Genomic DNA, 52,297 nt, shown 5'->3' on the forward strand with positions numbered 1-52,297 from the left:
CCAACACAGCGGGCAATCTCACGAGAGATTGTCGAAGCACTTCTACCAATTTCTTTTGCAATGCTACGCATTGACAACCCTTCTCTGAGTAAAACTTCTATACGTCCGCGATCAAATGCGGTAAGCTGATGATAATGACTCATAATGTTTCCTCGCGTTCTGTATGTTCTAGACAAACTACATTTTACGCTGGTTCATTATGAGTCAGTTTTTATTTAGCTTAGTGTTGCACTTGAATTGTAAATTCAAGACTCTAAAAATGCCATTGTCTCTCCTCCGGCTCTCTACGCTTTTTGTCATAATTATTGTAACTAAGTGTACCGCCGTATTTAAACGACGTCAAGAAAAGTTTAATCAAATCGTCTTCGATTAAACTTTTTGTGTTATAGTAATTCTACAACAACTCACAGAAAGGTGGCCTATCATGAATCGTGAAGAAAAAAAGGCGCTCACCAGGCGACAACTCATCGACGTCGCCACACGTCTATTCCAACAACACGGTATCCATAACACTGATTTAAAAACAATTGCTGCCGAAGCCGGCGTGTCTGTGGTCACCTTTTACAAGTACTTCGACAGCAAAGAAACGTTGATTGGGACAATCGCTGCCGAACAACTAAATGCGTTGTTCGATCAGATTATGGCAATTACCCACCAAACTGATTTACGTTTCATTGAAAAAATCAAAGCCTTCGCCACGCTGTCTCAACAAAAACAGCAAGAAATTGCAACGACGTTTGGGGATGAAATGATGCAACTGCTCGAGAAAGACGATTCAGCTGTCCGGGCAGTTGCTGAATCCCGTCGCGACGAATTTTTCGAAGCAATCATTGAGCAAGGTCGTGATGAAGGTTTCTTCAACACCAACGTTAGCACAACGGCCATTCGCGTGTACATTGATATGTTTGTGACTTACCCAAATGTTCAAGCCAGTTTGGCATCCGGCAGTGGCCTCACTCGCCGAGAATTAGACGCGCAGCTAGAAGAACTTTTCTTCTTTGGCTTGATGGGTTCAGTTGACGCTGCCCACCGCGACCAATTAAACGAAATCCGTAAACAACAAAAGGGATGAGCAACTGCTCATCCCTTTTTTGCGATAGTTCGCAACACACCATCATGATTGTTGTCTGCAACTGCCACAGCATACTCATACTCAAATAGGCGCTTATCAGCGTTCGGCATAATCACCGGGTGACCAGCTAATGACAACATTTCTTGGTCATTCATGCCGTCACCAAAGGCCATTAATTCATTCGGTTCACCACCCAAATGTGCCAACATCCGTTCCAAACTCACCGCCTTATTGACGCCAGTTGCCATCACGTCCACGACCCCGTTACCAGGTGTCGTAGCGTGAACATCGATACCGCTCTGCTTAACTTGGTCAACAAACGTTTCACTTTCAGCTAACGTCCAAAAGACCGTCACTTTAACAACTGGAACATCAACTTCGCGTAGTGACGTCACTTCACGTGGTCGGCCATATAATTCAGCCATCATTGCCACAAATGCCGGTGGCAGTTGCCCATAGCCACGCACAACCAGCAGTTCATCCGGGCTAAAAATCATCACCCCACCATGTGGCTTACCTGGCATCAGATCAATTTGGTCCTGCAAATCCGCTGGCTGTTCAGACGTCATCGTCAAGCGGTCTGATAACTGTTGATCAGCAGATAGCAACGTTGCACCGTTATCAGCCACAATGTTGACCTTATCCAAGAAGCCACCGAACAACATCTGCACGTGGCGCAAATCACGACCACTGGCCACAATAAATTGACCACCCTGTGCCGCATAAACGTTGATAACCTGCGCAAATAAATCACGATTGTACTGTTTTTTATCGTTTAAAAACGTCCCATCTAAGTCTGTCGCCACAAATTTTGCCATTATGCCACCTCACTTCGTATTATCTAGCTTAATCCTATTTATTGAAGATTACGTTCGAAATCTATCACCCTTTGTTTCCAATTCTGACCAGCTCGATACTGTCCTAGTGTCCCATCGCTTCGAACAACACGATGGCAGCCGACAAATACCAACAATGGATTTTTACCAACTGCTGATGTAACGGCACGTACGGCGTTTGGACGACCAATCCGATTCGCTAACGCCGCATACGTCAGCGTCTCACCAAAATTAGTCTCTGCTAAGGCGCTCCAAACTTCATGCTGTAACGCTGTTCCTCGCCCCTGCCAATCAGGTGTGAAATCAACCACGCGACCAGCTAAATAATCAGCCACCACCGTCGCATAGCGTTGCTCCTCACTGGGTGCGATTTGCGTTTTACCAAACCTGGCCTGATAGTCAGCCACGGGATCACCGGCCAATGACACGAACGTCATCCCCGCCTCCAAATAAAAGATGGTCAACTGCCCATTCAAAAAGTCGTACGTTTCATATTGCATATCATTATCTCTTTCAAATGAAAAAAGCTACTCGCATTCTTGTTTACGAGTAGCTTACCAAATTTCTTAGATAATTTCTTCCAACTTAGCCAACACACCATCATGTTCGTTGTCCAAGTCAGCCATGCCGAATCCACGATTGAACAGACGCTCATCAGCATTTGGCATCACATAAACTTGCCCAGCCAATTCCATCATTTCCAAATCGTTCATGCCGTCGCCAAAGACAGTCAATTGCTTTGGTTCAAGCGCTAACTTGTTAATTAGCGCTGACAAACTTGTCGCCTTGTTCACGCCTTCAGCCAAGATATCAACCGCCCCATAACCAGACGTCGTTGGGTGCAATGGCATCCCCGATGCATTAATACGGCGAATAGCTTCGTTTGAACTTGGCACATCAAAAATAGCTGTCACGCTAGCCAAAGGTTGTGGAATATCCGTTAAGTGATCAACCAAGTGAATCGTGCCATACACATGCGTCATGTAGTCTTGCAAGTCTGGTCGTAACTCACCATAACCAGATAAACGGTACATGCTATCTTCAGAGAAAGCGATAATACCATCTTTTGGTGAAACATCGGCCAAGATACTTTCTAGTTCAGCCAATGTAGATGAATCAAGCGTACGCAAGTCTGTTTCCGCAGTGCCACGAACATGCCATGCAGCACCGTTATTTGTTACCAAGTGGACGCGGTCAGCTAATGCGCCAAACTTGCTACGTACCCACTTAGCTTCGCGACCGGTTGCAATCGCAAACTGGTCACCTTTTTCGTCGAGTTGATCCAAAATCTTAGCAAATCGTTCTGCATCGAAGGTTTTATCCTCGTGCAAAAATGTTTGGTCCAAATCCGTTACAAACAAGCGTGTCATGATAACCGCCTCCACTTTCCTTATGTCAGTAATAAGTGTATCAAATCGGTCGCCTTTGTAGATGTCTAAAAGGAACAAAAAAGGCGATTGCTTTCGCAATCGCCTTTCGCGTATAGCCCATCAGGGAGTCGAACCCTGGATGCCGGTGTGAAAAACCGGAGTCTTAACCGCTTGACCAATGGGCCATGATGTTTTAACAACCTGTCTCAACAACAGAATTAATATTACCAGAATAAATTGACCAATGCAACCCCTAATTTTAAAACTCGTAAACTTTCTTTTGCCTCCCTTCTGCCATACGGTATAATACGCTTAGAGGATATTAAGATGACGGACAAACAACTTGCCCACCCAAAGTGGTTGATCTTTTTCGAAACGTTAACAGCCATCGGGGTTATCGTAGCGTTGTTGCGTTTCTTCGCAGCAATTATCAACAGTATTTATCATCATTTTACTGGTCATACATTCGCATTCGTCGAGGCAGTTAGCCAAAACACATGGCAAAATTATTTGACCCTAGCGATATTGATTATTGGTATTTTAGGTACCCGCTATTTAAAAACAAAGTTTAAGTAAAAAGGACGACCAACATCGGTCGTCCTTTTGCTTTAGTTATTCGAATTCAGCATTCTTCTTCATTGTGGCATTAATTGTATCAGCCACCAATTGATTAAGATGACCATCTTCCAGCACTTGCCAGCCAGCAGCCGTTGAACCACCCGGCGTCATGACTTCATGCGCCAACGTCATTGGATCCTTTTTGAACTCTTCCATGTGGCGAGCTGTCCCAATAACCGTTTGTTGTGCCAAACGTTCTGCTGTCTCTGGTTCAATACCAGCTTGCACACCAGCTTGAATCATCGCCTCAGCAAACGCTGCGACAAACGCTGGACCAGAACCAGCCAAGGCACTAACAGCCCCAAATTGTTCTTCAGGCAATTCATCTGTGCGACCAAAGTCCAAGAACAAAGCAGCAATAGCCCCCTTGACATCAGCATCCATCGTGTCATCAAACGCCAAAGCTGTATAACCATACTTAAGCGCAACATTCACATTTGGCAAAGTACGCGCAATTAAAACGTTTGGTCCCAACGCATCATGCAATTGTGCCAATGACACACCGCCAAGAACTGACGCCACAATAACACCCGGCTTCATCATTAACCCAAGTTGTAGTTCCTTAGCGACATCAGCCAATTGTGCAGGTGGCATCGCCAAAACAACCATGTCAGACTCAGCCCAAACATCCAAAGCAGATTGCTTAGCCTCTAGCCCTAGTTCAGCCGCAACTTTTTCACCTGAATGTGGTGAAAAAAGCACTTGGCGAATTTCGGCGTTTCCTTGCCAGCCTTGCATCATCGCTTTAGCCATATTACCAGCACCGATAAATCCAATTGTTAACATCTCACACCTCGTTCATATCGTTTGTAATGACCTAATCATATCATACCTAGATAATATAAGAAGCGACCCACCGTTTTGTTTTTGTTTGCCACGCAAAATAAAAAGGCCTCGAACTAATTCGAGACCTTCGCTCACTATGAGAACCCTTGACGTTCAGATAATGAGAATGCTTTATTGTGATAGCGCATCGACATAATCAAACCGATACCCAACATATTTCCGACCAAGGCAGAACCACCTTGCGAAATAAATGGCAACGGGATACCTGTCAATGGCACCAATCCGATATTCATACCAATATTTTCAAAAATGTGGAACAACAACATCATTACCACACCAGATGCAATGTATGCATAGAATTGATTTGACGTATCATTAACAACTTGGAAGATTTGATAAATCAACAAGAAGTAAAGAACCAGTAGCAAGACACTACCAACGAAACCGAAATTTTCACCAATAACTGAGAAAACCATGTCGGATTCACGAACCGGTACCGCAACGTGCGAAACGTTGAAACCAGTTCCGGTAATACCACCGGATCCAATTGCCTTCATCGCTTGCCACAACTGGTAACCACTATTAGACGTATCCCCTGAAGGATTCATCCAAGCGTCCACACGGGCAAATTGATAAGCTTCAAATCCAACCTTTTCCAGAATGTGGTGTCCCCATGTTTGGGTAACAAACAAAATGGTCGTTGTTCCCAAGACTGCAGCTGCACCAACAATTGGCCCTAAAATCGACCAACTCAAGCCAGAGACCAGCGTCATGCCAAAAACAATCGCCACGAACACCAAAGTTGTTCCAAAGTCGTGTTGTGCCAAAACAAGCACGACAATTGGCGCTGTCCAAGCAATAATCTTCAACAACAAGAACTTATCAGAATCCCAAGTGTGTTCTGGGTTTTCCAAATTGTGCTGTGAAATCACACGTGCCAACATAATAATGAATGCTGGCTTCATAACTTCGGAAGGTTGGAACGTCAGTGGTCCAATTGCAAACCATGACTTTCCACCAGTGTTGGCGTAGTAAGCACGTGAGTAAAAGATCAAAACTGCAATCATCAAGAAGACACCCAAGCCAAAAATGTAAGGGGCCACTCGCCAAAGTTGTTCTGAATCAAATCTCATGATAACCATGACCGCAATAATACCAACGACATAGTAGGCACCTTGCATAATCACCATACGCCAAACATTAACACCGACAGTATCGTGTACTCCCGCAACATATAATGATGCTAAACCAATCAACGCAAGCATCATCACAACGAAGATGATTGACCAATCAATCACACCACCTTCGCTTGAGAAAAAGCGTTTGATCATGTTTTAACCTCTTTACTGATTAGTGATGCAAGTTAAACTCTGCAATCAACAATTCCATCGCGTCATCAAATGACTTGGCCGTAACCGTACGATTGTCAGCAAAACGCACCGTCAAAGGTGACGTAGACTCATCAATCGTACCCAAACGAACCTTGTTTACCTTCACTTCTGAAAGGTTATCTCCCAAATCATTAATTTCAACTGAAACAGGCTTATTATTACGTGACATAATTACTTTCCTTGTACTCCGTGCATGTGTTCTAGCAACTTACCAGCTCCAACGGCAACATTGTCCAATGGGCTTTCTGAAATCATAACAGGTACACCAAGGTGTCCTGAAATCAACTTGTCCATTCCGCGTAGCAACGCACCACCACCGGTCAAAACAACACCGCGATCGATAATGTCAGCTGCCAATTCTGGTTGGATCACTGACAAAACTTGGTGCGCTGCATTCACGATTTGGGCCAACGTGTCGTGCATTGCTGACTCGACTTCGTTAGCGTTCAACGTGATCGTGCGAGGCATTCCAGTGAAGTTATCACGTCCACGCACTTCCATCTCTTCTGGCTCTTCCAATGGCGTTGCTGTACCAATCTTAATCTTGATTTGTTCAGCTGTACGCTCACCAATTTGCAAACCATGCTCACGCTTAACGTAACCAGCAATGTCAGCGTTCATCTTATCACCGGCAACACGGATTGATTCTGAAGCCACAATATCACCTAATGACAAAACGGCGATATCTGACGTTCCACCACCCATGTCGATAACCATTGAAGCGATTGGTGAGAAGATATCCAAACCGGCACCGATGGCTGCAACCTTTGGCTCGTACTCAAGGTACACCTTACCGCCACCAGACTTTTCAGCAGCACCAATAATGGCCTTACGCTCAATTTCCGTGATGTTTGTTGGTGCGCACACCATGATGTTTGGTCGTGACATCACACCCTTGGCATTCAACTTAGCCATGAAGTATGACAACATTGCTTCCGTAATATCAAAGTCTGAGATAACCCCATCCTTCAAAGGACGAACGGCACGAATGTTACCAGGCGTGCGGCCAACCATTTGGTAGGCTTCGGTACCAACTGCCAAAACCTTATCCGTCTTGGTATCGATTGCAACGACTGATGGCTCGTTCAAGACTATACCTTTTCCTTCAACATAAATCAGAACGTTAGCCGTTCCCAAATCAATGCCGATTTCCTTGGCCATGATTTTCACCTCTTAAATTTTTACCGAGCAAGCTCGTTTATATTCTTTTACGTATCTATAATAGTATACAACAAAAACCGACGTCATTTGCCCTCAGTTTCTACATCAGGGTAAAATAGATAGAAAGACAATAAAAGGACGATATTCAAAATGAAATTAACCCTTAAAGAAATGGTTACGGCCCTAAACGCCAGCGTTTCAAACGATGCTGATGTCACGGTAACAAGTACAACATTCGATTCTCGCAAAGCTACTGCAGGCAGCTTGTTCATCCCCTTGGTCGCTGAGAACGACGGCCACGATTATATCGCTAGCGCCATCGCAAACGGTGCAACCGCAACTCTGTGGCAAGCAGACCACGGTAATGTGCCAACGGATATCCCCGCAATCATTGTGCCAGATACGTTGGACGCCTTCCAAAAGCTAGCCGCTTACTACCTAAAGAAGGTCGCCCCAAAGATTGTTGCCATTTCAGGTTCAAACGGAAAGACAACAACGAAAGACTTTATCGCTGCCATTGGTGCCAGCACGTTCAAGACTGTTAAGACACCAGCAAACTTCAACAACGAAATCGGTGTACCAACAACCATCCTTTCAATGGCTGAGGATACTGAATTGTTAGTTGTCGAATTCGGTATGGATCGTCCTGGAGATTTGACGCTTCTATCAGAATTGGTTAACCCAGACATCGCTGTTCTAACGATGATTGGCGAAGCCCACATCGAATTCTTCAAGACTCGTGACCGAATTGCAGATGGCAAAATGGAAATTATCAACGGTTTGAAGCCTAATGGGTTGTTTGTCTACAACGGTGACGAGCCATTACTTCGTGAACGCGCCACACAACACGAAAACCTCCAAACAGCCACATTCGGACTTGCACCTGAAAATGATTTGTTCGCTTCAACCATTGAAATGAACCCGGTCGAAGCAACTTTCCAAACGAATCAAACGGATGAAACCTTCCGCATTCCACTAACCGGTCGTTACAACGTTTCGAATGCGCTAGCTACCATTTCAGTTGGTCGCGCATTGGGAATTGCATATGGCAAAATCCGTGAGGCCTTGGCTAACGCACCAATCACTGAAAACCGTACCGAATGGTTAGATGGCCAATTTGGTGGCAAGATTTTGTCTGATGTCTACAACTCAAATCCAACCGCTGCTAAGGAAGTGTTGCACTTCTTCGCCGAGGCCCCAACCCAAGGTCGTCGTATTGCCGTACTTGGTGATATGTTGGAGCTTGGCGAAGCCGGCCCAGCTTTGCACGCTAGCCTAGCTGATAGCCTTGAACCATCAGCTATCCAACGCGTTTACCTAGTTGGAGATATCATGGCCAGTCTTGAAGAGGCACTGACTGTTAACTACCCAGCAGGGGCTGTGGTTCGTTACGCTAAAGATAACTTGCCAACGCTGATTGATGATCTGAAGTCTGAATTAACTGCCGATGATATCATCATGCTTAAGGGTTCTCACGGTATTCACCTTGAGAACGTGGTAGCCGCTTTAATTTAATATCGCTTGTCATATACAAAAAGGACTATCGCACCAATCGCGATAGTCCTTTTCTTTTTAACCGAATACTTACTCAACTTCAGGTTGTGGTTGCAACATCACTGGGAATGAGTGCTTCATCCCCCACAACGCAACTACACCACCGACAATTCCAAAAACAACCAATGCGATTGTCGCCGCCCACACACTCATATATGGTGTGTGATTAATTAAAGCGTCATAACCTTGAGCTGCATACGTCGTCGGAAGAAACTTAGCAATCGTTGCTAATGTCGCATTCAAGAATTCGCTCGGTACAATCTGGCCTGACAAAACAATTTGCGCCATGGCCACAATAACTGAAATCAGCAATCCAACTGTGCCAAACAAAACATCCAACAGTAGCGTTACGAGCATGAATGCCGTCGCAACGATGAACGTAAATAAGAATGTCGCGAACAAGTTAGCATCAATCTTGAAGATCGCGATAACCCCCGTCATCAAGACAGCTTGCAATACCGGCAAAATAAACAACGTGCGCAAACTAGCAATCGCAGATACATCAGCAGTCATACGACGACGGCGCTCATTCATCTGAATTAACAACGCACCAATAAACAATGCAAAGGCCGATAATGCTGGGCCGAAAACTGCCTTGTAATCGGCAACTGTTAATTGACGATCAACTTGCTTTGAAGCAACTGGGCTCACAAAGTGATTGATTGTCTTCTCACCAAGATGAATTGGTTGTAGCTGCTTCACACCAGCTTGCAACGCATCGTTCAACGTCTTAGTTCCTGTCGTAGCAGTCTTAACACCATCGTTCAGTTGGTCATCCCCGGTCGCTAATTGTTGGGCACCCGTCCCAGCTGTATTCAATGCATCGAGCAACGTTGGTACCTTGCCAGCCAATGTGTTCACACCATCTGACAGTTGCCCAGCACCGCCCGCTAATTGTTGGGCACCATTTGAAAGTGCCGGTGTATTAGCCCGCAATTGATTTAGGCCATCTGACAATTGTCCAACCCCACTAACAAGGATTGGCGTCTGATTAGCCAATTGTTGATTACCAGTCGCAATTTGACCGGCACCAGTAGCGAGTTGGGCAACCGCGGCATTGGCCTGTCCCAAGCCCGTATACAATGACGGCATCTTTGCGGCCAATTGTTGTTGTCCGCCAGATAAAGTAACCAACCCAGTTTGCACTTGTATCGCACCGGCTGACAATTGTTGGGCTGACGTTGCCAATCGATTAGCTCCCGCAACAGCCCCATCAAGTTGCGTCGCAATTTGGTCTACTTGTGTTGAGAACTTATCAATTGCTTGCAATGCGCCAGATGTGGCCAATTGACCGTTTGTTTCCATTTGTTGCAACGCTGGCAATAGTGCTGCCAACTTTGGTAACAACGGCACTAATGGTGTTAGTGCATCCCCAATTTGTTGTGCTTGTGCCCCTGCATCCGTCACGGCGCCTACTTGTTGCAACGCTGTCATGTACTTGCCTTTGAACTTAGCATTATGGCTGTCATTCAAGAACGTTTGAAATTGTGGATCCGCCATCAACTCTTTGAAAGACTCTGCCCCAGCACCAACTGTGGTCAAATCCGTTTTCAGGTTAGCCATGTTCGTCGCGATGTCGTTCTTACCAGCATCACCAAGGCTAAGCCCTTTCGTCTCTTCCGCAATTTGGCCCAAGCCGCTGTTTAATTGGTTCAAACCGGCTGTCAACTTTTGCAAGTCAGCTGCATTCGTTGCTTGCCCTTGCTTGATGGCTGTCAAACCGGCTGAAAGTTGCGTTGATAGTTGCTGTGCACCAGCTGCTAGTTGTTGATTGCCTGATGCAACTTGTGTGGCCCCAGCGGTGAGACTTTTTGCACCATCTGCCAAGGCCACAACACCATCATTGGCCGCCTTAGCCCCGGCAACAAGTGCTGGTGTATTGGAAGCCAATTGATTCAACCCCATTGCAACTTGGTTTGAACCGCCTGCCAGTTGTTGCGTCGCTGTTGGCAAAGCACCAACGCCACTACGCAATTGGTTACCACCGTCATTCAACTGCGCAATACCAGCAGAAGCTTGGTTAATACCATTTGAGAGTGTCTCAGCTCCGGTCGCCAATTGATTTGACCCGTCTTGTAATTGTGCAACACCAGCCGGTAATGCGTTTGCACCAGTTTGGATTTCTCCCAAACCACTAGCTAGTGTGTGCAAATTACGATTAACTTCACCAGACCCGGAAGCCAGTTGGCCCATGCCATCATTCAATTGCTTTGTCCCAGCAGCCGCCTTGGCGGTACCGGCTGACAATTGCTTAATCGACCCTAGCAATTCTTTGTTGTAGGTCTTTTGGATTTCGGCAGTCACTTGTGACTTCAGCTGTCCCGTAACTGTATCGGCCAAAATACCACCAATGTAATTCGTGTGCTTTGACACTTCATACTTGATGTTGGACGTCTTCGGTTGCGCACTAAGCGCCGTTAACGTGTTGGCCGAAAAGTCCTTAGGTAGCGTCACCGTCATCAATGTATCACCGTCAGCTAGCGCACGCTTAGCTTGTTGGGCAGACATAAATTCCCAAGCAACGCTATCATTATGGCGTAGCTTATCAACAACTTGTTGCCCAACCGCCGGCTTCGCACCATTATGCTTCACCGGTTGATCCGCATTAACAACCGTCACTTTCAATGAAGACGGTCCACCGGCTTGCGTCGCATCCAACAGTTGGAACAAACCAAAAGCAACACCAACTGGCACAACGACTGCCAACCCAGCAATCGTCATGTAGCGTGTCTTGCTACTCATCTTATCGAATAACATTACCGTTATTCTCCTCCTAAACTCGAAACACCCAATGGCCCTTATCATCGGGCAAAATTAGTTAACAGTAGTTAATAATTGCATAGTGTTAACAAATAAGTAAGGACGTTAACAAATGAACACTATAGCATGCTTTGTTCAACTTGGGAATAGTAAGCAAAAAATAAGCGTCCGAACTTTACCGTTCGGACGCTTATTGTCATTAACAATAATATTAAACTGACTTGATGTAGTTCACACCATCAGCGGCTGGTGCCTTTGACTTAGCAAAGAACACAACCAAGATTAGCACCGTAAAGACGTAAGGTGCGACTTGTAGGTAAACTGATGGCACTTGGTTCAAAACTGGCAATTGTGCCCCAACGATGGCCATTGATTGTGAGAAACCAAAGAACAACGCTGCTGCCATGGCACCAACTGGATTCCAACGACCGAAGATCATTGCGGCCATTGACATGAATCCTTGTCCAACAATCGTTGATGCTGAGAAGTTACCGGCGATTGATTGTGCGAACAACGCACCACCAATTCCACCAAGCACACCAGAAATCAAAACACCCGTGTAACGTAGGGCGTAAACATTCAATCCCAACGTATCAGCGGCTTGTGGGTTTTCACCAACAGAACGCAAACGCAATCCGAAGCGTGTCTTGAACAAAACCCATGATGCAACAAAGGCGATAATGATTGCGACCCACGCCGTTGAAGACGTCTTCGTAAAGAAGATTGTTCCAATAACTGGAATCTTTGACAACACTGGTACGTTCCAGTAACCAAAGTTTTCAGCAATCATTGACGTTTGACCCTTACCGTACATCAACTTAATCAAGTAAACACCCAAAGCTGGCGCCATCAAGTTCATAACCGTACCTGACACAATGTGATCGGCACGCAACGTCACAGTCGCCACAGCGTGCAACAATGAGAAAATCAACCCAATGACCGCTCCGGCTAACAAACCAAGCCATGGTGTAAAACCACCAAATTGACCAGCGAACGTCAAGTTAAAGACAACACCGGCGAAGGCTCCCATAATCATGGTTCCTTCCAATCCAACGTTAACAACACCGGCACGTTCTGAGAACGTACCACCCAATGCAGTGAAAATCAAAGGCGCTGAGTAAACCAACGTACTTGAAATCACCAATTGCAAGATCGTTTCCAAACTCATGATTACTCTGCCTCCTCTACTTTCTTCTCAGGTTCCTTAGGTCCCTTCATCTTCTTGGCTTTTTGCTTCGCATCGTCTTCGTCAATCTTAACCAAGATCAAACGAATCAAGTAGTTAGCACCAATAAAGAAGATAATTGAAGCCGTTACAACAGAAACCAATTCAGTTGGCACACCTGAGGCCAAAGGCATTCCCAAACCACCAACTGACAAAATTGAGAACAACAAAGCGGCAAAGAAGATTCCAAGGAATGATCCTGATGCCAGCAAAGCAACGGCCATACCATCGTAACCAACTTGTGGTGCAGCTGTTTGAGAGAAGATGTTTAGGTACGTTCCCAAACCTTCTGTTGCACCAGCCAAACCAGCCAACAAACCTGAAATCGTCATGGCCGTAACAGCCGTACGCTTTGCTGACATACCAGCATAACGGGCTGCGTCTGGGTTCAACCCAACCGCACGAATTTCAAAACCAAGCGTTGTGCGCTTCATGATAAACCAAACGGCTACCAACGCAACAACGGCGATGATAAATCCAATGTTCAAACGTGAACCACCTGTCAAGTTTGACAAGAAGTCCCAGCGCAATGAATCGCTGGCGTGCAACGTGTTCGTCATATCAGTTGTCGCCATCAACTTCTTTGGCAAGCCTTGCACAAAGGCATTTCCACCATACAAAGCGATGTAGTTCAACATGATTGTCGTGATAACTTCTGACGCACCGAATTGGGCACGCAACCAACCAGGCAAAGCACCCATCAACGCACCCGCAAGTGCTCCGATGATAACAGCCAATGGAATTGACAACCATGGCGTCATTGATTGGTTAACCAAGACAAACCACGTTGACGCAATCCATCCAACCCAAACTTGACCAGCAAGTCCGATGTTGAAGAAGCCAGCTGATTGGGCAACCAAGAATCCAGCAGCCGTCAAAATCAACGGCGTCATTGAACGAAGAACTTCACCAATGTTCAATGATGAGCCCAATGCTGATTGCACCAAGCTAATGTAACCAGTAACAGGGTTAAATCCTGATACCAACATGATGATCGCACCGACCATCAATCCAAAGAAGACAGCCAAGCCTGCTACGAGACCTGTGCCGTATGAATTAATCTTATTCACCAGTCTACTCCCCCGCTAATTGCGCACGCGCTTCTGCCAATGACATACCGGCCATCAACAAACCAAGCTCGTTCTTTGACGTCTCGTTTGCATTAACGACACCAGTAATCTCACCGTGTGAGATAACGGCAATACGGTCAGCGACGTTCAAAATTTCATCCAATTCGAAACTTACCAACATAACAGCCTTGCCTTCGTCACGTTGATTAATCAATTGTTGGTGAATGTATTCAATTGCACCAACGTCCAATCCACGCGTTGGTTGTGCGGCAATCACAAAGTCGGCATCTCGGTCCAACTCACGGGCAATAATCGCCTTTTGTTGGTTACCACCAGACAAAGCACTTGCCGGTACCAATTCGTTAACTGTACGAACGTCGAACTTCTCAATCAATTCACGGGCATGTGAGTTAATTTGCTCGTAGTCCAATACGCCAGCCTTTGACATTGGGGCCTTGTAGTAAGTTTGCAAAGCAATATTCTCGGCCAACGTCATATCCAATTCCAAACCAAAGCGGTGACGGTCTTCAGGAATGTGACCAACACCTGATTCAGTAATTTGACGTGGCTTCTTGTTCGTGATGTCCTTGCCCTTCAACGTGACCTTACCTGATGCAGTTGGCATCAAACCAGTCAATGCTGAGATGAATTCCGATTGACCATTACCGTCGATTCCGGCAATACCCACGACTTCACCAGCACGGAAATCAAGGCTCAAGTTCTTCACAACCTCAACACCGCGAGCGTCCTTAACCGTCAAATCCGACACAGACAAAACTGTGTCAGTTGGGTGAGCAGGCTCCTTTTCGGTAGAGAATAGTGAAACTGAACGACCAACCATGATGTCAGCCAATTCTTGTGATGACACACCCGCAACTGGGAATGAATCAATTGATTGTCCGCGACGGATAACCGTCACTTGATCAGCAACTGCCTTGATTTCGTCAAGCTTGTGCGTAATCAAGATGACTGACTTACCTTCTGCAGCCAAGCCCTTCAAAATCGTCATCAATTCGTCGATTTCTTGTGGCGTCAATACGGCCGTTGGCTCGTCGAAAATCAAGATGTCAGCACCACGGTACAACGTCTTCAAAATTTCTACACGTTGTTGCATACCAACTGAGATGTCTCCAGCCAATGCACTTGGATCAACATCCAAACCATATTGTTCTGACAACTTCTTGATATCAGCTGCTGCCGTCTTCGTATCCAACTTCACCCCATTAACAGGCTCTGAACCCAAGATGATGTTTTCTGTAACTGTAAATGCATCAATCAACATAAAGTGTTGGTGCACCATTCCGATACCCAACTCTGCAGCCTTTGATGGGCTATCAACAATTACCTTTTCACCGTTGATCAAGATATCTCCAGCTGTTGGTTGCAACAAGCCAGACAATTGATTCATCAACGTTGATTTTCCGGCACCGTTTTCTCCCAACAACGCGTGAATTTGCCCGCGCTTGACTTGCAAATTAATATGGTCGTTCGCACGGAACTCCCCAAATTGCTTCACAATGTCGCGCATTTCAAGCACAATTGGCTCTTCTGCCATAGTCATTTCTCCCTAGAAGCTTTCTTCATTCACAAAGGTTTCTTATTTGTGAAACAATATGTTTATTTTACCTATTTTTTACTAAATTATCCACTATTTGAGAGGCTATTATTCGTCTATTAACATGCCTGTAATACTATTTCGAGATAAGTTAATGGTTGTAAAAAGAAAAACAGGAACTTTCTTTCGAAAGTTCCTGTTTTAGTTCGTTTTTTAAAAGTTTTACTTCATTGTGCTTGGTACAGTAACTTCGCCTGACTTGATAGCTTCTTCAGCCTTCTCGACAGCTGCCTTTTCTTCGGCATCCAAGTTCTTCTTAGTGATAGCAACACCACCATCCTTCAAACCGTAAACCACCGTCTTACCACCAGGGAATTCACCCTTCATTGATTGGTTAGCAACCTTAACGATTGAGCTAGCGATTTCCTTGATAGCTGACGTCAACGTGAAGTTGTCTGACTTGCCATCCTTAGTCTTGTAGTTACCTTGGTCGTTTTGGTCCATGTCAACACCGATAACCCAAGCCTTATCCTTTGATCCAAAGTCTAGGTCCGTGTTGATGTCCTTAGCAGCCGTGAACACAGCGTTTCCGGCAGGTCCAGCAGCTTGGAAGATAACGTGTGCACCTGACGTGTAGATAGCGCTGGCAATCGTCTTAGCCTTTGCCGTATCCGTAAATGACTCAACGAATTGTGCATCAACCGTCATGTTAGGATCAACTGACTTAACACCCGCAATGTATCCAGCTTCAAATGATTGGATAACAACTGAGTTCATACCACCGATGAAACCAACCTTTGAGTCACCCAACTCCTTAGCCTTCGTTGCTGCGGCAACACCAGCCAAGTATGATGCTTCTTGTTGCTTGTAAGTCAATGACGCAACGTTCTTGTATTGCTTCTTAGCAACATCATCAATCAAAACGTAGTCCGTCTTTGGGTTTTGCTTAGCTGATGCAACCAACGCGTCGTTTGTTGCGTAACCAACACCGATCAACATGTTGTATCCAGCTGATACACCTTGTTGGAAGTTCGTTGCGAAGTCAGCGTTAGTCTTTGAAGCAAAGTAGTCGTAACCGTTCTTACCCTTTTGAAGGTTGTGTGACTTACCCCACTCGCTAACACCGTTCCAAGCAGACTCGTTAAATGACTTATCGTCAACACCACCAACGTCAGTCACCATTGCGACTGAAAAGTTCTTCTTTGAATCTGAATTGTTATTGTTCATTGCTGCGATACCAACACCGGCTGCAACGACAACCACAACACCACCGATAATCAAGTTACGACGTGAAACCATGTCTCATTTCCTCCAAAAGTACGATTTGTACTGTTCCTAGTAATTCCTATGTCTAGTTAACAAATGTTTTTCTTGTTAACCTGACTTGCCTTGACTAGTATATAAGGTTCGCTTAATAAAAACAATGAAGAAAGTGTGAATTTCGTTCGTTTAACCTGTTTTTTGTTAAACGTTTAACCAATTTCACGGCGCTTTATACGCCGAAACACGAACGAAAACAACAAATTTATTCACATTGTTTTTGGTGAAAACGTTTTACTTGGTTTTGATAACTTGGTTAAACTCCCTATTTTCGTCACGCTTTTTTCTTTACAAAATAGTTACAAAATAAAAGGACCGAGTTAACTCGGTCCTTTCGTCTTTAATATTAGAAGTTTTGATCAAACTCAGATCCTTCAGGGTGGTTAGGCACCTTGATATCACCAGCGATAATGGCCTTCTTTGCCTTCGCAACAGCAGCCTTTTCATCAGCTGACATGTACTTAGTAGGCGCTGCAACGCCACCTTCCTTCAAGCCATATGCAACAACCGTCCCACCTGGGAAGTTACCCTTCATGGCCTTGTTAGCAACCAGCTCAAGTCCACGACCAACGCCGGTAATTGATGACGTTAACGTGAAGTTAGACTTTTTACCGTCCTTGTCCTTATATGCACCCATGTCTGATTGGTCCATATCAACACCGATGACCCAAACCTTATCCTTTGAATCAGCCGTCAACGTTTGGTTGTTGTCCTTTGCAGCAGTAAAGACACCGTTACCAACAGTACCAGCCGCTTGAAAAATCACCTTCTCGCCCTTAGCCATCATCGCCTTGGCGATTGTCTGACCCTTAGCGGCGTCCGTAAATGAATCCGCATATTGCACATCAACGTTCATATTTGGATCAACTGACTTCACACCAGCTGTATAACCAGCTTCAAAGGCGTCAATAATGTTACCGTGCATTCCACCAATGAACCCAACAGATGAACCACCAAGATCCTTCGTCTTCGTTGCGGCGGCAACACCAGCCAAATATGATGATTGCTCTGAACGGAACATCAATGAGACAACATTCTTCGTCTTCTTCGTATCAACATCGTCAACCAACACGAATTCCGTCTTCGGATTCTTCTTAGCTGCGTTAATTGTTGCATCATGCAATGCGTAACCAATACCAGCTACCAAATTATACTTACCATTAATCGCTTGTTGGAAGTTCGGCGCAAAGTCAGCTTGCGTATCTGATTGGAAATAGTTGTAGCCATTTTGACCCTTCTCAAGATCGTGTGACTTCCCCCACTTTTGAACACCTTCCCAGGCAGATTGGTTAAATGACTTGTCATCGACACCACCAACGTCAGTAACCATTGCTACCGTAAAGTTCTTCTTTGCATCATCACTCTTGTTACCAATAACAAAAAAAGCTGCAATTCCAGCAACTGCGACAATGGCGATACCACCCGCAATCTTCAATCGACGTGAGACCATGTTTATATTACCCCTCAAATTTAAATCATCTGTTTTACGACCAACCGTCGTAAAAACACTTGATACATAATACGAACTTTAACTAGATAAATCAACCTATATTTTTCGTGTTTAGCTCGATATTCGCCATCGACTTACGTATTATAAATTAAAAAACAGGTTATTTACGAACATAAATCCGAATTTTAACTCGAACGTCAGCAAAAAGCCCGTTTTATTCAATTGATTAGGTTGTCCCCTCGCAAAATGGCGAACATAATAAATGGCCAAGCTTTTTCAAAAAAACTCGGCCATTTCACTCACCATTATTTAAAATTGTTGATTAAATTTTGATCCCGCTGGGTGGTTAGGCACTTTGATTTTACCTGAAACGATATCATCCTTAGCCTTTTCAACCGCTGCCTTTTCATCGCTAGTCATGTTCTTAGTTGGCGTTGCAACACCGCCTTCCTTCAAACCATAAGCAACTGTCTTACCACCAGGGAAATCACCCTGGATCGCCTTATTAGCAACCAATTCAAGTCCACGTCCAACACCCGTGATTGAAGAAGTTAACGTGAAGTTAGACTTTTTACCATCCTTTGATGTGTAAGCACCCATATCTGATTGATCCATGTCGACACCGATCACCCAGACCTTATCCTTTGAATCAGCAACTAGTTGTTGATTGGTATCCTTGGCTGATGTGAAGACACCGTTACCAACGGCACCGGCTGCTTGGAAAATCACCTTCTCGCCCTTAGCAATCATAGCATTCGTGATTGTCTGCCCCTTAGATGCATCAGTAAATGAGTCAGCGTATTGCACATCAACCTTAATGTTCTTATCTACCGATTGCACACCGGCAACATATCCAGCTTCAAAAGCGTCGACAATATTACCGTGCATACCACCAACGAAACCAACTGTATCTGAACCCAAATTCTTAGCCTTTGTCGCAGCAGCAACTCCTGCCAAATATGATGATTGTTCTGAACGGAACATCACTGATGCCACATTCTTCGTCTTCTTCGTGTCAATATCATCCACCAACACAAAGTCCGTCTTCGGATTCTTCTTCGCCGCATTAACGGTAGCCTCGTGAAGTGAGTAGCCAATACCAGCTACCATACTGTACTTAGCCGTCACAGCTTGTTGGAAGTTCGTTGCATAATCGGCTTGCGTCTTTGATTGGAAGTAATTATAGCCATTCACACCCTTAGTTAACTTGTGTGACTTCCCCCACTTTTCAAGACCTTCCCAAGCTGATTGGTTGAATGACTTATCATCAACACCACCAACGTCAGTCACGATTGCGACCGTGTAATTCTTCTTTGCGTGACCAGCATCATTTCCTGACATGGCATATGCAGCGCCCCCAACGACCGCAACTGCCACAACACCACCAACTAACAACAATCGACGTGATACCATTTCAACGTCCTCCCAAAATAACATTCTGTTGTATATATCTCTAAAAACGTAACAAATCGTTACGTTCCCCGTATTTACTCAGACTATATTACGCACTTCGCTAACAAAAATCAAGTGCACACATCAGGGTAAATTCGTAATAAAGAACGTTAACTCATCAGAAAAACTTGTCATTGCTGAATTCGTTTAATAATTACGAACTTTATTATTATTTTCGCTTTTAATAATACGCAACATTTTCAAACTAACGTTACGTTATGAAAGTACAAAAAAGACAGCATCCGAAGATGCTGTCTTTTTTACTTATTATTGAAAGCCGTTAAGTTCGTCATCCCCGTCAGTAACCTTCTTAGTTACTTCTTGGCCGTGATGACGTTGGTACTCCGCGATAATACCCATTTCACCCAAACGGTTAGCAACTGAGTATGGCAAATTAATCTCAGACTCAAAGTACGTGTCCAAGAATGCCAATTGATCAACCGTCAATCCTGATGAAACGGCGTGTGAAAGCGTCGTAATAACTTCAGCGGCTGCCGGTGCATTCGTTGCAATTTGGGCACCGTAAACAATACCCGTTTCGTAATCATAAATAAGGGATGCCAAAATATCTGACTTCTCACCCAAAGCATGAATCGTTGCTGGCGTGTGGATGTCCAAACGTTCGATTGTATCGCCGACACGTTCCTTAGCAGCTGTCACTGTTAAACCTGTCTTATAGAAGAAACGATCAAACACTGAGAATCCGATTGTACGCAAGATTGGTTGAATTTCTACCTTCACACCAGCTAGTGCGTAACCTGCAACACGTCCCATCTTAAGCGCCGCTGACATCAATGGGAAGTATTGGTCAAACTTGCCATCAACAACTGCTGAATCACCAACCGCATAAATGTCTGGGTTTGATGATTGCATTTGACTATTAACCACGATGGCACCATTATCACGCATATCAACTTGGCCAGCCAACAACATTGTGTTTGGTTGCAAACCAGATGCGATAGACATAAAGTCAAAGACTTCTGAAGTGCCGTTATTGAAGTTAACTTCAATCTTCTTACCTTGGTTTTCAACTGAAACAACTTCTTGGTGCTTGCGCAAAACCACCTTGTTGTCAGTCAATGTCTTTTCAAGATCTTCTTGCACAGTTTGGTCAAAGTAACGTGTCATCAAACGCTCTGAACGCGTCACAAACGTCACGTGAACACCAGCGTGAACCAACGCAGCGGCCAATTCAGTTGAAACTGGTCCACCACCGTAAACCAAAGCGCGCTTACGGAAGCCCTTGGCGAACTTGTTGATATCTTGCGCGTCTTGTTCGTCCTTAACAAACACAATACGATCCAAATCAGCCCCGACGAATGAAGGCACACGAGCTGATGAACCCAATGCGTATACCAACTTATCGAAGCTTTCTTCGATCATTGAGCCGTCTTCGATACGACGTGCGTAGACACGCTTCTTTGTCGCATCAATACGCTCAACCAAAACACCGGCACGGTATGTCGTATTTGGTTGACCCTCGAAGTGCTCGAAGTTAACTTGTTCAGCGCTACTTACCTTACCATTCAATGCTAGCTTAATACCAGCTGAAATAAATGGACGGTCGCGTAAGTTCTTTTCTAGAATGACGATTTCATCATCTTTATTAACATGGCGGAATGCATTCACTGCAGACAATCCTGCGTGTGCACCACCGATAACCACAATCTTCATATTAACTACCCTATTAGTATCTATTTTTTAAACCACAATTAACGCGTTTAGGCACGTAGTTTTTCAGGGAAAGATGCCCCAAAAACACGGTACCATTCAGATGCAAACAATGATTGGCAACGAGTGCGCTTCAACATCATTTCTGTATTCAAACGTCGTTCAATCTCAACCCATGTAATTTCTGGTTCAGTCATCACCATTTCACGGGCATCCGCCAACAAGTTCTTATCAACAAACTTTGCATCCAAAGCAACCTCATCCAAAAATGGTGCGGATAGCAATGATCTGATTTCCATATCCATACGCTTGATTTGTGTATCCATCGGTTGCAAGCGCTTCTGCACCCACTTATGCTTCGAGAACAAATCACGATTCAAAACTGAATAATAAATCAATAAGTACAAAGTTATAAAAAAGGCCAATGCCGTAGCACCAACATAAATGATAATCTTATCAATCGGCAAGATTGGTAATCCAAAGAATGCAAGAACTGCTGCTAGTGCAGTTAGTACAAACGAGAGGATAAACGTCATCGTATTTTTGAGCTGTCCTAATCGGACACCTCGCTCAGCACGAAGTCGACGTCGACGGGATGATAAACGGGTTAACGTGTCGTTTAATTGTCGCAAATGTTCCAATAAAACGAGCTTGTCGTCCTTATCCATATGACTCAATATCCTGTTCTCTAAAAAATTAACCTTACGGGGACTAGTATATCCCGATTAAAATTAAAAAACCACGAAAAAGCCCGCTTTCTCTTACAAAAAATACGCTTCACTATAATACGACAAAGTACGCTAAAATAATAGTATGGAATTATCAGAAGAAATCCTTGTCCAAGAACAAGAAGCATTAAAGATTGCCAAGCTTCTAGCAAACGACCTACGTTTGCAGATTCTTTGCCTGCTACAAGAGAATGGTGCAGCTACCGTCACAGAGATTATGAACGCGTTGCATGCAGAACAATCTCGCGTTTCTCACCAACTGTCTGAGTTACGTGAATACCAGATGATTTCTGCCACGCGCTCAGGTCGCCAAATTGCATACGCCCTTACCGATCCGCACATGATGGAATTGCTTAATGATTTGCTAGAGCACGCAAACCACGTCCGATTACATCGTGAGCACGGTGGCATCTAAAAAAACGTGACGAATTCGTTACGTTTTTTTAGTTTATTTGCGTATAATAAAGTCAATATACTTCTAAGGAGTTCTCATGAAAGAATTTAAAAGCTTTATTCTCCGTGAAGACGTGCAAAAGTTCATTGCTCTTGGCGTCATTGTTCTAATCATCGCCTTGCTACATGACCTAATTAGCGTTTTGCTGCTAACGGCCATCCTTGGTTTCTTAGCCGTTAAATCCGCTAATCGTGTATCACGTTGGACGAAAATTCCTTACGGCTTTTCCGTCCTAATCGTCTACTTGTTAGCGATTTTCGTCTTTGTGTTTGCCATGATTTACATCGTGCCAACGCTAATTAACCAATTCGCGGTTATTCCAGACGAAATAATGAAGCTCATCAAGAAGTATCCTGTTATTAAGGAATACTTCGATGATACGTATAAGAAGCTCAACCTACTTAGTGAAATTACTGATAACTGGAAGTCACTGTTGGCTAGTGGTATCAATACGATTTCAACGGTTGGTACCGTCTTGTCCCGCATTGTTTTGTCAATCTTCATGAGTTTCGTACTCGCGATTACTTGGCAACGCCTTCGTATTTTCGGTACGCAATTCTTGCACTCTGACTATCCTAAGTTCTTCAAGCGTGTATACGACCTTGGCCGCACATTCATCTTGATTTTAGGTAGTGTCATTGAAGTGCAATTGTTGATCGCCTTTATCAATACGATTTTGATGATGATTGGTTTGAGCATTCTGGGTGTACCAAGTGTGATGGTCATGGGACTGATGATTTTCATCCTTGGTTTGATTCCGATTGCTGGTGTCATCATTTCATTGCTACCATTGAGTGTGATGTCATTCGCCGCCCTCGGTTGGGTTGGTATAGTTGAAGTTTGGATTATGATTGCCTTGATTCACATGTTCGAGTCATACTTCCTCCACCCACGTTTGACGGCCAGCCGCACTGAGATACCGGTCTTCCTCACGTTTGCAACGATTATCCTGATGGAACACTTGCTCGGCGCATGGGGCTTGATTATCGGTGTGCCAATTGTGGCCTTCATCCTCGCTATTCTAGGCGTACAAGATGCAAGTATCAGCAAGCACGTCAAAGATGATGTAGTCGTCGCCGAAAAAGATTAAGTAACGCAAAAAAAGCTAGTGAACTGATTTGTTCACTAGCTTTTTTCTATATGCATTAAATTCCGAATGTGCCACCATGAACTTCAGTAACGTTCGTCGTGACAATAAAGGCATCCTGATCGATGTCGTGAATCAGACGTAACATATGTCCATAATTGGCGTTGTCGACCATGACCAACAACATTTCCTTGTTATTGTCAGTGAAGCCACCTCTCACATCAAAGACGGTTAGGCTATGATCTTCGTTAAGCAACATCTCTTGGATGTCGGCCAACTTATCATTACTCATAATCGTGACTTGATGCTTCAAATCCAGTCCAGTTTCAATGTAGCGCATCACCATTGATGTAATCACCAATGAGAAGGCAGCTAAGAAGAAAGCGTTCGTACCGGAAACAAATAGGTTAAACACTGTCACCACCATATCGATGGCCAACAAAGAAATGGCCGTATTAATTTTAAAATACTTTTTCAAAATCATCGGTGGTACAGTCGTCCCACCACTTGATGCTTCAAAGCGATATAAAATGGCAATTCCTGAAGCGAACACTGCGCCACCGATAATCACGGCAAGGACGGCATCCTCAACGACTTTATGACTTGGTGTAATGTACATTAATACCGGTAACAAAAAACTACCGAATGCAATATTTCGAACCGTCGAACGATCCAAAAATATAGCTGCCAATATAATCATGGCGATATTAATAATCAACACCGTCAAAGCACGGTTAATGCCAAACGCTGCATCCAGCAAAATGGCCACACCGGTTGCGCCACCAGCGGCGACGTTAATTGGTGCGTAGAAAAAGTTAATCGAAAGCGCGATAATTTCCAACGCTACTACAAGAGATAGCGCTCGAAACCAGCCCTGTTGACTCAATCGTTTGTTCATAATGGGTCTCCTTATGGGTTGGAAAGGTATTTAAGTTATATAACTAGCATAACATTTTCATGCAATCGATGTGTGTCCTTTTTTAAAACTAATTCGTTTCGGCAAACCATTCGTCAATTAAACGCTCACGCAACGGGATAAACAGTTCGCCAGCTTTTTGCCCAACAGTCTGTCCATCAATTGAAACAACGCGACCAGCGAATAACAACGAACTCGTTATGAACACCTCATCCGCAGTCAAAAGTTCTTCCTTGGTAAACGCACGTTCTTCAACCAGCATCCCCAAATCCCGGGCCGCTTGGAGCAAGTGAACACGGGCAATTCCCGGCAAAATCAACTTATCAGTCGGCGCTGTTACCAACTTTCCGTCTTTAATCATATGCACATTGGTATGTGAGCCCTCGGTAACACGCGTTGAACCATCGGCGCAAATGCGATAATAGACCGTTTCATCTAACCCCTTTTCAGCCGCCCGTTGTGCCGAAAGGACATTCGGTAATAAGTTCAATGTCTTCACGTGAGCCATATAAGAACGAATATCCTCTTCAGTTTGAATACGGAAGTCGCGAGTTTGTGCCTCGCGCGTCACAGTCATCGGCGTAATTGTCACGAATAAATTAGGCTTCGCATCCTTTGAAAATGAATGGTGACGTTCCCCACTACCACGAGTCACTTGCCAGTAAACCATGTAGGTCTCATCGGAAACCTTGCTAGATAAACGATTGAGCAAAGTCGCCAATTCATCTTTGGTGAAATCTGGCGTAATCATGACCGCTTCCATGCTACGCCAAAAACGATCCAGATGTTCATCTAGCGCAAACAACTTATGATGGCGCACAACCGTCGCGTCATACACCCCATCCCCAAAGTAATAACCGCGGTCCGTTGCTGGAATCATCATATCTTCCAGTAGCGACTCCTTGCCGTTGTAATAGGCAATATTATTCATTTTCAACACCCCCGCAATACTTTCTAATCATTTACTCATAATAGCACTATTTTAAGGCAAAAAAACACCCGAACTGAAAAAGTTTCGGGTGTTAATTCGTTTCGTTATTTCTTTTGTAACTTAACGGCCGTCCCGTACGCCGCGACCATATTCATGTCAGCGCCCATTGAGCCGGAATCAAAGCGCATCATCACGACCGCATCGGCGCCCATCTTAGCTGCATTTTCACGCAAACGATCTAAAGAAGAATTTCGCGTTTCCTCTAGCAACGATGTATAGGCCTTGATTTCGCCACCAACAATCGTCTTCAAACCAGCCCCAATATCAGCCACGACATTCTTTGATCGCGTCGTTAGTCCGAACACTTCACCTAGTGTTTCCACTACCTCATAGCCCGCAACGTTTTCTGTCGTTGCAACAATTACATCTTTTGCATTTGCCATTAGATATCCCCCTGACATACTTACCTTCAATATACTCGGAACCATTCCAAATGCAAATAAAAGACACTATCAACATCACTGTCGATAGTGTCTTTCAAACGGTTGATTAGTCTTCTGACTTCAAAACCTTCTTTGATACAACTGACAAGTCATCTGCCAAGTCGTATACCAAAGGCTCACCGTTAGCAATCTCAACACCCAAGATGTCATCATCTGAGATGTTTTCGATGTGCTTAACCAATGCGCGCAATGAGTTACCGTGGGCTGCAATAACAACGTTCTTACCAGCCTTCAAGTCTTGTGAAATGTTAGACTCCCAGAATGGCAATACGCGTTCCAACGTAACCTTCAAGTTTTCACCGAATGGCAACTCACCTTCAGGAACATCAGCGTAACGACGGTCAAAGGCTGGGTAAGTCTTACCCAAAACTTCAACAGTCTCTTCTTGCGTCTCTAGCAATGGAGGCAAAACGTCGTATGAACGACGCCATTGCAAAACTTGGTCTGCTCCCCACTTTTCAGCGGCGTCAGCCTTGTTCAAACCTTGCAAAGCACCGTAGTGACGCTCGTTCAAGCGCCATGACTTCATTTCAGGAATCCACAATTGACCAGCTTCTTCCAAAGCGTAGTGCAACGTCGTGATCGCACGCGTCAAAACTGACGTGTAAGCTTGGTCGAATTGGATGCCTTCCTTGGCCAACAACTCACCTGCAGTACGAGCTTGGGCAATACCCTTGTCGCTCAACTTCGTGTCTACCCAACCATTGAACAAGTTCAATGCGTTCCATTCACTTTGACCGTGACGGATCAAAACCAACTTTGCCATTGGTGATACCTCTTTTGTATTAGAATATTTCGTTACTATTGTAACAAAATTTCAGAACAAATAGTAGTGATTAATTGTTTCCCACCATCACTTCGCTAAAATTTGATACATCATGAACAGCATTGGCACAGCATATACGGCAGCTATCCACATCACAACCTTATTTGACTTTTCTAGGTTTCGCTCCAAATTATCCATGCGAACATTTAGCACTTTGATGTCTCCCCGCATTTCAGCGCGGAACTCCGCCATTTCTTGACGAAAAGCGCCGAATGTAACACGCAGTTCTCGCACCTCTTCCCGTAATGGCTTGAATTCTTCATCCTGGAACTTTTCAAATTCCGCCTTCGTCACATACTTCTCATCCATTAACAATTCCTCCGTTTGATAGTTAACATCGGTAACATTTCGCCTAAGACGACAACAGAGGTACCGCAATGAAATGCGATACCTCTGTCAAAATGCGTTATTTAAGTTAAATACAGTATATCGGAACGACTAACTGATTACAAGCAATTATCGCTTGATTTCACCATTCTCGATAACCAAACCAGATGAGTGAACTGGTCCTTGGCGATCTGGGTAGATGCGCTTGATGATACTGTTAACAGCCGTTGGCACTTCACCAAAACCAGTAGCAATCAATTCGGCCTTACCTGGGTATTCAGCCACGTCACCAACCGCGAAGACACCGGGAACAGTCGTCTCCATCTCTTGGCTAACCGTGAACTTCTGACGCTCAACAGCTGATTGAATCGTCCAACCGACAACAATCTTATTTTCTGACGTGAAGCCGTAGTTAACCATCAAATCATCGACGTTCAACACCTTCTTCTCATCTTCACGAACCTTAGCCAAAGTCACGTTCAATGAACCATCCTCAGCTTTTTCAACAGACTCAATGTTGTAAGGGGTCTCGATTTGAACGGCTGACTTTTGCAATTCTGAAACAGCGTGTTCCATGGCACGGAACTTGTCACGACGGTGCGTCAAGTGCACTTCTGCTGCAACCGTGTCCAACAACGTTGACATATCAACAGCTGAGTCACCACCCCCAGCAACCAACACACGGTGGCCACGGAAGTCTTCAACGTCGTTCAAGAAGTAGTGAATACCTTGACCTTCAAGACCATTTTCAACATCTTCTGGCAAACGACGTGGCTCGAAAGCCCCCTTACCCGTTGCCACGATAACTGACTTTGAGTGGAATGAACCCTTATCAGTCGTGATGTCAAATTCAGTGCCATTTGGGACAACATCAATAACTGTCGTATCAAGATACAAATCTTGTTGGAATTGACGCATTTGATCATCAAGTTCCTTCACAATCTTGGCTCCCGTTGTGTTCACGTAACCAGCAATATCCAAAATCGTCTTTTGTGGGTAAAGGTTGGCAACTTGACCCCCAACACTTTCCAAGCTTTCGATAATCGTTACGTCTAGTTCACGCAACCCTGCGTAGAAGGCGGCGAACATACCAACTGGTCCAGCACCAATAATTGTTAAATCTGTATCCTTAAATTCAGTCATGATTGTTTACTTCCCGTTTCTATCGGATTTATTTTTCTTTTATTTACTTTTTGTATTATACGCTACAAAAAAATCCGCTGCATAGGATAAAGGACTATACAGCGGATTATTCTTACAAGTTACGGTCGTACAACGTTGCGAATTCTGACAAATCAACCCCGAAGTCGCTTGCTGAAACAATATCAACTGCGTTTCCTTCTTCGCCAGCCTTTTCTTCAAAAATCTTTGCGATATCAGCGTACAAAGCTTGGTAAGCTTCCTTGTCAGGTCCATCAACAACCAACAAGTAGTTTTCAGTACCCGTGGCTTCGTTCGTCAACCACAACAAGTGCATACGCTCAATCTTACCCATAGCATCATCAGCCAAGCCAATCAAATCGTAACGCAATGGCGTTGGGATGACATCTTCAGCAGAAGAAATTTGCATCTCACCTTCACCTTCACCTTGTTGCGCTGCCAACAAGCCAGCGATGTAGGCCAAGTTTTCACGTGAAATTGGCATACCGTTCGTGAATGGGTTCAATGCCAAGCCCTCAAGGTTTTCAGAATCTTCACCTTGCAAAACTGGCAAGTAGTCAGTCAACGCCATGGCCCATGGGTGAACAGGCTCTTCTGAGTCAATTGGTTGGGCATTGAAGGCATCCAAATCTGTAAAGATTGGGAATACTGAGTGGCCGTTTTCCATCTCGAACGTCAACAAACGCATTTCTGCGCCTTCAGGAATTTCAACATCCCCATTTTCCTTAATGATTGGTGGCTCACTAAAGTTTACTGGTGCAATAAAGACCGCTTCAATCAACGCTTGAATAAACGCTTGCTCCGTTGTGCCGTTTTGATCTTCACGAAATGCTGCCAACGCATCTAGCAATGCGTCGTTACGCAAAACATCTTCTTGGTTATCCATTATAATTCCCCATTCTTAAATCCTTGTGTTTTATCTAGTATAACGAAAAAAAGAGCACCTGCCCAGATGACAGATGCTCTAATTGTTGGATTACTTTGTGTAGATTGGTGCGAATGCAGCTGCACGTGGGTAACCAATTTCTTGAACACCCAATACGTTCGTGAATGCTGGGGCACCGGCCATTTGAGCAAAGGCAAAGAATTGTGCCTTTGCTTCTTCAAGTTCACCATCCGTGTGGATAACGTAAATCAATGCGCGCTCTGGTGCACGAACCAAGTCGATGGCCCAAACAGTTTGCAAGTCAGGCAAAACTTCACCCATACCCTCAGCCAACTTAGCTGCGAATTCCGTTTGATCATCAACAGGATCTTCCAAAGTGATAGGGTCTTGCTCACGCATTTGCGTCAACGTTGCCATCACGTAGTTCATGTTGTCTTGGTTCATGACAACGTTTTGACCGTAGGCATTGATAACCAAACCAGTATCAGAGTTAGCTGACATCAAAGCGGCATAAGTTTCCAATGAAACAGTCAAGGCAACAACACCTTCAGCTTCAGTTGACCACTTGTTGTATTCTTCTGTGCTCGTGAAAGCTGGGAAGAATACTTCACCCTTTGAGTTTTGGATGACTTGGTAGTTCAATTGTGCGGTAACTTCTGAGTCAATTACGAAAGTACCATCACCATTGTCAGTCAATTCAGCATCAACTTGTACTGGTGCTAGCAATGATGCGGCACCCAACATTGCGATGAAATCATGCTCAGTTTCAGGGTTAACATCTTTCTCGTAAGCATCTAGCGTTGCTTCAAGATCTTCATTTTCTAGTGGACGGTTGAAAATCACATCTGCCATGGTCAAATTCCTCATTCGTTTATTTTTTGTTAGTATACCCCAACTAAAACGAATAGTGTTGTAAAAAGGTTCTAAGGAATATCAGCCTAATCTAACGTTTCTGGTACAACAACTTTCTTGTCCAAAATGTTTTGCTTGGCGTCTTGCACTGCCATCCAGGCTTCAGTACTCATGCGTCCGCGCGTTACTGAGACACCATCATTATCAAGCCCATATACCAAGTGCTCACCACCAGGGAATTGGTCCTTCATCGCCATATTAGCAATGTCATAGACCACTTGATCCATTCGCTTTAACGCAGACGTCAAAGTGAAATTTGATGAGGCGTCTAACGCTTGATAACGACCGCTTTGTGATTGATTTGAATCGACACCAATTACCCAAACCTTAGCTGCACTTCGACGCTTTTCATTAATTGCGCGTGCAGCATCAAATACACCTTGACCAGCGCCACCCGCCGTTTGGTAAACGACGTCAGCACCCGCTTGATACATATTATTTGCCAACGTTTTGGCAGTCGCATCATTTTTAAAATTACCAACATAATCATGCAAAATCTGAATTGTTGGATTAATTGATTTTGCGCCAGCGATATAGCCAGCTTCAAACGCTTCCATAACCACTGACTTTTCACCACTAACAAGTCCAATGGTGTTTGTTTTGGTCGTCTTAGCCGCCGCTACACCCGCCAAGTATGATGATTGATTAGCTTGAAACGTCACCGAGACAACGTTTGGTCGCGTCTGAGCAACATCACCAACCATGACAAAATCTCGGTCAGGATACTTCTGCACCGCTTCATCCACGGCGTTTATCTTGCGATAACCTACCGCAAAAATTGTCTTAAATCCATCGTTAACCGCATCGGTAATTGCTTGTCGCGATTCTGTCGCCGTTACCGCATGAAAGGACTGATAACCATCAATTCCTTCAGCCAGACCTGTTTCCAAAGCATATCTTTTAATGCCACGCCAAGCAATTTCTTGGTACGATTGATCATCAACACCAGCACCATCTGTAATCATGGCGACTGTCGCTTGAATCGGTTCTGTTTGTGCCTCAGTCGGGCGACTCGTTATCATCATCCCCGCAACCGCGGCAATCAGCGCTGTTGCCGCAACACCAATAATCACACTTTTTTCATCTCTTTCCCTCAACATGAAATCAAATTAAAAGACGTTATGCGTCTAAACGCACAACGTCTCATTAAACCAAATTACTTTGAAGGAACTGTGATTTCCTTATCAACAATCTTCTTTTGGGCTGCTTGAACAGCTTGCCAAGCTTCGTCAGACATGTTTCCGCGTGTTACAGCAACACCCTTGTCGTCCAAGCCGTAAACCAATTGCTTACCACCAGGGAACTTGTCCTTAGCTGCCATTTCAGTCACGTCAACAACGGCCTTACCAACCTTCTTAACTGATGACGTCAACGTGAAGTTTGACTTACCATCCTTCGCCGTGTAAGCACCATCATCGTTTTGGTCACGGTCAACACCGATTACCCAAACCTTGTCAGCAGCGTTCTTTTCGCTGTTCAAGTCCTTAGCTTCAGTGAAGACACCAGCACCGGCACCACCGGCGGCTGAGAAGATCACATCAGTACCGTTTTGGTACATTGAAGCCGCAATCGTCTTACCCTTACCAGCATCAGTAAAGCTACCAACGTATTGTACATCAACTTGAATGTCAGGGTTAACTGACTTTGCACCGGCAACGAAACCAGCTTCGAATGTCTTCACAACTGCTGATTCCATACCACCAACGAAGCCAAGCTTGTTCGTCTTAGTCGTCTTAGCGGCAGCAACACCAGCCAAGTATGATGATTGTTCTGACTTAAACGTTACTGAGACTACGTCATCACGCTTCTTTGCGATGTCATCGACAATCATAAAGTTCGTGTCTGGGTGCTTCTTAGCTTCTTCGTTAACCGTTGAAGTCAATTGGAACCCAATACCATAAATGTTCTTGAAACCGGCTGACACAGCTTGATCATAATTTGTCTTAAAATCAGCGTGTGACTTTGATTGATAGTAAGTGTAACCATTCTTACCTTGCTTAACGCCGTTTTCCTTACCCCACTTCTCCAAGCCTTCCCAGGCAGATTGTTGGAATGACTTATCGTCAACTCCACCACCGTCAGTCACCAATGCGACTGATGTCTTACCTGCTTCACCTGAAGCTGACTTGTTTCCAGATAGTGCGGCGTATGCGCCACCAGCGATTACTACTACAGCAGCACCAGCAATCCACATCTTTACGTTTGAAGCCATGTTGTTTTTTCCCCTTTATGAAAAACCCATTTATTTTTTTCGATGACCAATTCATCTATGCCATAAATATAACGAACAAATTCACAGAAGTAAACGATTATTTTCGCTTATTCACAGTTTATTCACATTTAATCGTTTTAAATCGTTCGGAATATGTGGGTAAAACGTTTATAATACGAACATTGCTTGTTTTGATGCACAAAAAAAGCGACGATTTCCGTCGCTCAATCAGTTTCTATTAATTTACCAGTCGAACCATGTACGTTTCTGGCACAAAACCACGGACAGCATTGTACAAACGCTTTGCTCGTGATGCCTTATCAGTAATTGCAAAGACCGTTGGACCCGTACCAGACATCTGAACCGCATCCGCCCCAAACTTGCGCATCTTCTCTTTCAGCTTCACAATTTCTGGATACTTTGACGCTGTAACTGGTTCAAGAACATTAAACATCCCCTTGAACGCAGCATCAAAATCGCCACGCTCAACGGCGTCCATCAACGCTGACATGTCCCCGTGTTCCAAGTTGTCATAATCAATCATCTTCAGAATTTTAGGCGTCGACACACTAATTGCTGGCTTCGACACGACCAACCATAGCGGTGGAAACTTTTGTGAGAGTGGCGCCACGATTTCACCGCGTCCCGTTACCCGTGCTGGTCGTGAATACACACAGAACGGCACATCAGCATCAATCTTCAACCCAATTTCAGCCAGTTGCGCTTCCGTTAAGGTCATATGCCAGATTTTATTTAAACCGCGCAATACAGCCGCCGCGTCTGATGAACCACCGCCAAGTCCAGCTGCCACTGGAATATGCTTGTCGATATGAATTTCCACCCCTTCAGATACACCCGCCCGTTCGCGCATCAATTCAGCCGCTTGATAGGCTAAATTTTTTTCATTCAATGGCAACAAGCCACTTGTCGATTCAACGATAATCTCTTGATGATCTGTCGTTGTTCGAATTGTGACTGTGTCAGCCAAATCAATCGCAACCATCAACATGTCCCATTCTTGTTCGCCATCAGCATGCGTAAATGGGGTATCAAGACTAATATTAAGCTTCGCATATGCGCGTTCTAAAATTTCCATGTTAACGGTCATCCTTTCGCAGAGTTTCTTTCATTATAGCAATTTGCAACCGTTTACGAAACAATCGACCTTGCTTGAAAAAAGCCCCATTTATCGGACATCTCCTGTATACTTAAAGAACTATACAATGAAAGGTTGCTCATATGCGCTATCTCTACATTTTGCTCGGGTTGATCACGTTCGGTATTGGAACCGTAACGATTTGGGTGCCCGGCATTCCAACGACGCCCTTTTACTTGCTAACTGCATTTTTCTGGGGTCGTTCCTCAGAGCGACTTCACGCCTGGTTAACCCAAAATAAACACTATCAAAAATATGTGCATGAAGGCATCTACCACCGTGGTTTGGCCCAACGTGCGCGCATTGTCATCTATCTCGTAACCGCAGCTATGATGAGTATCCCGTTCTTTACTTCTGGCAAGACATGGCTCCAATTCACGTTAATTGGTGCATCGCTTAGCCAAATTATCTCAATGGAAGGCTTCTACCGTGGCTGGTGGATGAACAACTGGTTCCTACCAGACGATGATGCTGAATAATTAAAAATCTCGACCGCACAAACATGCAGTCGAGATTTTTTTGTTACATATCAAAGCGACCCTTAAGTGACGCAATCACATCCGGCGTCAATCGAACGCTATTCGCTTGAATGAATTGTTGCACATCAGCCAACGTCTCAAACTTTTGCTTAACTGGTTGTACCAAGTTCGCTTGCAACAACGCCTCAGCAAATTGGACGTCTGCCATATTAATCGTTGTCATCCCCCAGGGTTGTGACAACAACAACTCTTCCCAAGTCCCCTTAATAAGGGCCTCGGCACGCTCATAACGACGATCCTTATTAATAAATGATCGCAAATCAATTGGGTTCAAATCATTCTCTGCCATCATGCCACTCCTCTAACCAACTGGCGGCATCATCGCCTAACCATTGTTGGTTTGTTTCAATAAATTGTTCAAAGTCATCTGCGACATCAGCTTGTTCAACTAAGTCCGCTTCGTATAGTGCAATCGCAAATTGCGCATCGGTTGCTGCAATCGTCGTCGGTGAAATCGGATGACTCACCACAAAGCGATTCCACTCATTCCACAACAAAGCAACTGCGCGTTCGTATTTTGGTGCCCGCAAAATCACGGCACGTAACATCAATGGATCAAGCGCCATTAATTGTCCTCCCATTTTGTTAATGTCACAACTTGGCCAACCGGTTGCGCAACTGAAAGTGTCGCGTCGGTTGGCAACACCCACACTAATCGACGATAACGATTAGCTGGCAATTCTTGTTCACCGTCACCATCGGTAAAGATAACCACGACGGTACTCTGCGGTTGGTATCGCTCTGACTGCAACGATTCAAAAATCGTTGTAAAGCGCGTGCCACCACCAGCGCGACGGCGACCATCCGCAATCCAATTCTTATCAATTGCATGTACTTCCGTGTCGAAGGCAAAGAAATCAACTGCCGCTGCAAGTTGTTTTTGCATCTGGGCTACTTCAGCCATAAAACGACTCGCCGTATCATCTGAAATGGACGCTGAATTATCGATAAAGACCGCAATCTTGGTCTGTGTCGCGTCCGCTTGCCCCGGCAATTCCATGCGATATGGTTGGCAACGATTGAAACGGGCACGACTATCTTGCTTGCCTGCTGGCACGTTGCTCATCGCCTTACGCAACAAGCATCGCCAGTTACGTCGTGGCGCCAATAGTTGTTCAATCTGGCGTTCAACTTCGCCCGCCATATTACCGCGACCTGCAACTAGCGCATCGTGGTTCGCATCGGCAACCACATTTTGCAAAGCAGCTTCTGCTTCTTCGCCAGCCTCAGCACCTGTCGACCAACCTTTGTGATCGTCACCAGGCAACTGTGAACTTGCCCCTTCGTTATCAATCGTATCCATCAATGGATGCAATAAATTGTAATAGGTACTTGAATCGGCATACGTTGGCAAATCCAATTCAATCATTTCTTCTACTTCAGCCAATGTGTGGGCACCCGGAAAGCCACCACGAATATATTGATTAACCGATAAGTCAGTTGCCAAACCAACCATCTTGGCCTCAGCTGCATCCTCAGTAATTTTATCTGCATAACGAATTGGGTGTTCCCACACCATGTGTAGCACTTGGTGGGTCAGCGCACCTTTAACATCCGCAACCGAGTGATAAACTTCTTCGAATAAAATCGGATTAATCCGCAACTCCCAAAATGGCGCTTGCCAAGAAAGTCCCATCGTACCGCCAACCGTGTCATCATACACACGATTTAATCGTAAGACGACTTCACCATAAAACTGGCTTTCGTCCAACAATTTCATCGTGGCTTTTTGAACGAGTTCATCAATCTTCTGATAGGTCATAGGCGGCCACCTTCGTGATGACATCGTAAAGTTGCTTTGCGTGCTCACCAGTTGAGCTGTAAAGTTGCTCCAACAAGTTACCCGCTGCCAATTGCTTAACGACTGCGTATTGGCCGTCCTTGGCCGTTGCTGTCAAAATTTGCGTAAAGCGACCGGCGTTATCATCTTGGGCAATATCAACTGCGGCTAACGTTGACTTCAACAAGGCCAACTTTTGCACTTCAGGCAAGCCAACGAACTTCGTCATCACTTGTTCTGGCACTTCTGGTCCCCATGGTTGGCTTACAAAGATATCCATTGGCGTCAACGTCTCTTGATTCGTTTGCATAAATTGCACGAAACGTTGCGCAGCAGCTTCACCCAGGTCGCCAGCCACAATGTCAAAAATCAACGCTTGCTGAGTCGCTTCTGGCAAGGTCAATAATTCATATAAATTATCTGACACACGTTGCCAAGCACGTGGCGTAGGATTCAAATCATCCCCACGTTCAGCTGGGTAAAGTTGTGTCGCATCCTCTTGTAGATAACGTTGAATCATCTCATGGATGTTTGGGCGTTGCTTCGTCTTATCTTCAGTCGCTGCCCAGGCCAGCCAGTCGGCAACATCAACCTTCATCACTAAGCGAACCGTACGATCCTTAATGGCCGCATCTCCAGCCACAACCCCGTAATCAGCATTTTCAAATCCAGCCATCGTTTCATCAGGATTTTCAGCAATCACCAGTTTCACTTCGGCCGGCAAAATCAATGAATTAATTTGGCGTTGCAAGACCAAATTCATCAACTCACTTTGGACCGCTTGTGAGCCACGATTAAACTCGTCCAAGAACCAAATGATTGGCTTGCCTGGATGTGCTTGCGCAGTTTCGATAATCTCAATCAACGTGTGCGTGTAACCGTACTTCACATCAGCCAATGAACCATACTGCTCGGTTTCAACATAAGCATCGCTGGTCAAAGGTGGCACCGGAATCGCCAAGTCACCCTTTTCTGACAAAGAAACAACCGTCGTAAAGAGTGTTGCGCCCATTTGGCGGGCAATTTCAGCGACCAATGCTGACTTACCAATACCAGCTTCACCGACAATATTAGGCACATTACCACCTTGCAACACGAGTGGAACTGCCGTTACTAATTCCTGAAATGAAAGCGCCATGTCGTTCTCCTCAATCTACTGTTAATTACTTATAGTTTACGCTGTTTCAAACCCTTTTTGGCTTTAAAAGTTAGTTGGTTGTCTGTGTCCGCCACCAAAAAAGAAAAGCCACCAGATGCTTTAAGTTCATCCGGTGGCTACCATGGTGTTTCAGTTGTCTTTCTGTACGCGACAATCGCTTGGTAAAGTATCATGATATGAGTTAACAGGTTCGTCCATCTGTACACTTCGTTTTCCAAGGGAAGGTCTCATGTCGTTGATTCAATACCAGGTTAAGACTAGCTCATTGGTTGCGCGTTTGATATGAGCGTCATCGTGACGATTGGCAATCGAAGCATCAATTCATTTATGAATTATACGGAACACTTTGATATTCGCCTAATAAAAAGGGAACTTTAATTTAAATAGTCCGTCGCAACGTCTTTGAACAACTCAATCATCTTGAAGTAAGCCGCTTCTTCAACGTACTCATCCGCCTTGTGGGCCGTTGCGTTACCTGGTCCGATGACTGCCAATTGCATGTTTGGGTTGGCCTTGATAAATTGTGAGGCATCCGTTCCCAATGATACTACAATCGCAGGTGCAGCCATTGGTTCATCCAAATACTTTGGAATTGTTTGCTGAATAAGCTGAATCAATTCACTGTCCTTTGGCGCAACAACCGCACCATCGTACGCCTTCACGTTCAAACGTAAATCCATTTGTGGATCCGTTGCCATCACATCCGCCATCAACTTTTTCAAACGGCCAATCAACTCCTCCGGTGGCAACTCCGGAATGATACGCGTTAGCACTGTCAATGTTGCTGAGTCAGGAACTGAGTTTTGTTGCTGGCCACCCTGAATCACGTCAGGGCCATATAGCGTACGGTCCAATACTGGACTAACTTCTGGCAGTTCCTCATAGAATTGCTTCTCAGCTAGATAGTAGGTAATCAAATGGTCAATCGCGTTGATGCCCAACTTTGGCATTGAGCTGTGCGCCGCCTTCCCCTTTGCCGTCACTTCATAAGCCAAAAAGCCCTTGTGCGCGTGGAAGATAAAGTGTTGTTCAGGCGCCTTGCTACCACGCTTCTTTTCATTCAACTCAGCCAAAGCTTCCGGATCGATGGCGGTCCCACCGCTGTGGAAATAATCATCAATGTCGTCCAACGCCACGCCAGTTGGTTCGGCAATTACCATTGCTTCAACATCATCCAAGTAACCTCGCTCAGTTAGTAGTTTTGCCCCAGCTTCCGTCTTTTCTTCATCAACCGTGGCGATAAAGCGCACCGTTCCATGCAATGGCGCACCAGATTCTTGCAATTCAGTCATTGCAATCAAGAATTCAGCGATACCGCCCTTCATATCCGTCGTGCCACGGCCATACAAGCGACCGTCCTTTGCAACCACTTCAAACGGATCTGTTGTCCAGGTATCTAAATCACCTTCATGAACCGTATCAATGTGGCCAGCAAACGCTAGCACTGGTCCTTCACCATCCCCAATTTCCGCCACAATATTTGCACGTTGTGAATCATCAGCCACTAACTGACTTTCGATGCCATGGCGCTTAAAGACGTCCTGCAAATAAACCGCTACTGATGTTTCATTGGCCGCTACCGTGTTAATGGCAACCAAGTCTTTTAGTATTGTTAATTTTTCTTGTTCCCGCATAGTTTTCCCCACCTTTAATACTTCTCATGTAATTTTAATCTATGTGGCCCAAATACGCAAAACAGCGATTAAGTATCATAAGAGATACTTAATCGCTGTGAACATTTTTAACGTTGTTGTCGTGCCTCAATCTCAGCAACGACTTCTTCTGGCTTCTTTGGATGCACGCCAATATTCATCAAGATGGCGACTACCGTTCCGATGAACGTATCAAACACACGTTCCACGGCATACATATATGTCGCATCTGCTGGAATCGTCAACGCAATCATCATCAAAGCCGCCGTCGATCCGATAATCCCTTTATTGTTACCAATGCCGTCATTGATTGAAATCAACAACATTAAGAAAGTTGGTAACACCAGAATTTGGACCAAACTAGCTTCATTGAAGTATTCGTAAATCAAAAAGTACGCAATTGCAAAGCCACCACCCAAAGTATTGGCTAACACACGCGACTTACCAAACTCAACCGTCGTCTCAAAATCTTGTCTGAGCGAAAACACAGCTGAAAGTGCTGCAATCATAGGATTACCACGATCAATGAGGACGAAAATTGCCACAATAATCATGACAGCTAACCCCGTTTTAAACGTGCGCATCCCCAATCGAAATGATCCTAATTTCATACAGTTGCTTCTCCGTTGTTATTCGTATTGTGTTGCATGACGATAACCAATAAAGATCATCGTTGCAACGCCGACAAAGGCAATAAAGACCACACCTGCTCCGCCATAGAACAATGAACCATAACCGCTCTGTTCAATCACGGCACCACCTAACAAAGGCCCAATGGCACGACCGACAGACGGCGCCGCCGCTGTCAGTCCTTGGTAACGTCCCTTCAACTCCATTGGTGTTAGCTCATTGACCAACGCCGGAATCATTGGGAAGGCCGTCGCTTCACCAATTGTTGTGACAACCATCGCCAATGCAAACCCGGTAAACGTCTTGGCGAATGGCAAAATCAAGAATGCCAATCCAAACATCAACAAGCCGGCAAAAATCTGAATAAACATTGATTTGCGATTAGCTGATAAGTTCAAAGCGTTCATGCCAAGTTGAATAACAGCAATCAAAATACCGTTAATCGTCCATAACATTGAATACTGCCATAATGGCAACTCCAACACACTCGACATGTAGACCGACAAATTACCAAGCCATTGTGAATATGAAATCCACAAGACCATTAAACCAATGACACCGGTATAAACCAAGCGCCAATTCCATTTTGGTAATTTGAAACTCGACTTCGTTGTCTTTTGTTCTGTACGTTCCACTTTAATTTTGAAATGTGAACGCACAATGAACAAAAGGACAATATACATAATCAAAGCCAGGATAAACAACCACGTAATCCCATACGTATAAATAGGTCCGACGGCAGCCGTTGCAAACACCATACCAAAGTTTCCCATAAAGTACAGCATGTTAAAGACAAATCGACCGTCGTGGCTACGGACATAGGTACCATATGAATTAATCGCAGCTGTGTTCCAACCACCGAAGAAACCAACTACGGCCAGAATAACCGCATACGTTGGCCACCCGTGGAAGAGAATGAACAACACCTGCAACACAATCATGGCCACTGTTCCAAATTGAATCAGCTTATGCGGTGAGAAGCGATCAAATAATTGACCACTGACCAGTGATCCAACTGCCTGACCTACGGCATTGGACATCATGACCCAACCAATAATGACTAGCGTTTGATAAAGTTCATCGTGCAAATACACTGACGTCAACGGCCAAATAAAGCCAAAGGCAACACTGTTAATGAAACTAGCCGTCAACAACCAGCGAATTGACATGCCTTGTTCGTTTGTTTGCATCCCTTACCTCCATTATTTGAAAAAAGAGAACGAGGCTACCAAATTGGTACCCCCGTTAATGACTGTTGTTATTACCACAGCAGCTGTTGGTCTAAAACACCTGACTTCAGTCAGGCGTAATACCAAAGACGCACCTGATAAGGGCGACTTGGTCACGTCGGAGGTCAAAAACCTCCGACATTCTCAGTCTGCTTTACCCGAATCCACCTGGTTCTTCAGCGTGGAATTCAATGTTTGAGAATTTGTTGTATGACTTAACAAATAGCAAACGGGCGGTTCCACGAGCACCAGAACGGTTCTTTTCCAAGATGACTTCGATTTCTCCGACATCTTGTTGTTCTTCATCACGCGGATCATTTGGATTGTCTGAATCATCGTTAGCTTTCTCGTAATAATCATCACGGTACAAGAAAGCAACGATGTCGGCGTCCTGCTCGATTGATCCAGATTCACGAATATCTGACAACATCGGACGCTTGTCTTGACGTTGTTCAACACTACGAGAAAGCTGAGAAAGCGCAATAATTGGCACATCCATTTCCATGGCCATCATCTTGATGGCACGAGAAATAGCTGAGACTTCTTGCTGACGTCCTTCACTTCCAGTTCCTTCAATCAGCTGCAAGTAATCGATAATAACCAAGCCAATTTGGCCTTCACGCTTGTATAGACGACGCAACTTCGAACGAATTTCCGTCACCTTGATACCAGCCGTATCATCGATATAAATCTTGGTATTTGCCAATGAACCCATGGCCACAGCCAAAGCATTCCATTCTTCAGAATCCAATTGACCAGTACGCATGTGCTGTGAGTTGATGTTTCCTTCAGCCGCCAACATACGGTTAACCAATGACGTGTCCGGCATTTCCAGTGAGAAAATAACGACTGGCAAGTTCGGGTCAGCCACGGCAACCTTTTGGGCAATATTCAAAACGAACGCCGTCTTACCAACGGCCGGGCGCGCGGCTACGATGATCATTTCGCCACCGTGGAACCCAGTCGTCAAATTATCCAAAGCTGGGTAACCTGAGGCGAGTCCCGTAACCGTCTCAGTTGTTCGAGAGTTTTGCTCAATTTGCTCAAATGACTTCTCAACCACGTCCGCGATATTCTTAAAGTCAGCGCTCTTCTCGCCACCATTAATCATATCCAGCTTCGTTGACAATTCAGCCACGGCATCGTCAACCGAATCCGCACCTTCATACGTTTGCGTCAAACTGTTTTGCAACGTATCAATCATGTTGCGACGAATCGACTTTTCACGCACGATGCGCGCATAGTAAAGCGCATTGCCGGCAACCGGCACCGTTGATGCCAGTTCAGCCAGGTAGGCCATGCCACCCACGTTTTCGACTTGATTATCCTTATTCAGTTCATCGGTAATCGTCAAAATATCGATGGCACGTTGCGTTTCATCAAGCTTCAAAATTGCCGCATAGATTAAACGGTGTGCCGTTCGATAAAAGTCAGATGGTTCCAAGATTGTCATCAAGTCCGCAATCAAATCCTGCGGGTCAGTCGACAACAAAATAGATCCCAAAACGGCTTGTTCAGCGGTCACATCTTGTGGCACGCTAAGCGCAGTCGTTTCTGTTTCATCTGCCATGGGGGGCACCTCCTTCATCTTCTTATTCATAAAATCTATTGTAACAGAAAAAGCCAGTGAAATATCACTGGCTCGTCACTTTATTTATCTACCGATTTTTTATTGCTCATCCGTGTGGATACGAATCTTTGCCTCAACATCGTGGTGCAACTTAACCGTTACGGTACGGTAGCCCAAGGCACGGATTGGCTCCTTCATATCCATCTTGCGCTTATCAATCTTCAAGCCGAATTGCTTCTCCAAAGCTTCAACAACTTGCTTTGATGAGATGGCACCGAACAAACGACCATCAGTTCCAGCCTTTGCCTTCAACTCAACAACCGTCTTGTCGTCTTCCAACTTTGCCTTCAAAGCCTCAGCTTCAGCCTTTTCTTCAGCGGCCTCACGATCGGCTGCCTTCTTTTGACCACGCAATGCAGAAACATTTGCGTTAGTTGCGGGCTCAGCCTTCTTGTTCTTAATCAAGAAGTTGTTAGCGTAGCCATCAGGAACTTCCTTAACTTCGCCCTTCTTACCGCGCCCCTTAACATCTTCCAAGAAAATAACCTTCATGATTATCGACCTCACTTATTAATCTTCATTATCACCATCATCGTTTGTTCCCGTAAGAACAGACAACAATTGTTCATAGACGGCAGTGGTCGTCGTATCTGAGACCTGCGTTGCCGCATTACTCAAATGACCGCCTCCGCCCATCGCTTCCATTACTAATTGTACATTAAATGACCCAGTTGAGCGCGCCGAAACGGCAACTGTATTATCATCGCGTCGTGAAATAACAAACGACGCTTCAATCCCAATCATTTGCAACAACGCATCTGCAGCCTGCGCGGCCACAACCGAATCATATTGCACATCATCTTCACCGATAACAATTGCTGCATTATCATGAATTTGCGCACGCTCAATCAAGTGTGCACGCTCACGGTATGAATCAACCGTTTCCTTCATGAAGTCCTGTAGCATCTTACCATCAGCGCCAACTGAACGCAGGTAACTAGCCGCATCGAACGTTCGCGTACCAGAACGCAACGTGAATGACTTGGTATCAACTTGGATACCAGCCAGCATCGCAGTCGCCTCAATACGAGACAACCCCTTCGTCCGACGTGGTTGATACTCAAACAATTCCGTGACCAACTCAGATGTTGATGAGGCATATGACTCAATGTAAACCAATTGCGGTTCATCTGGGAATTCTTCGCCACGGCGGTGGTGATCGATAATCACAACCCGCTCAGATAGTTGTTGATAGACTTCAGGTGATTCTGAAATCGATGGCTTTGAATGATCCACCATGACCAACAAGCTTCGTTCAGTCGCTTCTGACAATACTTGTGAAGGCACCATCATTGCAGATTGATCTGACGGATCAGCCTTAAGTTCTTGCAACAACAACTTAATATCTGAGTGCTCATGCCCGCTCTCTTCGTAGACAACCCATGACGGCTTACCCAACATTTGAGCCAAACGGCGAACACCCAGCGCGGCACCAAACGAATCCATATCAGAACGTTTGTGTCCCATAATGAAAATTTGGTCCGCTTGCGTCATCAAATCAGCCAACGCTTGTGAGATGACACGTGCACGCACACGGGTACGCTTGGCCATTGGGTTTGTGTTTCCACCGTAGAAACGAGCATCCCCAGTCGGTGACTTCACAACAACTTGGTCACCACCACGACCCAACGCCAAGTCCAAGTTAGCTTGGGCGTTCTGCGCCAAAACATCAATCGCTGTTTCCTTATAGGCAATACCAATACTCAACGTGATTGGTGTGTTCTGCATTGAAGTTGCCTCACGAACCGCGGTCAACACATTAAACTTATCAGCCTCGGCACGACGCAACCCATCACGATAACCAATCAACATATAACGATCGACAGCCAAACGACGCACATAAATCTTGTGCTCAGCCATCCAGTCTGACAACGTCTTCGTCACGAAAGTACGCAATGCAGAAGCATCTGAGTCGTTCATACCTTCAGACACTTCGTCATAGTTATCCAATGAAACAATTCCAATGAACAACTTGTGCGCTTCGTAGTCACTCATAACTTGCGCTGAGTCAGTGGCATCCAACAGATATGCAGCGCGGAGTTCCGGCTGCACTTGCACATTAAACACGCGATCCAACCAGTGCAATTGCGTAACACGCTTATCTTCATCCGGCCATCGCTTAATCAAGTCAGCCAATTGCACAGAAGCTTCCTGCAATGGTCGACCAACGATAACGCGTTCCCCAAGGAAACTTTGTAGATAAGGGTTCACCCAATTAACTTCGTTCTGCTCATTGAACAAAACGACCCCCAAAGGCATCTGAATAATCGCTTCTTGTTCACCACGATTAACGCGGTATGAAAGATTCTCAATATAGTGTGTGGTGTCTTCGCCAATAATCTGCAAGGTCTTGAATATGACCATCAAAGCAATCACAACCAAGGCCAGCCAGACAATTCCGGCAACCCAATTCACCATAAAGGCTAGAATCGCGCCGATAATTGCCATCACCGAGACGAGCACTGCCATCCAAGCGAGGCGCCGATTTTGGAAAAACGCCGGTAAAGCATCCAAATTTTTCACGCGTATCACCCAACCCATTCCTTAATAGTTTCTTTATAAAGTAGTATACCATGATTACCAAATAGACTTGAACTGATAAATAATGGCTTTTTTATGTAAAAACATTTGGTTGTGGTGCACCTCGATGAAACGCGTCGACTTTGACCACCAAACAAAAACGAACCTAACGTAATGTCAGGTGCGTTTCTTGTTAATCGATCAATCCAGCTTCGCGGGCGCGTTGCTTGTACATCTCGATTTCGTCTTCTGCAGCCCAAACGAAGTGTTCAGGTGCAATTTCAACCATTTCACGGTCACGTCCGTCCATTTCGTCAGTTGGATCGTAAACGATTGGCTCACGGGCCGTCTCAACTGATGGATCTGGAACTGGAATGGCACTCAACAATGAGCGCGTGTAATCGTGCAAAGGCTTGTTGTAAACTTCGTCGGCTGGTCCGATTTCAACCATCTTACCCCAGTGCATAACACCGATACGGTCAGAAATGTACTTAACCATCGACAAGTCGTGGGCAATGAACAAGTAAGTCAATCCCTTGTCCTTTTGCAATTGCTTCATCAAGTTAACAACTTGCGCTTGGATTGAAACGTCCAAGGCAGAGATTGGTTCGTCGGCGATGATGAACTTTGGTTGCACAGCCAACGCACGGGCGATACCGATACGTTGACGTTGTCCACCAGAGAACTCGTGTGGGTAACGGTTTGAGTGATCACGGTTCAAACCAACCGTCTCCAACAAATCTTCCACGCGCTTTGAACGATCTTCATCGTTCGCAGCCAAGTGGTTAACGTCGATTCCTTCAGCAACGATGTCCTTAACCTTCATACGCAAGTTCAATGACGCTTGTGGGTCTTGGAAAATCATTTGTACCGCTTGACGGAAGTCTGACAATTCGCCGCGCTTCTTCAACTTAGCAATGTCCTTACCATCAAACAAAACTTCCCCTGCTGATGGTTCGTACAACTTCATAATCGTACGACCGATTGTCGTCTTACCTGAACCTGACTCACCAACAAGACCAAACGTCTCACCTTCGTAAATGTCGAAAGTTGCGTTTTGAACAGCCTTCGTTTCGTTGCTACGGCCCTTGTTAAACGTGATATCAAGTCCCTTGATTTCAACTAACTTCTTCTTTTCTTCAGCCATTAGTTGTTAACCTCCGTTCCAAGAACTGCCGTTGCGTCGACGGCGACTGCCTTCTTACGGTCAGCTTCTGGGTGCTCAGCTTGGTAGCGAGCCCAACGCTTTTGTACTTCCAATGGTGGCTCAACTTCTGGCGCACGCTCATCCAACAACCACGTTGACGCAAAGTGCGTCTCTGATAGCTTGAAGAAAGGTGGCTTTTGCTTTTCGTCGATTGCCAAAGCGTACTTGTTACGTGCCGCAAATGGATCACCTACTGGTGGCTCCAACAAATCAGGCGGCGTACCTGGGATAGCTTCCAACTCGCCACGCGCCGTTTCCGTCGTTGGCATTGAGTTCAACAAGCCCCAAGTGTATGGGTGTTGTGGGAAGTTAAATACTTCATCAACAGTTCCAATTTCAATAATTTGTCCGGCGTACATAACCGCCACACGATCAGCCATACCCGCCACAACACCAAGGTCGTGGGTGATAAAGATGATTGATGAATCAATTTCCTTTTGAATCTTCTTCATCAAGTCCAAGATTTGGGCTTGAATCGTCACGTCCAAGGCGGTCGTTGGTTCGTCGGCAATTAGGATTTCAGGGTTGTTGATCATCGCAATCGCAATAACGATACGTTGACGCATACCACCTGAAAATTGGTGTGGATAGTCGTTGATGTGGTTTTCTGAATTTGGAATACCAACCAACTTCATCATTTCCAATGCCTTTGCCCAGGCATCCTTCTTGCTCATCTTCTTGTGCTTAATCAAAGGTTCGGCAATTTGTTGACCAATCTTCATCGTTGGATCCAAAGAAGTCATTGGGTCTTGGAAAATCATGGCAATTTCTGAACCACGCAAGTGCTGCATGTCTTCTTCTGACTTACCAATGATTTCATCGCCCTTGAACTTGATTGAACCGTGTTCAACTTCAGCATTCTTTGCCAACAAGCCCATCAATGAGCGTGTCGTAACAGACTTACCTGAACCAGACTCACCCACGATAGCAAGCGTCTCACCCTTGTACAAATCAAATGAAATGTCGCGGATGGCTTGTACCTTACCGTTGTAAGTTTGGAAATTAATTTTAAGGTCCTTAACCTCAAGAATCTTTTCTGCCATGTCTTAACTCTCTTCCATTAATCCTTCGTACGAGGGTCAAAGGCGTCACGCAAACCATCTCCAAGCAAGTTAAAGGCAATCATGATGACAGCCAAGATAAGTGCTGGAATTACCAATTGGTATGGATAGAATTGCAAAGCCTTTTGTCCATCATTCAACAACGTACCCAATGAGGCCATTGGCACTGGAATTCCCAATCCAATAAATGACAACAATGCTTCGAAGAAGATTGCTGATGGGATTGTGAACATCAATTGCACAATGATTGTTGAACTCAAGTTTGGCACCAAGTGGCGGAAACCAATGCGCCATGCTGATGATCCCAATGTACGAGCGGCCAAGATGTAATCTTGTTCCTTAATCGTCAATACCTGTGCACGTATCAAACGCGCCATTGACGTCCATGATGTCATTGCGATACCCAATGCGATTGACAACATACCGGGCTTCAAAATCAAAATCAACAAAACGAAAACAACCAAGTTAGGAATTGATGAAATAACTTCGATGATACGTTGCATCACAATGTCGGTCTTACCACCACGCCAGCCGGAAACAATTCCGTATGTGACACCAAAGACCAAGTCCATGGCAGCAGCAATCAACGCAACTTGCAATGAGATGCGCGTTCCGTAAAGGACACGCTTGAAGATGTCACGACCAAATTGGTCAGTTCCAAACCAGAAGTTCTTCTTCTTTGAAACGCCAGCTGAGTCGTATGAATCAATCTTGACACCATCCAACTTTGCATGACCAGTGAACCCTGGAATATCTCCCAAGACACCTGGCAAGCGCGGTGGCAAGTTTTGCAACGTCACATCTTGGTGTGACGTTGACTTTGAGTTGGCAATTGGGGCAGATCCAAACGCTGCCACAAAAATGAATACTAAAATCCACAATGAGATGAAGGCTCCCTTGTTCTTCTTCAAACGACGCCAAGCATCCTTAGCGAAGCTCAATGAAGGCTTCATAATCTTTTCGTTATCGACATGACGATCCGCTGGAAGCAGCTTAAAGTCATCTGCCGTCAAATTTACTTGTTCGGCCATGTGCTACTCCTTATTTTGCCAAACGGATACGTGGGTCAATGACACCGTACAAGATATCCGTAATCAACAACACAACCATCAACATCATGGCGTAGACAATCGTCGTTCCCATGATGATTTGGTAGTCATTCGTCAAAATTGATGAAACGAATTGGCTACCGATTCCAGGAATTGAGAAGATTGACTCAACAACGATTGACCCAGTCATCAAGTTAACCGCCATTGGTCCAATCAACGTTACCAACGGAATCAATGAGTTACGCATTGCGTGCTTCCAAATCACTTCACGCTTTGACAAACCCTTGGCACGTGCCAATTCGATGTAGTCAGAACCCAACACATCCACCATTTCGGTACGGATGAAACGAGCTGACGTTGCCAAAGGTGCCATTCCCAACGCGATTGTTGGCAAGATAGTAGAAGAGAAGCCCTTCCAACCAGCGATTGGCAACCAGTCCAACTTCAAACCAACCCAGTATTGCAACAAAGCCGCAAACACGAATGATGGGATTGAAATTCCCAAAACGGCAATGATTGACAAGATTGTATCCGTCTTTGTGTTACGATGAACGGCTGCTGCTGAACCAAGTCCGATACCGGCGATTACACCGAAGATCAAAGCTTGAATTCCCAATTGTGCTGAAGGTCCCATACGTTGTGCAATCAACGTTGAAACTTCTTGGTTAGCAAATTGGAATGACACACCGAAGTCGAAATGCAAGGCATCCCACAAATAAGTGACGTATTGAATGAAAATTGGCTTATCCAAGCCGTACTGTGCTTCAATCATCTTTTGTTGTGCCTCAGACAAACGCTCAGCATTCGCAAGCGGTGAACCAGGCATCAGCTTCATCAAGAAAAATGTCGCTGAGATAATCAGCACCAGCGTCAAAATAATGATTGCTAGTCGCTTAAGTAAATATTTGATCATAGCGATGACCTTCCCCTATTATTCCTGCTATTCATATTATGAAAGACGTGCTTACGTTTAATTAAAAACAAAGTTGATATCTCTCACATATCCATAGTTTTTATTAGTATTTTCTAATCTTACCAGACAAGTCCCGATTATAAAAGGGTTTGTCAGGTAATATCACATGAGAATCAAAATTTCTTAACACTTACGAATTTGTTAGCGTTTACATAGATTTTGATATGTTTGTCCAGATTCTGGGACTACATAACGCTCGCCCTATATGTAAAACACGCATCTATCCATAGTAGATAGATGCGTGTTGTCTATTCAAACTTAACAAACAAGTGTCGTTTTGATCCTGCAATCAAAATTACTTCTTGTATGCCCACTTCCAGTCGTAAGGTGCACCAGCAGGGTTCATAACAACACCCTTAACTGACGTACGGAACAACGTAGCGTATGAACGGTAGTACAAAGGTGCCACACCGACTTCCTTGTCGATGATTTGCTCTGCTTGCATGTAGTCGTCGTTAACGTCAGTCGTCTTAGCAGCTTGCATCAACTCGTTGTATTGGGCGTTATCCCATGAACCATTGTTGAATGATGAATCCTTCGTGTACAAGTCCAAGAATGTTGATGGATCACCGTAGTCGGCTCCCCATGCAGTGATAACCAAGTCGAACTTCTTGTCTTGTGACAAGGCCAAACGTTGCTTAAATGGCACCGTCTTGATGTCGATCTTCAAACCGTCCAACTTTTCCATTTGTGATTGCAAGAATTGTGCAGTACGCTTTGCACCGTCAGTGTCGTCCGTTACCATTTGCAACGTCAACTTCTTAACACCGGCTTCCTTCATACCTTCCTTGAACAACTTCTTAGCCTTAGTCTTGTCGTATGCAATTGCACCCTTTACTTCGGCTGACTTAGCAAAGTCCTTGTTCGTGTTAGGATCAACAGCCAACTTAGTTGAAGTAAACGTCGTTGCTGGCGTTGCAGTTCCCGTCAAAATCTTGTCTGACAAAGTCTTACGGTCAATTGAGTATGAGATGGCTTGACGAATCTTTTGGTTAGCCAATGCCTTAACCTTCTTTTGGTTAAACTCCATGTAGAACGTTGAAGCTTGTGGGATAACCTTGTAAGCCTTGTTCTTCTTTGAAGCCTTAACTTGGTCAGGTGACAAGTTAGTGAAGTCAACCTTACCTGACTTGTACAAGTTGTAACCCGTGTTTTGGTCCTTGATCGTTTGAACAACAACCTTAGGCGTCTTAACTACCTTTGCATCGTAGTAGTTCTTGTTCTTTACCAATGAGTACTTGTTGTTTGAACCAGTCCAGCCCTTCAAGATGTATGGACCTGATGACAACGTGTACTTAGCAGTAGTTCCGTACTTCTTACCAACCTTTTCCACAAACTTTTGGTTTTGTGGGTAGAATGGTGCCATCGTCAATACTGACTCAAGTTGTGGCATTGGCTTTTCCAATTGCACTTCCAAAGTCGTGTCATCAACTGCAGTTACACCCAATGATGACAAATCAGTGTTTTCACCTGATTGGATCAGCGTCAGCGTTCTTGATACCTGAGAACAAGTAAGCATATTGTGATGCCGTCTTAGGATCGTTCGTACGTTGCCATCCGTAAACAAAGTCGTGCGCCGTCAAAGCGTCACCGTTTGACCACTTCAAACCTGAACGCAACTTGAACGTCAATGACAAGCCATCTTCTGACTTCTCAACTGACTCAGCCAAAGCCAAAGCTGGCTTTCCTGACTTGTCGTTACGGTACAAACCATCACCAATGGCTTGCAACGCATCAAAATCAACAGCAGCAGTAGACTTTGAAGGGTCCATCGTTCCCAAATCAGCACCTTCAGTCCAGTTGATCGTCTTGTACTTAGCAGCATCTGCCGTCAAAGGTGCAACCGTTGATCCCAAAATCAAGGCCGTTGACAACAATGCTGACGTCTTCAACAATTTGTTCATAAAATAACTCCCCATATCCAGAAAATGTAAATAACGTTTTTCAATATGCATGTATCATATCCTGGACGAAAATGAGAAGCAATGCCATTTTTTAATACAAACTGTGAATTATGTTTGAATTTCAGGCAATAAAACGTTTAAACCCCGCGTTATATCAACGTTTTTAAAAATGAGAATATTACTCATTTTCATGGCGTTTTCACATCCTTTATGAGATTTATTACGTCTTTACATCTCAATTCACGTAATCTCGCACGTAATTGACGCACCTGTTTATCAGTCGGTAACCCTCGCCATTCAAACAGGTTTTCTCGTGCAACATCCTGTCGATTCGTGCTTGAGATGACAATGTCGACATCAGAATCATGCTGCACCGTTACGTCTACATTAAATTCCGGCATCCCCAAAATCATATTACTGATCATTTGTTGTGTACCCGGCAAACCAGGTAAATCTAGTTCCACCCTAACTTTGGGATAAAGTCGCTCTTTTTGGCACACCGAACAAATCACCATCAATAATGTCGTATACAATGCATTGTTAATCGTTTGCACGTCCATCGCGATGGACGTTCCAAATTTGGCGATAATTCTCCCAACAATAACATCAATGTCTGGAAAACGTTCCGCAATGGTCGCTTTCCCGTATTCGCTGGATTCAACGCCATACTTAACTGACAGCTGGATTAATTTAGGTTCTAAATAGCTACCCAGCCGAACGTTCTGTAGCTGAGAGAATTTGATATCACCTAACATTTGCACTTCATCAAGGACCATTTCTATCAACCTGTTTTGTTGTTGAATCAGGTCATCCGTTAAACATAAACATTCTTCGGTGTTTGAAAAAATGCCAAGCGCATATAGAAACCCGGATTATTCATCAAGACAAACAAAAAACCGCTGAAACAGCAAGTTAATACCGTTTCAGCGGGTTTTGCGCTTTCACCCGTTGGGTGAAAACCATAGGAGCTCTTTTTTATGATATTTTGTTAGTGGAAAACAAACCAAATACTCAAAAATTGGAGCCTCTAAAATTATGACTCAAAAAGTAGTACCTAGCAACCATTTAGTTGCAGTTTCAGACAATGGGGCACCAATTACCTCGGATGGTGGCAACGTGCTGCTTAGTATTTTTCTGAATTCGCCTGTAATTTCCAGGCTCTTTAATAACGTTGAATTCAACGATAATCGCAAAAATCCACGCTATGCTAAGGTAGAATTGTTATTGCAAATGCTCATTCAAGTTATCGAAGGTTATCGCAACGACGACGTTGCAGATTACTTGACCCAAGATATCGAACATCGACTTGTTTATGCGCAAAACATGGCATCTCAACCAACTATTTCCAGATTTCTATCACATCTCACGAACGAAGACATTGATGAGCTACAAGAATTAAATCGTCGTATTGTCTCTTTAATTGATGAAAGATCAGCCAATACTGAACTGGTGCTAGATTTGGATTCAACCTACTTTGAGACCTTTGGTCATCAAGAAAAAATTGGTTTTAATTATCACTACTTGAACGTCGGTTACCATCCGCTTATCATGACCGATGCTTTAACTGGAACCGT

The 52,297-nt window shown here is 44.7% G+C and carries 50 protein-coding genes, 1 tRNA gene and 1 pseudogene; 7 read left to right on the plus strand and 45 right to left on the minus strand.

All coding sequences use genetic code 11. The features are described from left to right. The coding region (locus C6P11_RS09135) for a helix-turn-helix domain-containing protein (protein ID WP_135518151.1) at positions 1-143 on the minus strand (143 nt) is incomplete at its 3' end. A 281-nt stretch (positions 144-424) separates the two neighbouring features. On the opposite strand from C6P11_RS09135, the gene C6P11_RS09140 reads away from it, so the two are divergent. Next, entirely contained in the window at positions 425-1,072 is a 648-nt protein-coding gene (locus tag C6P11_RS09140) for a TetR/AcrR family transcriptional regulator (RefSeq protein ID WP_135520514.1), read from the plus strand. Between the two features lie 8 nt (positions 1,073-1,080). Here C6P11_RS09140 and C6P11_RS09145 read toward each other — a convergent pair whose 3' ends face one another. From C6P11_RS09145 to C6P11_RS09160, 4 genes are all read right to left on the minus strand, one after another. Then, entirely contained in the window at positions 1,081-1,890 is an 810-nt protein-coding gene (locus C6P11_RS09145) for an HAD hydrolase family protein (RefSeq protein ID WP_135520516.1), read from the minus strand. 38 nt (positions 1,891-1,928) lie between these two features. After that, positions 1,929-2,408 carry a methylated-DNA--[protein]-cysteine S-methyltransferase gene (locus C6P11_RS09150; RefSeq protein ID WP_135520518.1) on the minus strand — a complete coding sequence of 160 codons (480 nt, stop codon included), beginning with the start codon at positions 2,406-2,408 and terminating at the stop codon, positions 1,929-1,931. Positions 2,409-2,474: 66 nt separating this feature from the next. Next, positions 2,475-3,278, minus strand: coding sequence for an HAD hydrolase family protein (locus C6P11_RS09155; RefSeq protein ID WP_135520520.1), 804 nt, complete (start codon positions 3,276-3,278; stop codon positions 2,475-2,477). A 113-nt stretch (positions 3,279-3,391) separates the two neighbouring features. Continuing rightward, positions 3,392-3,463: transfer RNA gene (locus C6P11_RS09160), tRNA-Glu, on the minus strand. Between the two features lie 142 nt (positions 3,464-3,605). On the opposite strand from C6P11_RS09160, the gene C6P11_RS09165 reads away from it, so the two are divergent. Continuing rightward, positions 3,606-3,854, plus strand: a complete 249-nt coding sequence (locus C6P11_RS09165) for a hypothetical protein (RefSeq protein WP_135520522.1) — start codon at positions 3,606-3,608, stop codon at positions 3,852-3,854. A gap of 36 nt (positions 3,855-3,890) precedes the next feature. Here the strand turns inward: C6P11_RS09165 and proC are convergent, their stop codons facing one another. The 4 genes from proC to C6P11_RS09185 all read right to left on the minus strand — a co-directional run bounded on the left by proC (position 3,891) and on the right by C6P11_RS09185 (position 7,234). Next, on the minus strand, positions 3,891-4,682 hold the full coding sequence (gene proC, locus C6P11_RS09170) for a pyrroline-5-carboxylate reductase (RefSeq protein ID WP_135520524.1): 792 nt from the start codon (positions 4,680-4,682) through the stop codon (positions 3,891-3,893). 134 nt (positions 4,683-4,816) lie between these two features. After that, positions 4,817-6,013 carry an FtsW/RodA/SpoVE family cell cycle protein gene (locus C6P11_RS09175; RefSeq protein WP_135520526.1) on the minus strand — a complete coding sequence of 399 codons (1,197 nt, stop codon included), beginning with the start codon at positions 6,011-6,013 and terminating at the stop codon, positions 4,817-4,819. A gap of 19 nt (positions 6,014-6,032) precedes the next feature. Then, positions 6,033-6,242, minus strand: a complete 210-nt coding sequence (locus C6P11_RS09180) for a DUF2969 family protein (protein WP_003607770.1) — start codon at positions 6,240-6,242, stop codon at positions 6,033-6,035. 2 nt (positions 6,243-6,244) lie between these two features. Continuing rightward, positions 6,245-7,234, minus strand: coding sequence for a rod shape-determining protein (locus tag C6P11_RS09185; protein ID WP_135520528.1), 990 nt, complete (start codon positions 7,232-7,234; stop codon positions 6,245-6,247). 150 nt (positions 7,235-7,384) lie between these two features. Between C6P11_RS09185 and C6P11_RS09190 the strand changes: the two genes are divergently transcribed. Continuing rightward, positions 7,385-8,749: a UDP-N-acetylmuramoyl-tripeptide--D-alanyl-D-alanine ligase gene (locus tag C6P11_RS09190; RefSeq protein ID WP_135520530.1), complete on the plus strand. Its 1,365-nt coding sequence runs from the start codon at positions 7,385-7,387 to the stop codon at positions 8,747-8,749. Between the two features lie 69 nt (positions 8,750-8,818). On the opposite strand, the gene C6P11_RS09195 is transcribed toward C6P11_RS09190, so the two are convergent. The 9 genes from C6P11_RS09195 to C6P11_RS09235 all read right to left on the minus strand — a co-directional run bounded on the left by C6P11_RS09195 (position 8,819) and on the right by C6P11_RS09235 (position 21,827). Then, entirely contained in the window at positions 8,819-11,545 is a 2,727-nt protein-coding gene (locus C6P11_RS09195) for a YhgE/Pip domain-containing protein (RefSeq protein ID WP_167849563.1), read from the minus strand. Positions 11,546-11,759: 214 nt separating this feature from the next. Beyond that, positions 11,760-12,716 carry an ABC transporter permease gene (locus tag C6P11_RS09200; protein ID WP_135520534.1) on the minus strand — a complete coding sequence of 319 codons (957 nt, stop codon included), beginning with the start codon at positions 12,714-12,716 and terminating at the stop codon, positions 11,760-11,762. A 2-nt stretch (positions 12,717-12,718) separates the two neighbouring features. After that, the gene (locus tag C6P11_RS09205) at positions 12,719-13,843 is read right to left on the minus strand and encodes an ABC transporter permease (protein WP_135520536.1); all 1,125 of its coding nucleotides are present in this window, start codon (positions 13,841-13,843) and stop codon (positions 12,719-12,721) included. Between the two features lie 4 nt (positions 13,844-13,847). Continuing rightward, entirely contained in the window at positions 13,848-15,398 is a 1,551-nt protein-coding gene (locus C6P11_RS09210) for an ABC transporter ATP-binding protein (RefSeq protein ID WP_135520538.1), read from the minus strand. A gap of 222 nt (positions 15,399-15,620) precedes the next feature. Beyond that, a complete protein-coding gene (locus C6P11_RS09215) occupies positions 15,621-16,697 on the minus strand; it encodes a BMP family lipoprotein (protein ID WP_135520540.1) in 1,077 nt (358 codons plus the stop codon). A gap of 367 nt (positions 16,698-17,064) precedes the next feature. Beyond that, a complete protein-coding gene (locus C6P11_RS09220) occupies positions 17,065-18,168 on the minus strand; it encodes a BMP family lipoprotein (RefSeq protein WP_135520542.1) in 1,104 nt (367 codons plus the stop codon). Between the two features lie 309 nt (positions 18,169-18,477). Then, positions 18,478-19,581, minus strand: a complete 1,104-nt coding sequence (locus tag C6P11_RS09225; RefSeq protein WP_135520544.1) for a BMP family lipoprotein — start codon at positions 19,579-19,581, stop codon at positions 18,478-18,480. A 306-nt stretch (positions 19,582-19,887) separates the two neighbouring features. Continuing rightward, a complete protein-coding gene (locus tag C6P11_RS09230) occupies positions 19,888-21,294 on the minus strand; it encodes an FAD-dependent oxidoreductase (protein ID WP_135520546.1) in 1,407 nt (468 codons plus the stop codon). A 47-nt stretch (positions 21,295-21,341) separates the two neighbouring features. After that, positions 21,342-21,827 (minus strand): hypothetical protein, encoded by a 486-nt coding sequence (locus C6P11_RS09235; RefSeq protein ID WP_245299861.1) that lies wholly within the window; start codon positions 21,825-21,827, stop codon positions 21,342-21,344. A gap of 277 nt (positions 21,828-22,104) precedes the next feature. On the opposite strand from C6P11_RS09235, the gene C6P11_RS09240 reads away from it, so the two are divergent. Together C6P11_RS09240 and C6P11_RS09245 are read left to right on the plus strand one after the other, a co-directional pair. Next, positions 22,105-22,434: an ArsR/SmtB family transcription factor gene (locus C6P11_RS09240; RefSeq protein WP_135520548.1), complete on the plus strand. Its 330-nt coding sequence runs from the start codon at positions 22,105-22,107 to the stop codon at positions 22,432-22,434. Positions 22,435-22,510: 76 nt separating this feature from the next. After that, positions 22,511-23,563 (plus strand): AI-2E family transporter, encoded by a 1,053-nt coding sequence (locus tag C6P11_RS09245; RefSeq protein ID WP_135520550.1) that lies wholly within the window; start codon positions 22,511-22,513, stop codon positions 23,561-23,563. A 55-nt stretch (positions 23,564-23,618) separates the two neighbouring features. Here C6P11_RS09245 and C6P11_RS09250 read toward each other — a convergent pair whose 3' ends face one another. The 11 genes from C6P11_RS09250 to ispE form a co-directional block, all read right to left on the minus strand. Beyond that, entirely contained in the window at positions 23,619-24,458 is an 840-nt protein-coding gene (locus tag C6P11_RS09250; RefSeq protein ID WP_135520552.1) for a YitT family protein, read from the minus strand. An 88-nt stretch (positions 24,459-24,546) separates the two neighbouring features. Next, a complete protein-coding gene (locus C6P11_RS09255; RefSeq protein WP_135520554.1) occupies positions 24,547-25,407 on the minus strand; it encodes an aminotransferase class IV in 861 nt (286 codons plus the stop codon). Between the two features lie 104 nt (positions 25,408-25,511). Then, on the minus strand, positions 25,512-25,850 hold the full coding sequence (locus C6P11_RS09260; protein ID WP_135520556.1) for a heavy metal-binding domain-containing protein: 339 nt from the start codon (positions 25,848-25,850) through the stop codon (positions 25,512-25,514). A 106-nt stretch (positions 25,851-25,956) separates the two neighbouring features. Beyond that, on the minus strand, positions 25,957-26,676 hold the full coding sequence (gene gpmA, locus C6P11_RS09265) for a 2,3-diphosphoglycerate-dependent phosphoglycerate mutase (protein WP_003607789.1): 720 nt from the start codon (positions 26,674-26,676) through the stop codon (positions 25,957-25,959). A gap of 87 nt (positions 26,677-26,763) precedes the next feature. Then, positions 26,764-27,045 (minus strand): hypothetical protein, encoded by a 282-nt coding sequence (locus C6P11_RS09270; RefSeq protein ID WP_135520558.1) that lies wholly within the window; start codon positions 27,043-27,045, stop codon positions 26,764-26,766. A gap of 147 nt (positions 27,046-27,192) precedes the next feature. Next, positions 27,193-28,206 carry an NAD(P)/FAD-dependent oxidoreductase gene (locus tag C6P11_RS09275; protein ID WP_135520560.1) on the minus strand — a complete coding sequence of 338 codons (1,014 nt, stop codon included), beginning with the start codon at positions 28,204-28,206 and terminating at the stop codon, positions 27,193-27,195. Positions 28,207-28,318: 112 nt separating this feature from the next. Then, positions 28,319-29,110 (minus strand): SseB family protein, encoded by a 792-nt coding sequence (locus C6P11_RS09280; RefSeq protein WP_135520562.1) that lies wholly within the window; start codon positions 29,108-29,110, stop codon positions 28,319-28,321. 90 nt (positions 29,111-29,200) lie between these two features. After that, on the minus strand, positions 29,201-29,962 hold the full coding sequence (locus C6P11_RS09285) for an SseB family protein (protein WP_135520564.1): 762 nt from the start codon (positions 29,960-29,962) through the stop codon (positions 29,201-29,203). Between the two features lie 86 nt (positions 29,963-30,048). After that, positions 30,049-31,095, minus strand: coding sequence for a BMP family lipoprotein (locus C6P11_RS09290; protein WP_245299862.1), 1,047 nt, complete (start codon positions 31,093-31,095; stop codon positions 30,049-30,051). Between the two features lie 83 nt (positions 31,096-31,178). Further along, the gene (locus tag C6P11_RS09295) at positions 31,179-32,234 is read right to left on the minus strand and encodes a BMP family lipoprotein (protein ID WP_135520568.1); all 1,056 of its coding nucleotides are present in this window, start codon (positions 32,232-32,234) and stop codon (positions 31,179-31,181) included. 238 nt (positions 32,235-32,472) lie between these two features. Then, complete coding sequence (gene ispE, locus C6P11_RS09300) at positions 32,473-33,330, minus strand: 4-(cytidine 5'-diphospho)-2-C-methyl-D-erythritol kinase (RefSeq protein WP_135520570.1); 858 nt, start codon at positions 33,328-33,330, stop codon at positions 32,473-32,475. Positions 33,331-33,473: 143 nt separating this feature from the next. Here ispE and C6P11_RS09305 point away from each other — a divergent pair, with 143 nt between their 5' ends. Further along, the gene (locus tag C6P11_RS09305; protein WP_135520572.1) at positions 33,474-33,869 is read left to right on the plus strand and encodes a YbaN family protein; all 396 of its coding nucleotides are present in this window, start codon (positions 33,474-33,476) and stop codon (positions 33,867-33,869) included. 43 nt (positions 33,870-33,912) lie between these two features. Here C6P11_RS09305 and C6P11_RS09310 read toward each other — a convergent pair whose 3' ends face one another. The 16 genes and pseudogenes from C6P11_RS09310 to C6P11_RS09385 all read right to left on the minus strand — a co-directional run bounded on the left by C6P11_RS09310 (position 33,913) and on the right by C6P11_RS09385 (position 51,499). Beyond that, entirely contained in the window at positions 33,913-34,221 is a 309-nt protein-coding gene (locus tag C6P11_RS09310) for a hypothetical protein (protein ID WP_237667655.1), read from the minus strand. After that, positions 34,205-34,495 carry a hypothetical protein gene (locus C6P11_RS09315; RefSeq protein ID WP_135520574.1) on the minus strand — a complete coding sequence of 97 codons (291 nt, stop codon included), beginning with the start codon at positions 34,493-34,495 and terminating at the stop codon, positions 34,205-34,207. The genes C6P11_RS09310 and C6P11_RS09315 overlap by 17 nt, the downstream gene beginning before the upstream one ends. Further along, complete coding sequence (locus C6P11_RS09320; protein ID WP_135520576.1) at positions 34,495-35,691, minus strand: VWA-like domain-containing protein; 1,197 nt, start codon at positions 35,689-35,691, stop codon at positions 34,495-34,497. The genes C6P11_RS09315 and C6P11_RS09320 overlap by 1 nt, the downstream gene beginning before the upstream one ends. Next, positions 35,672-36,847 carry an ATP-binding protein gene (locus tag C6P11_RS09325; RefSeq protein WP_135520578.1) on the minus strand — a complete coding sequence of 392 codons (1,176 nt, stop codon included), beginning with the start codon at positions 36,845-36,847 and terminating at the stop codon, positions 35,672-35,674. The genes C6P11_RS09320 and C6P11_RS09325 overlap by 20 nt, the downstream gene beginning before the upstream one ends. 395 nt (positions 36,848-37,242) lie before the next feature. Continuing rightward, positions 37,243-38,502 carry a M20/M25/M40 family metallo-hydrolase gene (locus tag C6P11_RS09330; protein ID WP_135520580.1) on the minus strand — a complete coding sequence of 420 codons (1,260 nt, stop codon included), beginning with the start codon at positions 38,500-38,502 and terminating at the stop codon, positions 37,243-37,245. A 107-nt stretch (positions 38,503-38,609) separates the two neighbouring features. Beyond that, positions 38,610-39,131 carry an FUSC family protein gene (locus tag C6P11_RS09335; RefSeq protein WP_135520582.1) on the minus strand — a complete coding sequence of 174 codons (522 nt, stop codon included), beginning with the start codon at positions 39,129-39,131 and terminating at the stop codon, positions 38,610-38,612. Between the two features lie 18 nt (positions 39,132-39,149). Next, complete coding sequence (locus C6P11_RS09340) at positions 39,150-40,340, minus strand: MDR family MFS transporter (RefSeq protein ID WP_135520584.1); 1,191 nt, start codon at positions 40,338-40,340, stop codon at positions 39,150-39,152. 193 nt (positions 40,341-40,533) lie between these two features. Continuing rightward, positions 40,534-41,949 carry a replicative DNA helicase gene (gene dnaB, locus C6P11_RS09345; protein ID WP_135520586.1) on the minus strand — a complete coding sequence of 472 codons (1,416 nt, stop codon included), beginning with the start codon at positions 41,947-41,949 and terminating at the stop codon, positions 40,534-40,536. Positions 41,950-42,048: 99 nt separating this feature from the next. Beyond that, a complete protein-coding gene (gene rplI / locus C6P11_RS09350) occupies positions 42,049-42,501 on the minus strand; it encodes a 50S ribosomal protein L9 (protein WP_003607811.1) in 453 nt (150 codons plus the stop codon). 18 nt (positions 42,502-42,519) lie between these two features. Then, on the minus strand, positions 42,520-44,478 hold the full coding sequence (locus C6P11_RS09355) for a DHH family phosphoesterase (RefSeq protein ID WP_373892078.1): 1,959 nt from the start codon (positions 44,476-44,478) through the stop codon (positions 42,520-42,522). Between the two features lie 244 nt (positions 44,479-44,722). Next, on the minus strand, positions 44,723-45,676 hold the full coding sequence (locus C6P11_RS09360; protein ID WP_135520590.1) for an ABC transporter ATP-binding protein: 954 nt from the start codon (positions 45,674-45,676) through the stop codon (positions 44,723-44,725). Continuing rightward, positions 45,676-46,779, minus strand: coding sequence for an ABC transporter ATP-binding protein (locus tag C6P11_RS09365; protein ID WP_135520592.1), 1,104 nt, complete (start codon positions 46,777-46,779; stop codon positions 45,676-45,678). The genes C6P11_RS09360 and C6P11_RS09365 overlap by 1 nt, the downstream gene beginning before the upstream one ends. Before the next feature lie 17 nt (positions 46,780-46,796). Then, the gene (locus C6P11_RS09370; protein ID WP_135520594.1) at positions 46,797-47,828 is read right to left on the minus strand and encodes an ABC transporter permease; all 1,032 of its coding nucleotides are present in this window, start codon (positions 47,826-47,828) and stop codon (positions 46,797-46,799) included. 10 nt (positions 47,829-47,838) lie between these two features. Next, positions 47,839-48,759 carry an ABC transporter permease gene (locus C6P11_RS09375; RefSeq protein WP_135520596.1) on the minus strand — a complete coding sequence of 307 codons (921 nt, stop codon included), beginning with the start codon at positions 48,757-48,759 and terminating at the stop codon, positions 47,839-47,841. 355 nt (positions 48,760-49,114) lie between these two features. Next, a pseudogene (locus tag C6P11_RS09380) lies at positions 49,115-50,723 on the minus strand (peptide ABC transporter substrate-binding protein). A gap of 188 nt (positions 50,724-50,911) precedes the next feature. Then, a complete protein-coding gene (locus C6P11_RS09385) occupies positions 50,912-51,499 on the minus strand; it encodes a hypothetical protein (RefSeq protein ID WP_135520598.1) in 588 nt (195 codons plus the stop codon). A gap of 259 nt (positions 51,500-51,758) precedes the next feature. Between C6P11_RS09385 and C6P11_RS09390 the strand changes: the two genes are divergently transcribed. Continuing rightward, the coding region (locus C6P11_RS09390; RefSeq protein WP_210114237.1) for a transposase at positions 51,759-52,297 on the plus strand (539 nt) is incomplete at its 3' end.

Origin of the sequence: Weissella confusa (genome assembly GCF_004766315.1) — a bacterium.
Lineage (GTDB): Bacteria > Bacillota > Bacilli > Lactobacillales > Lactobacillaceae > Weissella > Weissella confusa_A.

Bases quoted from the DNA above. Each gene is read 5' to 3' on its own strand.
- C6P11_RS09200 (WP_135520534.1), bottom strand. From the start codon at position 12,716: ATGAGTTTGGAAACGATCTTGCAATTGGTGATTTCAAGTACGTTGGTT.
- C6P11_RS09165 (WP_135520522.1), top strand. From the start codon at position 3,606: ATGACGGACAAACAACTTGCCCACCCAAAGTGGTTGATCTTTTTCGAA.
- C6P11_RS09150 (WP_135520518.1), bottom strand. From the start codon at position 2,408: ATGCAATATGAAACGTACGACTTTTTGAATGGGCAGTTGACCATCTTT.
- ispE (WP_135520570.1), bottom strand. From the start codon at position 33,330: ATGGAAATTTTAGAACGCGCATATGCGAAGCTTAATATTAGTCTTGAT.
- C6P11_RS09340 (WP_135520584.1), bottom strand. From the start codon at position 40,340: ATGCAAACAAACGAACAAGGCATGTCAATTCGCTGGTTGTTGACGGCT.
- C6P11_RS09225 (WP_135520544.1), bottom strand. From the start codon at position 19,581: ATGGTATCACGTCGATTGTTGTTAGTTGGTGGTGTTGTGGCAGTTGCG.
- C6P11_RS09280 (WP_135520562.1), bottom strand. From the start codon at position 29,110: ATGGATAACCAAGAAGATGTTTTGCGTAACGACGCATTGCTAGATGCG.
- C6P11_RS09360 (WP_135520590.1), bottom strand. From the start codon at position 45,676: ATGGCTGAAGAAAAGAAGAAGTTAGTTGAAATCAAGGGACTTGATATC.
- C6P11_RS09145 (WP_135520516.1), bottom strand. From the start codon at position 1,890: ATGGCAAAATTTGTGGCGACAGACTTAGATGGGACGTTTTTAAACGAT.
- C6P11_RS09185 (WP_135520528.1), bottom strand. From the start codon at position 7,234: ATGGCCAAGGAAATCGGCATTGATTTGGGAACGGCTAACGTTCTGATT.
- C6P11_RS09140 (WP_135520514.1), top strand. From the start codon at position 425: ATGAATCGTGAAGAAAAAAAGGCGCTCACCAGGCGACAACTCATCGAC.
- proC (WP_135520524.1), bottom strand. From the start codon at position 4,682: ATGTTAACAATTGGATTTATCGGTGCTGGTAATATGGCTAAAGCGATG.
- C6P11_RS09240 (WP_135520548.1), top strand. From the start codon at position 22,105: ATGGAATTATCAGAAGAAATCCTTGTCCAAGAACAAGAAGCATTAAAG.
- C6P11_RS09310 (WP_237667655.1), bottom strand. From the start codon at position 34,221: ATGATGGCAGAGAATGATTTGAACCCAATTGATTTGCGATCATTTATT.
- C6P11_RS09335 (WP_135520582.1), bottom strand. From the start codon at position 39,131: ATGAAATTAGGATCATTTCGATTGGGGATGCGCACGTTTAAAACGGGG.
- C6P11_RS09230 (WP_135520546.1), bottom strand. From the start codon at position 21,294: ATGAAGATTGTGGTTATCGGTGGTGCACACGCAGGATTGTCTGCAGTG.
- C6P11_RS09235 (WP_245299861.1), bottom strand. From the start codon at position 21,827: ATGACGTTTATCCTCTCGTTTGTACTAACTGCACTAGCAGCAGTTCTT.
- rplI (WP_003607811.1), bottom strand. From the start codon at position 42,501: ATGAAGGTTATTTTCTTGGAAGATGTTAAGGGGCGCGGTAAGAAGGGC.
- C6P11_RS09250 (WP_135520552.1), bottom strand. From the start codon at position 24,458: ATGAACAAACGATTGAGTCAACAGGGCTGGTTTCGAGCGCTATCTCTT.
- C6P11_RS09180 (WP_003607770.1), bottom strand. From the start codon at position 6,242: ATGTCACGTAATAATAAGCCTGTTTCAGTTGAAATTAATGATTTGGGA.
- C6P11_RS09260 (WP_135520556.1), bottom strand. From the start codon at position 25,850: ATGGCAAATGCAAAAGATGTAATTGTTGCAACGACAGAAAACGTTGCG.
- C6P11_RS09295 (WP_135520568.1), bottom strand. From the start codon at position 32,234: ATGGCTTCAAACGTAAAGATGTGGATTGCTGGTGCTGCTGTAGTAGTA.
- C6P11_RS09305 (WP_135520572.1), top strand. From the start codon at position 33,474: ATGCGCTATCTCTACATTTTGCTCGGGTTGATCACGTTCGGTATTGGA.
- C6P11_RS09355 (WP_373892078.1), bottom strand. From the start codon at position 44,478: ATGGCAGTGCTCGTCTCGGTGATGGCAATTATCGGCGCGATTCTAGCC.
- C6P11_RS09315 (WP_135520574.1), bottom strand. From the start codon at position 34,495: ATGGCGCTTGATCCATTGATGTTACGTGCCGTGATTTTGCGGGCACCA.
- C6P11_RS09220 (WP_135520542.1), bottom strand. From the start codon at position 18,168: ATGGTCTCACGTCGATTGAAGATTGCGGGTGGTATCGCCATTGTCGCA.
- C6P11_RS09325 (WP_135520578.1), bottom strand. From the start codon at position 36,847: ATGGCGCTTTCATTTCAGGAATTAGTAACGGCAGTTCCACTCGTGTTG.
- C6P11_RS09375 (WP_135520596.1), bottom strand. From the start codon at position 48,759: ATGATCAAATATTTACTTAAGCGACTAGCAATCATTATTTTGACGCTG.
- C6P11_RS09155 (WP_135520520.1), bottom strand. From the start codon at position 3,278: ATGACACGCTTGTTTGTAACGGATTTGGACCAAACATTTTTGCACGAG.
- C6P11_RS09330 (WP_135520580.1), bottom strand. From the start codon at position 38,502: ATGCGGGAACAAGAAAAATTAACAATACTAAAAGACTTGGTTGCCATT.
- C6P11_RS09365 (WP_135520592.1), bottom strand. From the start codon at position 46,779: ATGGCAGAAAAGATTCTTGAGGTTAAGGACCTTAAAATTAATTTCCAA.
- C6P11_RS09385 (WP_135520598.1), bottom strand. From the start codon at position 51,499: ATGGTCCTTGATGAAGTGCAAATGTTAGGTGATATCAAATTCTCTCAG.
- C6P11_RS09245 (WP_135520550.1), top strand. From the start codon at position 22,511: ATGAAAGAATTTAAAAGCTTTATTCTCCGTGAAGACGTGCAAAAGTTC.
- C6P11_RS09195 (WP_167849563.1), bottom strand. From the start codon at position 11,545: ATGTTATTCGATAAGATGAGTAGCAAGACACGCTACATGACGATTGCT.
- C6P11_RS09320 (WP_135520576.1), bottom strand. From the start codon at position 35,691: ATGACCTATCAGAAGATTGATGAACTCGTTCAAAAAGCCACGATGAAA.
- C6P11_RS09255 (WP_135520554.1), bottom strand. From the start codon at position 25,407: ATGAATAATATTGCCTATTACAACGGCAAGGAGTCGCTACTGGAAGAT.
- C6P11_RS09210 (WP_135520538.1), bottom strand. From the start codon at position 15,398: ATGGCAGAAGAGCCAATTGTGCTTGAAATGCGCGACATTGTGAAGCAA.
- C6P11_RS09215 (WP_135520540.1), bottom strand. From the start codon at position 16,697: ATGGTTTCACGTCGTAACTTGATTATCGGTGGTGTTGTGGTTGTCGTT.
- C6P11_RS09285 (WP_135520564.1), bottom strand. From the start codon at position 29,962: ATGGCAGATGTGATTTTCAACCGTCCACTAGAAAATGAAGATCTTGAA.
- C6P11_RS09275 (WP_135520560.1), bottom strand. From the start codon at position 28,206: ATGACTGAATTTAAGGATACAGATTTAACAATTATTGGTGCTGGACCA.
- gpmA (WP_003607789.1), bottom strand. From the start codon at position 26,676: ATGGCAAAGTTGGTTTTGATCCGTCACGGTCAAAGTGAATGGAACGCA.
- C6P11_RS09175 (WP_135520526.1), bottom strand. From the start codon at position 6,013: ATGATCAAACGCTTTTTCTCAAGCGAAGGTGGTGTGATTGATTGGTCA.
- C6P11_RS09190 (WP_135520530.1), top strand. From the start codon at position 7,385: ATGAAATTAACCCTTAAAGAAATGGTTACGGCCCTAAACGCCAGCGTT.
- C6P11_RS09370 (WP_135520594.1), bottom strand. From the start codon at position 47,828: ATGGCCGAACAAGTAAATTTGACGGCAGATGACTTTAAGCTGCTTCCA.
- C6P11_RS09270 (WP_135520558.1), bottom strand. From the start codon at position 27,045: ATGGATGAGAAGTATGTGACGAAGGCGGAATTTGAAAAGTTCCAGGAT.
- dnaB (WP_135520586.1), bottom strand. From the start codon at position 41,949: ATGGCAGATGAAACAGAAACGACTGCGCTTAGCGTGCCACAAGATGTG.